The 41,287-nt window shown below is 65.2% G+C and carries 39 protein-coding genes; 18 read left to right on the top strand and 21 right to left on the bottom strand.

The window, feature by feature from the left end:
- Positions 1-86: 86 nt before the first annotated feature.
- From ABIB56_RS16750 to ABIB56_RS16740, 3 genes are read right to left on the bottom strand one after another with little or no spacing between them, the layout of a single operon-like run.
- On the bottom strand, positions 87-791 hold the full coding sequence (locus tag ABIB56_RS16750; protein WP_354570362.1) for a TMEM175 family protein: 705 nt from the start codon (positions 789-791) through the stop codon (positions 87-89).
- Positions 792-839: 48 nt separating this feature from the next.
- The gene (locus ABIB56_RS16745; RefSeq protein WP_354570361.1) at positions 840-2,687 is read right to left on the bottom strand and encodes an ABC-F family ATP-binding cassette domain-containing protein; all 1,848 of its coding nucleotides are present in this window, start codon (positions 2,685-2,687) and stop codon (positions 840-842) included.
- Between the two features lie 59 nt (positions 2,688-2,746).
- Positions 2,747-4,006 carry an alpha-hydroxy acid oxidase gene (locus ABIB56_RS16740; RefSeq protein WP_354570360.1) on the bottom strand — a complete coding sequence of 420 codons (1,260 nt, stop codon included), beginning with the start codon at positions 4,004-4,006 and terminating at the stop codon, positions 2,747-2,749.
- Positions 4,007-4,133: 127 nt separating this feature from the next.
- Here ABIB56_RS16740 and ABIB56_RS16735 point away from each other — a divergent pair, with 127 nt between their 5' ends.
- Complete coding sequence (locus ABIB56_RS16735) at positions 4,134-5,756, top strand: PucR family transcriptional regulator (RefSeq protein ID WP_354570359.1); 1,623 nt, start codon at positions 4,134-4,136, stop codon at positions 5,754-5,756.
- On the opposite strand, the gene ABIB56_RS16730 is transcribed toward ABIB56_RS16735, so the two are convergent.
- The gene (locus ABIB56_RS16730) at positions 5,753-6,652 is read right to left on the bottom strand and encodes an ABC transporter substrate-binding protein (protein WP_354570358.1); all 900 of its coding nucleotides are present in this window, start codon (positions 6,650-6,652) and stop codon (positions 5,753-5,755) included. The genes ABIB56_RS16735 and ABIB56_RS16730 overlap by 4 nt on opposite strands.
- 197 nt (positions 6,653-6,849) lie before the next feature.
- Between ABIB56_RS16730 and ABIB56_RS16725 the strand changes: the two genes are divergently transcribed.
- Both ABIB56_RS16725 and ABIB56_RS16720 read left to right on the top strand, forming a co-directional pair.
- Complete coding sequence (locus ABIB56_RS16725) at positions 6,850-7,677, top strand: MTAP family purine nucleoside phosphorylase (RefSeq protein ID WP_354570357.1); 828 nt, start codon at positions 6,850-6,852, stop codon at positions 7,675-7,677.
- Positions 7,674-8,732, top strand: coding sequence for an NAD-dependent epimerase/dehydratase family protein (locus tag ABIB56_RS16720; RefSeq protein ID WP_354570356.1), 1,059 nt, complete (start codon positions 7,674-7,676; stop codon positions 8,730-8,732). Before ABIB56_RS16725 ends, ABIB56_RS16720 begins: the two co-directional genes overlap by 4 nt.
- Here the strand turns inward: ABIB56_RS16720 and ABIB56_RS16715 are convergent, their stop codons facing one another.
- Genes ABIB56_RS16715 through ABIB56_RS16705 form a run of 3 tightly spaced genes read right to left on the bottom strand, consistent with a single transcriptional unit; the run spans position 8,733 to position 12,195 of the window.
- Positions 8,733-10,313 carry a molybdopterin-dependent oxidoreductase gene (locus tag ABIB56_RS16715; RefSeq protein WP_354570355.1) on the bottom strand — a complete coding sequence of 527 codons (1,581 nt, stop codon included), beginning with the start codon at positions 10,311-10,313 and terminating at the stop codon, positions 8,733-8,735. It abuts the gene before it with no gap.
- Entirely contained in the window at positions 10,310-11,455 is a 1,146-nt protein-coding gene (locus ABIB56_RS16710) for a sensor histidine kinase (protein ID WP_354570354.1), read from the bottom strand. Before ABIB56_RS16710 ends, ABIB56_RS16715 begins: the two co-directional genes overlap by 4 nt.
- A complete protein-coding gene (locus ABIB56_RS16705) occupies positions 11,455-12,195 on the bottom strand; it encodes a response regulator transcription factor (protein WP_354570353.1) in 741 nt (246 codons plus the stop codon). The genes ABIB56_RS16710 and ABIB56_RS16705 overlap by 1 nt, the downstream gene beginning before the upstream one ends.
- Before the next feature lie 121 nt (positions 12,196-12,316).
- Between ABIB56_RS16705 and ABIB56_RS16700 the strand changes: the two genes are divergently transcribed.
- Genes ABIB56_RS16700 through ABIB56_RS16690 form a run of 3 tightly spaced genes read left to right on the top strand, consistent with a single transcriptional unit; the run spans position 12,317 to position 14,276 of the window.
- Positions 12,317-12,985 (top strand): glycosyltransferase family 2 protein, encoded by a 669-nt coding sequence (locus ABIB56_RS16700; protein WP_354570352.1) that lies wholly within the window; start codon positions 12,317-12,319, stop codon positions 12,983-12,985.
- Positions 12,982-13,605 (top strand): TIGR04282 family arsenosugar biosynthesis glycosyltransferase, encoded by a 624-nt coding sequence (locus tag ABIB56_RS16695; RefSeq protein WP_354570351.1) that lies wholly within the window; start codon positions 12,982-12,984, stop codon positions 13,603-13,605. The genes ABIB56_RS16700 and ABIB56_RS16695 overlap by 4 nt, the downstream gene beginning before the upstream one ends.
- Positions 13,602-14,276, top strand: a complete 675-nt coding sequence (locus ABIB56_RS16690) for a class I SAM-dependent methyltransferase (protein ID WP_354570350.1) — start codon at positions 13,602-13,604, stop codon at positions 14,274-14,276. The genes ABIB56_RS16695 and ABIB56_RS16690 overlap by 4 nt, the downstream gene beginning before the upstream one ends.
- Here ABIB56_RS16690 and ABIB56_RS16685 read toward each other — a convergent pair.
- Positions 14,225-14,674, bottom strand: coding sequence for a hypothetical protein (locus ABIB56_RS16685; RefSeq protein WP_354570349.1), 450 nt, complete (start codon positions 14,672-14,674; stop codon positions 14,225-14,227). The two genes, ABIB56_RS16690 and ABIB56_RS16685, sit on opposite strands and share 52 nt — an antisense overlap.
- The gene (locus ABIB56_RS16680; RefSeq protein WP_354570348.1) at positions 14,674-15,903 is read right to left on the bottom strand and encodes a molybdopterin-dependent oxidoreductase; all 1,230 of its coding nucleotides are present in this window, start codon (positions 15,901-15,903) and stop codon (positions 14,674-14,676) included. Before ABIB56_RS16680 ends, ABIB56_RS16685 begins: the two co-directional genes overlap by 1 nt.
- Positions 15,904-16,076: 173 nt before the next feature.
- Here ABIB56_RS16680 and ABIB56_RS16675 point away from each other — a divergent pair, with 173 nt between their 5' ends.
- The 4 genes from ABIB56_RS16675 to ABIB56_RS16660 all read left to right on the top strand — a co-directional run bounded on the left by ABIB56_RS16675 (position 16,077) and on the right by ABIB56_RS16660 (position 20,177).
- Complete coding sequence (locus ABIB56_RS16675; RefSeq protein ID WP_354570347.1) at positions 16,077-17,471, top strand: glycosyltransferase 87 family protein; 1,395 nt, start codon at positions 16,077-16,079, stop codon at positions 17,469-17,471.
- Positions 17,472-17,678: 207 nt separating this feature from the next.
- On the top strand, positions 17,679-18,368 hold the full coding sequence (locus ABIB56_RS16670; RefSeq protein ID WP_354570346.1) for a hypothetical protein: 690 nt from the start codon (positions 17,679-17,681) through the stop codon (positions 18,366-18,368).
- A gap of 604 nt (positions 18,369-18,972) precedes the next feature.
- Positions 18,973-19,131: a hypothetical protein gene (locus tag ABIB56_RS16665; protein ID WP_354570345.1), complete on the top strand. Its 159-nt coding sequence runs from the start codon at positions 18,973-18,975 to the stop codon at positions 19,129-19,131.
- A 326-nt stretch (positions 19,132-19,457) separates the two neighbouring features.
- Positions 19,458-20,177 (top strand): endonuclease domain-containing protein, encoded by a 720-nt coding sequence (locus ABIB56_RS16660; RefSeq protein ID WP_354570344.1) that lies wholly within the window; start codon positions 19,458-19,460, stop codon positions 20,175-20,177.
- 86 nt (positions 20,178-20,263) lie between these two features.
- Here the strand turns inward: ABIB56_RS16660 and ABIB56_RS16655 are convergent, their stop codons facing one another.
- From ABIB56_RS16655 to metG, 4 genes are all read right to left on the bottom strand, one after another.
- On the bottom strand, positions 20,264-21,199 hold the full coding sequence (locus ABIB56_RS16655) for a 4-(cytidine 5'-diphospho)-2-C-methyl-D-erythritol kinase (protein ID WP_354570343.1): 936 nt from the start codon (positions 21,197-21,199) through the stop codon (positions 20,264-20,266).
- A 196-nt stretch (positions 21,200-21,395) separates the two neighbouring features.
- On the bottom strand, positions 21,396-22,232 hold the full coding sequence (gene rsmA, locus ABIB56_RS16650) for a 16S rRNA (adenine(1518)-N(6)/adenine(1519)-N(6))-dimethyltransferase RsmA (protein ID WP_354570342.1): 837 nt from the start codon (positions 22,230-22,232) through the stop codon (positions 21,396-21,398).
- 126 nt (positions 22,233-22,358) lie between these two features.
- On the bottom strand, positions 22,359-23,354 hold the full coding sequence (locus ABIB56_RS16645; RefSeq protein ID WP_502917621.1) for a TatD family hydrolase: 996 nt from the start codon (positions 23,352-23,354) through the stop codon (positions 22,359-22,361).
- Complete coding sequence (metG, locus tag ABIB56_RS16640; protein ID WP_354570341.1) at positions 23,351-24,928, bottom strand: methionine--tRNA ligase; 1,578 nt, start codon at positions 24,926-24,928, stop codon at positions 23,351-23,353. The genes ABIB56_RS16645 and metG overlap by 4 nt, the downstream gene beginning before the upstream one ends.
- 157 nt (positions 24,929-25,085) lie before the next feature.
- On the opposite strand from metG, the gene ABIB56_RS16635 reads away from it, so the two are divergent.
- Both ABIB56_RS16635 and ABIB56_RS16630 read left to right on the top strand, forming a co-directional pair.
- On the top strand, positions 25,086-25,322 hold the full coding sequence (locus ABIB56_RS16635) for a type II toxin-antitoxin system Phd/YefM family antitoxin (RefSeq protein ID WP_354570340.1): 237 nt from the start codon (positions 25,086-25,088) through the stop codon (positions 25,320-25,322).
- Positions 25,319-25,696: a type II toxin-antitoxin system VapC family toxin gene (locus ABIB56_RS16630; protein WP_354570339.1), complete on the top strand. Its 378-nt coding sequence runs from the start codon at positions 25,319-25,321 to the stop codon at positions 25,694-25,696. Before ABIB56_RS16635 ends, ABIB56_RS16630 begins: the two co-directional genes overlap by 4 nt.
- Before the next feature lie 9 nt (positions 25,697-25,705).
- On the opposite strand, the gene rsmI is transcribed toward ABIB56_RS16630, so the two are convergent.
- Positions 25,706-26,515, bottom strand: coding sequence for a 16S rRNA (cytidine(1402)-2'-O)-methyltransferase (rsmI, locus tag ABIB56_RS16625; RefSeq protein ID WP_354570338.1), 810 nt, complete (start codon positions 26,513-26,515; stop codon positions 25,706-25,708).
- A 40-nt stretch (positions 26,516-26,555) separates the two neighbouring features.
- On the opposite strand from rsmI, the gene ABIB56_RS16620 reads away from it, so the two are divergent.
- The 5 genes from ABIB56_RS16620 to ABIB56_RS16600 all read left to right on the top strand — a co-directional run bounded on the left by ABIB56_RS16620 (position 26,556) and on the right by ABIB56_RS16600 (position 31,785).
- Complete coding sequence (locus tag ABIB56_RS16620; RefSeq protein ID WP_354570337.1) at positions 26,556-28,205, top strand: dolichyl-phosphate-mannose--protein mannosyltransferase; 1,650 nt, start codon at positions 26,556-26,558, stop codon at positions 28,203-28,205.
- 102 nt (positions 28,206-28,307) lie between these two features.
- A complete protein-coding gene (locus tag ABIB56_RS16615) occupies positions 28,308-29,615 on the top strand; it encodes an O-acetylhomoserine aminocarboxypropyltransferase/cysteine synthase family protein (protein ID WP_354570336.1) in 1,308 nt (435 codons plus the stop codon).
- Positions 29,616-30,221, top strand: coding sequence for a CoA-binding protein (locus tag ABIB56_RS16610; RefSeq protein WP_354570335.1), 606 nt, complete (start codon positions 29,616-29,618; stop codon positions 30,219-30,221). It abuts the gene before it with no gap.
- Between the two features lie 74 nt (positions 30,222-30,295).
- On the top strand, positions 30,296-30,916 hold the full coding sequence (locus ABIB56_RS16605) for a hypothetical protein (RefSeq protein ID WP_354570334.1): 621 nt from the start codon (positions 30,296-30,298) through the stop codon (positions 30,914-30,916).
- Positions 30,913-31,785: a sulfurtransferase gene (locus ABIB56_RS16600; protein WP_354570333.1), complete on the top strand. Its 873-nt coding sequence runs from the start codon at positions 30,913-30,915 to the stop codon at positions 31,783-31,785. The genes ABIB56_RS16605 and ABIB56_RS16600 overlap by 4 nt, the downstream gene beginning before the upstream one ends.
- Here the strand turns inward: ABIB56_RS16600 and ABIB56_RS16595 are convergent.
- A complete protein-coding gene (locus tag ABIB56_RS16595) occupies positions 31,762-33,624 on the bottom strand; it encodes a thioredoxin domain-containing protein (RefSeq protein ID WP_354570332.1) in 1,863 nt (620 codons plus the stop codon). The two genes, ABIB56_RS16600 and ABIB56_RS16595, sit on opposite strands and share 24 nt — an antisense overlap.
- A 22-nt stretch (positions 33,625-33,646) precedes the next feature.
- Here ABIB56_RS16595 and ABIB56_RS16590 point away from each other — a divergent pair, with 22 nt between their 5' ends.
- Complete coding sequence (locus tag ABIB56_RS16590; protein WP_354570331.1) at positions 33,647-34,399, top strand: MBL fold metallo-hydrolase; 753 nt, start codon at positions 33,647-33,649, stop codon at positions 34,397-34,399.
- Between the two features lie 9 nt (positions 34,400-34,408).
- Here the strand turns inward: ABIB56_RS16590 and ABIB56_RS16585 are convergent, their stop codons facing one another.
- The 6 genes from ABIB56_RS16585 to ABIB56_RS16560 all read right to left on the bottom strand — a co-directional run bounded on the left by ABIB56_RS16585 (position 34,409) and on the right by ABIB56_RS16560 (position 41,163).
- The gene (locus tag ABIB56_RS16585; RefSeq protein ID WP_354570330.1) at positions 34,409-35,236 is read right to left on the bottom strand and encodes an aldo/keto reductase; all 828 of its coding nucleotides are present in this window, start codon (positions 35,234-35,236) and stop codon (positions 34,409-34,411) included.
- Positions 35,233-36,360, bottom strand: a complete 1,128-nt coding sequence (locus tag ABIB56_RS16580) for a bifunctional 2-methylcitrate synthase/citrate synthase (protein ID WP_354570329.1) — start codon at positions 36,358-36,360, stop codon at positions 35,233-35,235. Before ABIB56_RS16580 ends, ABIB56_RS16585 begins: the two co-directional genes overlap by 4 nt.
- Positions 36,360-37,274: a methylisocitrate lyase gene (prpB, locus tag ABIB56_RS16575; protein ID WP_354570328.1), complete on the bottom strand. Its 915-nt coding sequence runs from the start codon at positions 37,272-37,274 to the stop codon at positions 36,360-36,362. Before prpB ends, ABIB56_RS16580 begins: the two co-directional genes overlap by 1 nt.
- Positions 37,274-38,788: an MmgE/PrpD family protein gene (locus ABIB56_RS16570; RefSeq protein ID WP_354570327.1), complete on the bottom strand. Its 1,515-nt coding sequence runs from the start codon at positions 38,786-38,788 to the stop codon at positions 37,274-37,276. Before ABIB56_RS16570 ends, prpB begins: the two co-directional genes overlap by 1 nt.
- 38 nt (positions 38,789-38,826) lie before the next feature.
- Positions 38,827-39,480: a GntR family transcriptional regulator gene (locus ABIB56_RS16565; RefSeq protein WP_354570326.1), complete on the bottom strand. Its 654-nt coding sequence runs from the start codon at positions 39,478-39,480 to the stop codon at positions 38,827-38,829.
- Between the two features lie 246 nt (positions 39,481-39,726).
- Positions 39,727-41,163: an HNH endonuclease signature motif containing protein gene (locus ABIB56_RS16560; protein ID WP_354570325.1), complete on the bottom strand. Its 1,437-nt coding sequence runs from the start codon at positions 41,161-41,163 to the stop codon at positions 39,727-39,729.
- Positions 41,164-41,287: the final 124 nt, after the last annotated feature.

Here is a 41,287-nt window from a genome sequence, read left to right as displayed (position 1 = left end):
AGATACGACAAACTCGCCCTCACCTACCGCGGCGGAGTCGTCCTTCGGGCCATCACAATCTGGCTCAAACCGTTAGGAAACACGCCCTAGGCGGCTTTCGAAGCCTTCGAAGCCTTCGAAGCCTTCGAAGCCTTCGACCCAGGGTCGTACCGGCCAACGATGATGCTCAGCGGCCAGTTGAGTATCCAGAAGTACAGCGCCCAGGCGCCGCCGAAGAGGAACCCCACGGGGATGGAGAGCAGGAAGATCAACGGCACCGTGAGCAGGTTCCTTCGCACATAGCGATACATCCCCTGATCCACCTTCTCGTCGAGATACCCGCCGCGGTAGGCGTAGGCCCAGAGTGCAAACTGCAGAAGGCTGATCGCGCTGACCGTGCCCGCATAGAAGATCACTGCGGGCATCGAGCCGCCGTATTCGCTGAGAAGGCTGGTGGGAAAGGGCACGAAGGCGATGAAGAAGAGCAGCAACAGGTTGAGGGAGACGACATTGCCATCGAACTTCCTGGTCAGAGCAAATTTGCGATGGTGTCCTGCCCAGTTGATCCCGATCACCGTGAAGCTGATCGCGTAGGCGAAGAACTGTGGCACGAGATGGCCGAGCGCAACCCACAACTCACCGTCGAGCATCGCCTGCGTGGTCTTCGGGCCGTTCTCGACGGTCGGAACCGTGATCTCGATCACCAACAGTGTCATGGCAATCGCGAATACCGCGTCGCTAAAGAACTGCAGCCGATCGGAGTTGCTGCCGTAGCGCAGGACCCTGTCGTACCGCTTGTTGTTCTCGCTCATGCTGCACAGACTACTGAGCACCCCACGGCCTGCACAGAAACGGAGGCTCTACTTCTCCAGCGCTTCGCTCAGTTCGAGCCAGCGCAGCTCGAGTTCGGCCATCGAATCCTGGAGGGTCGTGAGTTCCGCCTGGAGGGCGGCGAGACCCGAGTAGTCGGACTGGTCGTGACCGGCGAAACGCTCGTGCACGGCGGCGATCTGGGTGGTGACCTTGTCGAGGCGACGGCTGACCGATCCGAGTTCCTTCTCCGCGTTGCGGAGTTCCGCGCCCTGCAGCCGAGGCCTGCCCTTGGCGTTGACGCCGGCATCCGCCTTGCCCCCCACTCGATGCGATTCGGTGACGGTCTGGCCCCTGGTTCCCTGCTGGGAGCGCAGCTGCAGGTACTGGTCGACGCCGCCGGGCAGGTGCCGCATGCGTCCGTCGAGGATGCCGTACTGGTTGTCGGTGACCCGCTCGAGCAGATACCTGTCGTGGCTGACGACGAGCAGGGTGCCAGGCCAGGAGTCGAGGAGGTCTTCGATCGCGGCGAGGATGTCGGTGTCCAGATCGTTGGTCGGCTCGTCGAGGATGAGCACGTTCGGTTCGCCGAGCAGGATGAGGAGCAGCTGCAGGCGACGTCGCTGGCCGCCGCTGAGATCCTTCACCTGGGTGCTCAACTGGGCGCTCATGAAACCCATACGCTCGAGCAGCTGGCCGGGCGTGAGCTCTTTGCCGCCGCTGATGTAGGAACTCTTCTGGCGCGCGATCACATCCATGACCCGGTCGTTGAGGATGTCCGCGAGCTCGCCGAGCTGCTGGCTCAGGATCGCCACGCGAATCGTCTTGCCGCGTTTGACGCGTCCGGATGTCGGCTGCAGCGTGCCGGCGACGAGCGACAGCAGCGTGGACTTGCCCGCACCGTTGACGCCGAGGATACCTGTGCGCTCGCCGGGCGCGATGCGCCACTCGATGTCCTTGAGCACCTCTTTGCCACCGGTCGTGTGGCCGTCGATGTCTTTCGTGCCGCCATAGATGACTCCGACGTCCAGCAGGTCCACGACGTCTTTGCCGAGGCGCGCGGTGGCGAGTTGGCTGAGGGCGACGGTGTCGCGGGGTGGCGGTTCGTTGGAGATCAGTTCGTAGGCGGCATCCATTCGGAACTTTGGCTTCGTGCTGCGGGCGGGGGCTCCGCGGCGAAGCCAGGCAAGCTCCTTGCGTGCGAGGTTTTGGCGCTTCGACTCCATGGTGGCGGCCATCGTGTCACGTTCGACGCGCTGCAGGATGTACGCCGCGTACCCGCCCTCGAATGGCTCGATGATCTGGTCGTGCACCTCCCAGGTATCGGTCGACACCTCGTCGAGGAACCACCGATCGTGGGTCACCACGATCAGTCCGCCCTGGTTGGCCGGCCAGCGCTTGTTGAGGTGACCGGCGAGCCAGGCGATGCCTTCCACGTCGAGGTGGTTGGTCGGCTCGTCGAGGAAGACGACATCCCAGTCGCCGACCAGCAGTTTCGCAAGTCCGACGCGACGCCGCTGTCCGCCGGAGAGCTCGGCGATCGTGGCCTCCCACGGCACGTCGAGCAGCAGGCCGTCGATGACATCGCGGATGCGGGCATCCCCCGCCCATTCGTACTCTTCCTTGTCGCCGACGATCGCGTCGCGCACCACCAGGTCGTCGGGCAGGATGTCGGCCTGGTCGAGCATGCCGAGCGTCACGCCGTTGCGGCGCGTGACGCGCCCGGCATCCGGTTCGATGCGCCCGCTGAGGAGGCGCAGCAGCGTCGATTTTCCATCGCCATTGCGTCCGACGACCCCGATGCGGTCGCCCTCGTCGAGGCCGATAGTGATCCGATCGAAGATGACACGGGTGGGATATTCGAGGTGAAGGGACTCGGCTCCCAGTAGATGTGCCACTGAATGACCTTAGCCGGTGGGCTGGACGGCCGATTGCGCGGTCGACACCCGAATGGCGACTACTCGCGGACGGTGCTCGGCAGTTCCTGCGGCAGGCGTGGCAGTTCGCGCACCAGTTCGGCACCGCGGTCCTTGAGCTCCGCGATGGAGGAGACACCCACGAGGGTCATGGTGCGCTGCAACTCCGCCGCGAAGATCTCGATGACGCGAGTCACACCGGCGGAGCCTGCAGCGACGAGTCCGTAGAGGTAGGGGCGACCGATCGAGCAGGCGTCCGCGCCGAGGGCGAGCGCCGTGAGGATGTCGCTGCCACGCCGGATCCCGGAATCCAGGTACAGCTCCATCTCGCCCTGGACTCGCTGGCGGCACTCCTGCAGCACGTCCATCGGGCTCAGCATGTGGTCGAGCTGGCGCCCGCCGTGGTTGCTGAGCTGCACCGCATCGAGACCGATGCTCGCGGCGCGCGCCACATCCGCCGGGTTCACGCAGCCCTTGAGCACGATCTTCCCCGACCACTGAGCGCGAAGAGCGTCGAGATCGCCCCAGCCCCGCGAAGCGTCGGAGTGGCCGAGGATCTGCTGCCACATCGACGGGGTGACCAGCGCCGCATCCGAATCGCTCGGGTCGAGGTTCGGAAAACGGATGCCGTCGGCACGCAGAAAACTCGTCCACCAGCCGGGACGGGCGGCGATGCCAACCAGGGACGACAGCGTGAGTGCCGGTGGCGCGGTGAAGCCGTTGCGGAGGTCTCGCTCACGGGAGCCGAGCGCTCGGGTGTCGGCGCTCACGATCAGCGTGCGAATGCCGGCGGCGCGACAGCGTTCTAATTTGGCAGCCTGGTAGCCGGCATCGGATGACAGACCGAAGTTGAACCATCGATCGAGGGTGGGCGACTGAGCCGCGACATCCTCGAGGGAGACGGTGCTGAGGCCGGCCAGCCCGTAGGGGATATCAGCGCTGGCGGCGGCCCTCGCGACCGCCAGTTCTCCCTCCGGATGGAACAGTCGGGTCGCACCCGTGGGTGTGAGCATGATCGGGAGCGCGCTCTGGCGCCCGAGGATCCCCGTGGTCGTATCGGGTCCGGTCACAGCCCCCCAGCTCGGCATCAGTCCCCAGGCGTCGAAGGACGCGCGGTTCCGCCGCAGAGTCACCTCGTCTTCCGAGCCACCGTCCAGATAGTCGAAGATGCCGCGCGGCAGCACGTGGCGTGCGGCGGTGCGATACTCGGCGACGCTGAAAGCACTTCTCAGCACCCTCTTGCGTCGCGACGGTTCGGGCATCCTGACCTGGATCAGCTGCCGAACGTCGCTGGCCTTCACGGGCGCCCCTCACTCGATCGCTTGCGCTGCAGAAGTCAGCCTAGATGTGCCGCTCGTCGTGCCCTATGGAGGTACAGACAAAGTCGGGCCTCCGCAGTTATCATGAGATACCAAGTCGAGGATGACTATGTCTGACGAATCCAGCGCCGCCCTTCCCACGCTCGCCGAGCTCGCCCGGTCGATTGCCTCTGATGTCGCCGCTCTCGTCGAGACTCCGCAAATCGGATCTCCGAGGGTATCCGGCACCGCGTTGTACGACAGCTCTGCGCCGCTCGCCCGCTTCCCAGGGGCGATCGCGCTCGCCATCGGCATCCCGATCAGCGGCGCCCACCTTCCCACGCGGCTACAGGGGCTGAAGGACGCCGGCTACGTCTGCCTGGTCTACAAGGCCCATGGCGCCGACGACACCGAGTTGCGAAGTGCAGCACGCACAGCGGATGTCGCCCTATTTCGCGCCGCCGACTCCGTACCGTGGCACGAGCTGGCCGAGATCTTCGCTGCGGCCGTGGTACCCCACCGGCGGGCTGGACGCACGCTCGCCGACATCCGGCCGGGCGACCTCTTCGCCCTCGCCAACACCGTGGCCTCGCTGGTCGGCGGGGCCGTTGCATTCGCGGACCCCGAGCAGAACCTGCTGGCCTATTCGACCCTGCCCGAACAACCGATCGACGACACGAGACGCAACTCGATCTTGCAGCTGCACGTTCCGCACACCGATCAGAACGATGCGGACTACGCGCGCGTTCACGCCTCGCGCAGCGTCGAGTCGGTCGCGCCCAGCGAGAACTCGCTCACCCGGTCCGCCGTGGCCATCCGTGCGGGGAGCGTCGTGCTCGGCTCGCTCTGGCTGATCGCCGACGACGCACCCATCGATCCGGATGTCGAACAACTGCTTCTCGAGGCGTCGAACGTCGCCGCGCTGCACCTGCTCCATCGCCGCACCAACCACGACTCCGGGCGCACCAGGCAGATCGAGCTGGTCTCTCCGCTACTGTTCCAGGCTGATCGAGCAGAATTGGCCGCCGTACAGCTCGGCATCGTGGCCGACTCGGTGCGCATCGTCGCCATGACTGCCCTTGGTCGCGCCGACGACTCTCCCGACGCCTTCCAGGCCAGCCTCTCTTTCTACGACATCGTGCGTACCGCGTGCGCGGTCTGGTTGCCCGGCACAGCCTGCGGTCTCGCTGACAACATCGTCTATGTGGTGCTACCGGAGTCGACGACGACTTCGTGGCCCTTCCAGCACGACGGCATCCTACGTATCGCGCACCATGCCCAGCGTGCCGTGAAAAGAATGGTGCTCGCTGGTTTCGGGGGCAGCGCGCCGATCGCCGAGGTCGCGAGCTCCCGGCGGGAGGCGGAGGCCGTGCTGGCGATCCTGCTGCGTGATGCAGAAGACGGACGTCTGAACGCCGAGTCAGACGACATCGTCTCGGATCGACAATCACTCGGCCCGCGCCTGCAACTGGGCGAGGTTGTGACTCGACTCCGCGACGGAGGGCAGCTGCCGGGCGACTACGCCATCGCTATCGCCGAACACGATTCACGCCGGAAGACGGCCTTCGAACAGACGCTGCGCATCTACCTCGACTGCGGCTCCAACGCGATCGAGACCTCAGCACGTCTCGGCCTGCACGCCAATACGGTGCGCTACCGCCTGTCTCGGGTCGAACCGCTGTTCGGTATCAGGCTGGATGACCCTGAGACGCGGCTGTTGCTCTGGCTGCAGCTCTGGGCCCGCCAGCACTAACCCTTTGATGCGGCGTTGATGGTGATGGTGTCGAGACCGCCGGCGCCCACACCCCACTTGTCGAGGATCTTGCCGTAGGAGCCGTCATCCACCATCGACTGGAGCGCGGCCTGCACCGCCTTCACCAGTCCCGACTTCTGTGGAACGGCGAGGCCGTAGGGCGAGTCGTCGAAGGTCTTGCCGGCCGGCTGCAGCTTGTCTTTCAGCTTGGAGATCGCGTAGAGCGTGACCGGGGAATCAGCGCTGAAGGCGTCGGCCTGGCCGAGGACCACCGAGTTGGCCGCGGAATCCTGGGTCTCGAACGGCATCTTGATGATCGGGTCTTTGCCTGCTGCCACGCAGGCCGCGCTCTTGCCAGGGATCTCATCGGTGTCTTCGAAGGTGGTCGCCTGCACAGCGACCTTGAGGCCGCAGGCGTTGTCGGGGTCGACATCCTTGCCGATGCCGGACGCCCACTGCACGCCGGCGCTGTAGTAGTTGACGAAGTCGACCTGCTTCTCACGCTCGAGGGTGTCGGTGAAAGACGACTCGCCGACCTGAATCTTGCCAGCGACGATGCTCGGGATGATGTTCTCGAACTTCGCGATCTGGTACTCGGGCTTGAGGCCGAGCTTGGCGGCGAGGGCGTCGCTGAGTTCGATGGCCCAGCCGATCGGTTTGCCTGCATTGTCTTTGTACTCGTTCGGCGCATAGTTCGGACTGGTACCGATGATGAGCTTGCCGCCCTTGCTGATGTCCGCAGGCACGAGTGCCGCCGCTGCCTTGTCTTTCGTTACGGCCCCGGACGTTCCGCTGCCTGGCGCCCCGCTCGCGGCCGGAGTCGAGTTGTCGACGCACCCGGTGAGCGCGACGACGGCGAGAATGGCAAGTGCTGGGAGTGCATGTCTGGCGCGCATCGATCATCCTCTGTCAGTCGTGCTGAAACCCCGGCGCTGCTGTTCATCGCCGAGGTCGCGGGAATAGATCCGGACTCACGACGAGCCTAGGATCGCGACGGTGCGCACTCTATGGACGTCTAGACCAAGTGGGCGTCCGGTCTTTGTGATCACCTGCCAACGGTCATCCCGATCCCAATCACTGGAAGACTAGAGCCATGACAGAAGCCAGCGTCGCCATCATCGGAGGCTCAGGTCTCTACAGCCTCTTCGACCCTGCCAGCTCCGAGAAGCGGAGGATCTCCACCCCCTACGGTGCAGCCGAGGTCACGCTCGGCGAACTCGGCGGCCGCCGCGCTGCCTTCCTCACGCGGCACGGGGTCGATCATTCTGTGCCTCCGCACCTCATCAACTACCGGGCGAACATCTGGGCGCTGGCATCGCTCGGGGTGAAAGTGATCCTCTCCAGTTCCGCGGTCGGCGGCGTGAGTGCCGACTACCCGCCGGGAACCCTGGTGCTCACCGACCAGTTCATCGACCGCACCAGCGGTAGGGCCGACACCTTCTTCGACCAGGGCTCTGTGCAGCATCTCGCCGCCGCCGACCCTTTCGCGCCGGCCATGCACGAGATCGCGACGAAGGCGCTGACGGATGCCGGTGAGAACTTCGCCTCCAGCGGCACAGTGGTCGTGATCCAGGGTCCGCGCTTTTCGACGCGGGCCGAGTCACTCTGGTTCGGTGCTGCCGGCGCCCACACGGTGAACATGACGATGTATCCGGAGGTGCCGCTGGCATCCGAGCTGAACATCGACACCGTCAACCTCTCCTTCGTCACCGATAGCGACGCCGGGCTTACTCCGGCATCCGGCACCGTCGATCCGGATGCGGTCAGCCACGAGCTCGTGCTGAAACGGCTCGCGGAGGCACAACCCCGCATTGTCGCGGCCATCGAAGCCATCGTGCGAGCCATGCCCGACGACTATGCGCCGCAGGAGCTGATCCCCGCGGACGCCGTCGCCGACGTGCTGGCGAGACCCACCATATGACCAGCCTGCTCGTCACCGGTGGCGCGGGGTTTATCGGCTCCGCCATCGTCGATGCGGCGCTCGAACGCGGCTGGCGGGTGCGCGTTCTCGACTCACTGCGGTCCGACGTGCACGGCGCGGCCGTGCAGCCAGATCCGCGGGTCGAATTTGTCACCGGCGATGTGCGTGACAGGGCTGTCGTCGACGAAGTACTCCGCGACATCGACGTCGTCTGCCACCAGGCGGCGAAGGTCGGACTCGGCGTGGACTTCTCCGACGCACCGGACTATGTGGGAAGCAACGATCTCGGCACGGCCGTGCTCCTCGCGGCGATGTCGGAAGCGAAGAAGACCAGGCTCGTGGTCGCCTCCTCGATGGTCGTCTACGGCGAGGGAAACTATCGTGACGCGACAGGACGCTCGGCGAGACCGGAACCACGACACGTCGAAGATCTCGACGCCGGCCGGTTCGATCCTGTCGATGAGCAGGGCGAACTGCTGCTGCCGGAACTCATCGAGGAGACCGCTCCCCTCGACCCGCGTAACGTCTACGCGATCACCAAACTCGCGCAGGAATACCTCGCGACGTCCTGGGCGCGCTCCACCGGTGGCCGTGCGGCGGCACTGCGCTACCACAACGTCTACGGACCGGGGATGCCGCAGAACACACCGTACGCGGGTGTCGCCTCACTGTTCCGCTCAGCCCTCGAGCGTGGCGAGGCGCCGCGCGTGTTCGAGGATGGCGGGCAGCGCCGTGACTTCGTGCACGTTCGGGATGTGGCATCTGCCAATATCGCTGCCCTCGAGTGGACGGAGCACCAGCCCGCGAGCGCGTTCCGCGCGTTCAACGTCGGCAGCGGCGACGTGCACACGATCGGTGAGCTGGCCGAGCAGCTGAGCCTGCACTCCGGCGGACTCTCGCCGGTGATCACCGGCGAATATCGGTTGGGCGATGTGCGGCACATCACCGCGTCATCCGATCGTCTGAAATCGGAACTGGGCTGGACGCCGTCCGTCAGCTTCGAGGACGGCATGCGCGAGTTCGCCACCGCACCGCTCAGGGCAGCAGTCGTCTAGCTAGTCGACCCTGATGTTGATCTGGGCCCAGCCCTCTGAGCCGTTCGGCGCCGGGGGCAGTTGCCTGTCGCTCTGGGTCGTGCCGTTCGTGTCGGTCGCCCGCACCTGGATCTGGTGCGATCCCTTGCTGGCCGGCCACTCGTAGACCCACTGTCGCCAGGTATCGACCGAAATCGAGTCGGCGAGCCTCGCCTCGACCCACGCGCCGTCGTCCACCTGCACCTCGACGGCGCTCACGCCATTGTGCGGTGACCAGGCGACGCCGGCGACCGCGACCTTGCCCGCTGTGATCGAGGAGTCGGCCCGCGGTGTGTCGATGCGGGAGGAGAGCTTGGTCGGGCCCTTCGCGTCCCAGCCGCGCGGGGTCCAGTAGCCCTCGGCGTTCGCGAATTTCGTCACCTTCAACTCCACCACCCATTTGGTGGCGGAGACATAACCGTAGAGGCCGGGAACCACCATGCGCACAGGGAAGCCGTGTTCCACCGGCAGAGGTTCACCGTTCATTCCGATGGCGAGAAGCGCCTCCGTGCCCTCGTCCTGCAGAACATCGAGCGGCGTCCCGGCGGTGAAACCGTCGATGCTCGTCGAGAGCACCATGTCGGCGCCCGCCTTCGGCACCGCCTGTTTGAGTAGCTCGCGAATCGGGTAGCCGAGCCACAGCGCGTTGCCGACCAGATCGCCGCCGACCTCGTTCGACACGCAACTCAGCGTCGCGAAGTGTTCGATGAGCGGCTTGTCCGCGAGCTCGGCGAAGGTCAGCTCGACCTCGTTCTCCACCATGCCGGTGATCTTCAGTTTCCAGTCGTCCGGGTTGATCGAGGGCGGAGAGAAGGCGGTGTCGATGCGGTAGAAGTCGGCGTTGGGGGTGACCAGCGGAGAGACGCCCTCGATGTCGAGCGAGGCCCCGGCCGGAACCGCCGGGGCGGCGACCACAGGCTTCGGCAAGGTGAGCTTCGTGCGGATGTCCGTGACCACCGACGACGTGGAGTTGATGAGCCGTGCGCCGGTCCCTACGATCACGGATGCCGCGCCCGCGACGATTGCGAGCCTCAGGAAGCTCCTCCGCTCGAGTTGGGTGGTCGGCGCGAAGGCCTGCGGAACCCTGGCCTGTTTCGCCTCTGAGACTTTCCAGTTGGCCAGTCGCTGCGCCAGGATGCGAAGCACTACGACACCGACGACGGCTCCGACGACGGTCGGAACACCGTTGAACCCGGTCGCACCGGCGCGAGTGAGCACGGCGATGAGCGCCAGCAGCGCACCGATGCCGAAGAGCACGACGCCCCATGGCGTCCTACGTACTTCGAGCACACCGGCGAGGGCCGCGAGCACCAGGAGGATCACCGCCATCAGGGTGAGCAGCGCGGCTTTGTCTCCCGTGCCGAACAGGGCGATCATGAAGTCTTTGGCTCCGGGTGGGGCCAGGTCGATCACCAGGGATCCGACGGCGAAGAGCGGGCTGCCCGCGGCGCCGACGAAGGCGGCAATGACCTCGGCGACGGCCAGCACGACAGCGGCGGAGACGATTCCCGCCAGCGCTGCCCAGAGACGTAAGAGGCTGATGCGTGAGGCGCGCGGGGTCATGCGGTCACCGGTGTGCGTGGAAGGAACACGTCGAAGCGGCATCCGCCTGGGACGTTCTGCACGACGACCCGCCCGCTGTGCGCCTGCACAATGCCCTGCACGATGGCGAGGCCGAGACCCGCGCCGCCGGAGCGACTCGTCGCCACATCAGGTGTCCGCGAGTTGCTCGCGCGCCAGCCAGCCTCGAAGACTCGACCGAGGTCTTTCTCAGGTATGCCGCCAGCGGCATCTATTACGGAGATGACCGCCATTCCTTCGTCACTCTGGCGTGCGGAGACCGTGATCGGGCTTCCCGCCGGGGAGTGCTGGATCGAGTTCATGACCAGGTTTCCGACGACCCTCGACAGCTCGCGCGGATCGGCGAGAATATTCAGTTCGCGAGATCCATCGCCCACCAGTTCGATCGAGCGTGATTTCGCGAACGGTCCGAGTTCGGCGACCACGTCGCTGATGAGGTCGTAGAGCGAGACCTGCTGCATCGACAGGTGCAGCGCGCCGGAGTGGATCCTGGACAGTTCGTTGAGGTCGTCGACCATGCCACTCATGCGATCGGCCTGCGATCTCAATTGCAGGTAGTAGCGCTGTGGCTCGTCGACCATGCCGTCTTCGAGGGCTTCGGCCATGGCGCGGATGCCGGCCAGCGGAGTGCGCAGGTCGTGCGAGATCCAGGCCACTAGTTCCCGCCGCGAGTTCTCCGCCCGCTCCTCGCGGGCCCGGGATTCTGCGAGCCGATGACTCGTGGCGCTTAGTTCCTCGGCCAGCGCCGCGAACTCGTTACTGCTGTGTTTCCCACTGTCGACCAGTTCCTGTGCGGTGCCGATGCGCCTGGTCGCGGCGATGAGCTGACGACTGTTGCGCACCAGCGAGCGGCCGAGCAGGGCGGCGAGGGCCAGTGAAACGATTCCGGCGATCACGGCCACGGAGAAGAAAACCGTGAGGTCTTTCGGCGTGACGAACATCGCGGAGGCGGCGAACCACATGCCGCCGACAATGGAGAGCACCGCAGCCAGGGCGATCAGATACAGCTGCAGCACGAACGAGCGGCGGGACAGCATCCGGAGTACGAGGAGGGACACCGCTCCGACCACAACGGCAATGGCGAGTGCCATCACCGCCACGAGCGCTAGATCCGCGAGACTCATCACGAGGACACCGCCGGCTGCGATTCGAAACGATAGCCGACTCCCCAGACGGTGCCGAGCAGTGTGGGGTGCGCGGGGTCCGGCTCGATCTTCTCGCGCAACCGGCGCACGTGCACGGTCACGGTGGAGAGATCGCCGAATTCCCAGCCCCAGACGGCTCGGAGCAGTTCCTCACGACTGAAGACCTGCTGCGGATGCCGGATCAGGAAGGCCAGCAGGTCGAATTCGCGCACGGTCAGGGCGAGCTCCACGCCGCGCTGGGAGACCCGACGCGATGAGACATCGAGATGGAAGTCTCCGGAGTCAATGACGGATTCCGGCGAGAACTCGTTGAGGCTGCGGCGCAGAACCGACTGGACTCTCAGCACGAGCTCGCGTGGGGAGAAGGGTTTAGCCAGATAGTCGTCGGCGCCGGCCTCGAGACCGTCGATACGGTCGTCCTCTTCGCGAAGGGCGGTGAGCAGGATGACCGGCACCGGCCGCTCCGCGCGGATGCGACGGCACACTTCGAGGCCGTCGATACCGGGCAGCATCCGGTCGAGCACAACGAGATCTGGGCGGATGCGCGACGCCATCTCGACGGCGCTCAGACCATCCGCCGTCTCGTCGACGATGAAGCTGGCAGCCCGCAGGTAGCGGCAAACCACCTCGGAGACTGTCGGGTCGTCGTCCACTACCAGGACGCGGCGATCCCTCAGCGAATCAGGCCGCAGGCTGCTGGCCGTGGATGACGTAGACACTCCCTCAGGATAAGTCTCGGTGTTCGGGAAATGCCGCGAGTGGGGGGCGGTGGAACAATCGGTTCTCATTTCGTAAGGGTTTGAGCACTGCTTCACCCTCTCTTCCTCGTACGCTCAGGGGGTGCCTGTCCCTCTCGTCGATGTCGTTCTGCCGTGCTTGAACGAAGAGCAGGCTCTCCCCTGGGTACTCTCACGGCTGCCCGCGGGGTATCGAGCGATCGTGGTCGACAACGGCTCGACCGATAACTCGGCCGAGGTGGCCGTGGCCGCCGGAGCCATGGTGGTGCACGAACCGCGGCGGGGGTTCGGCTCGGCAGCCCATGCCGGGCTGCTGGCTGCGACCGCACCGATCGTTGCTTTCTGCGACGCCGACGCCTCGATGAACCCCGCCGATCTCGCTCCTCTCGTCGAGCTGGTGTCGAGCGGCAGCGCCGACCTCGCGCTCGGCAGGCGCAGGCCGACAGTTGCGAAGGCCTGGCCGGCCCACGCCCGCATCGCCAACCGCGCGTTGGCCAGGATGATGCGCCGGGCGACCGGCATCCCATTGCACGATCTCGGGCCGATGCGCGCGGCGAACCGCGAGGCGCTGCTCTCCCTCGACCTGCAGGACAGGCGCAGCGGATACCCGCTCGAGATGGTGCTCAAGGCGTCGGCGGCCAAGTGGACCGTCGTAGAGATCGACACGCCCTACTCGCCACGGATCGGACGCTCGAAGGTGACCGGCACCATCCGCGGTACCGTTATCGCAATAAAGGACATGTCCTCACTGCTGAGGGAGTCAGGCCGATGACAACGCTCATCATCATCGCCAAGGAGACCATCCCCGGCCGGGTGAAGACCAGGCTGCACCCTCCGCTCAGTCTCGAACAGGCCGCGATTCTCGCCGCCGCAGCCCTTTCCGACACCTTCGAGGCAGTGAGTACCCTGCCAGCGACTCGACGTATTTTGGCTTTCGATGGCAACCTATTCCCGATCGGCTCCGAATCATACGAAGTGATACACCAAGTGAGCGGAGAGCTGGACATGCGCCTGGGAGCGATTTTTGATGAGTGCGCTGGACCGACCGTGCTGGTCGGTATGGACACCCCTCAGTTGACCCCGGAGCTTCTGGCCCCCGTCTTCGATGAGTGGCCGGCAGATGTCGACGCCTGGCTCGGATTGGCGAACGACGGCGGCTACTGGACCCTCGCGATGGCGGAGCCGGACGGCTCCCTCATCCGTGGCGTACCAATGTCGCGCGACGACACGGGACAGGTGCAGCTCCAGCGCCTCGAAAGCGCGGGCCTCAGGGTGCGGCACCTGCCGGAACTCGTGGATGTCGACACCATCGACGACGCACGCACCGTCGCAGCCATCGCACCGCACACGCGCTTCGCCAGTGCCCTGGCTTCCTTCGGGGTCGGATCATGAGCCTCGCGACCTACGGCACTTTCGGGTCCGGTGGCGGCGAGCCCTACGCCCGTGCTCTGCGCAGGGACGACCAGGTGCTCTACCTCCGGGATGTGCAGTCCCACTCAGAACTCCCCTCCTCGGCGATGAACGTCTCCCGCTGGAACGACGACGCGGATGCCGTCGACCTCAGCCTGCTCAATGGTCTCGACGGTGCCGTGCTCGACATCGGTTGCGGCCCTGGCCGGATGGTCAAGGCCGCCATGAACCTTGGGCTCACCGCCCTCGGCATCGACGTCTCATCAACCGCTGTCGAGATCGCTCGCGAATCCGGTCTGATGGTGCTCGGCCGCTCCGTCTTCGAGCGCCTCCCGCGTGAGGGATCCTGGGCCGCCACGCTACTCATCGATGGCAACATCGGTATCGGCGGGGATCCATCCGCTCTCCTTGCGCGCTGTGCAGAACTGCTCGCGGAGGATGGCGTAGCGATCGTCGAGGTCAGCGCGGACGCGTCGTGCGACCACGTGTACGACGGAACCATCGTGGACATCCACGGTCACCGGAGCGACGCATTCCCCTGGGCGGAGATCGGCAGCGACTCGCTCGAGCAGCGTGCCGAACAAGTCGGACTACGGGTGGCTCAGTCCTGGGAGACCGACAGCCGGTTCTTCTGCCGTCTCGTGAAGGCGTAATACCCAACGATTGCGACGGTGGTCAGCACGACCACCGATGCCCACAGGATGATCAGGTTCGGCCCGTATTTCAAGGGGAGGATCGTAGGGTTGTTGCTTCCGAGGAACTGCTTGTAGACCGCCGGCAGCACGATGATCGCGAAGATCGCGCAGACCACGAGCGCGCCCTGGATGGTGGCGAGAACGGCGACTGGCAGTTTGCGGCCAGCCCTGCGAAGCAGAAAGCCGACACCGAAGGTGACGAATGCGATGATGCCGTCGTGCACGATCAGGGCGAGCAGGAACCAGGATGCCACGCCGATGATTTTGATCGGCTTGACGGTGTCCACCAGTACCACAGCACCGAGGGCGAGCAGCAGCACGCCGACGATCACGAGTCCAATTCGCCAGGCCCTCATCAGATCACCTCCAGCTTGCTCAGCCACTTGGTTTGCAGCACGCCGGGACGACCGGGCGCGATTATGCGCGCAGGGTAGCCGTGGTCGATGTCGAGCTTGTCGCCGTTGAGTTGCAGCGCCACCAGAGTCAGATCGTCCTGCACGTATTCCGAACCCATCTCGGTCACGCGATAGCCGCCCTTGACCTCAAGGCTGGTGAGGCGCAGGTCCTCGTCCGGATGAGCGCCGACGCCGTCCATCAGATCGCGCAGGCGAACCCCGCGCCACGATGCCATCTGGCTCCAGCCCTCCACGCAGGAGATCGGCAGATCCACCTGGTACTGCGTCATGGCGGTGAGATCCGAGTAGCTGTAGAGCTTCACCGCGTCCCCACGGCTGACCGCGAGCTGCCAGTCGGAACCGACGGCACTGTCGCTGATCTGCGCGGCTTTGGCCGTGCGGTTGATCGGGAGGCTGTTCGGCCCGGTGTCGTGTTTGCGCGGAGCAAAGATGTTGAGGGCTTCGAGAAAACGGAAGGATTGGCCGGCGGTGAGGGTCACCACGGCTGCAGTCGCAATGCTGATCGTGGCGATGAAGCCGCGGCGGGAGACCTTCGGCTGGCGCGGCGGGGCACTGTCGATCCAGCCCATCACGCGACCGGTCAGGCCGTCGACGCGGCGGGAGATCGGTCCGACGGGCTCGGGGGTGGTCGCCGCGAGTTCAGCCGCGACATCCGCGTGAGTGAGCGGCCTGTCCTCGTCGTCCAGCATCAGGTCGCCATCGGCGTCGATGCTGCGCTTCCTCGTCCAGTAGCGGGAGATCAGCGGGAGCTTCACCGCGATGTGGATCGCCAGCGACCCGATAATCACGAAGGAGAGCGCAAAGTGCGTCTGGCGGAATGGGAAGGGGAACGGATACCACTGGTAGGTGTTGAGCAGCCCGGTCGAGATCTGCACGAGAGACGCGGCGACGAAGATCGCGATCGACGCGCGCTCGAGGAGATTGGCGAAGTTCTTGATCGGCGGTGTCTGGAACAGTTCCGGAAAAACCGAGTAGAGCTTGCCGAACAGCAGCGGGAAGCAGGCGATGCCCGCAGTGATGTGGATGCCCTGGGTGAGCTGGTAGAGCGTCTGGGGCCTGGTGGGGAAGACCATCCACGGCAGAGGGTCTTGCAGGAAATGGCTGTACAGGCCGGTCCCGAAGCAGATGATGAAGGCGCTGCCGAGCAGGCGTCCGAGCACGACGGCCATGCGCGGGTTCCTCGACGGAGTCGTGAATACCCGTCGCAGGTCAAGCATGAAACGGCGCATGGACCTATTTGAGCATTCATTCACCGAAACCGTGCCGGGCAAATCTTACGATTCAGGGACGCCACTCCGATCGGTGCCGGGCTACCGACGGCCTTTCCGACAGGATGGGAGCAATGAGAATCGCCGTCGCCTCCGTGTTCGTCGTCGCCATGGCCGCGCTGACCTGGTATTCGGTGACCGCCCTCGGATATTTCGACCGCACGCATCCGACAGCGCTGCTGCTCTGCACCGCAGGGTTGTGGGCGCTCTTCGCTCTCGCCTTCCTCGCCCTCCGCCGTGTTCCGGTGAAAGTGGCCATCGCGATGATCCTCGCGGGATCAGCTCTCATCGGCGGTGCCGCCATGGCCGGCCCGCCGAACACCAGCACCGATTCAGCGAGATACGCCTGGGACGGCATCGTTCAGAACGCCGGTATCTCCCCTTACCGCTACGTTCCGGTCGACGACCACCTCGCCGAGCTCCGCCCCGACTGGTTGTTCCCGGCCGCTGTCGAGAATGCGGACGGCACCCACCGCTGCCTTCCGGCCCGCACCGATGTGACGTCATCCGAACCGTCGCACGAGGTCTTCTGCTCGGCGCTCAATCGCTCGAAGGTCCCCACGATCTATCCTCCGACGAGCGAAATCTTCTTCGCCGCCGTTCGTTTCGTCGTCGGGCCGGATGCCGAATACTGGCCGCTGCAGCTGGCCGGCCTGCTGATGAGCCTCGGCATCACCGTGATGCTGATCGTGGCCATGCGGCGGCGCGGCATCGATCCGCGCTGGGCAGCCCTCTGGGCGTGGAGCCCGCTGGTCGCCACGGAGGCGATCACCAATTCGCACGTGGACGTGCTCGGGGCGCTCCTGGTGGTGGTGGCCAGCCTGCTCGTCTCGCGTGGCATCCGGTTCCGTGGCGGCATCGCCCTCGGCGCAGCTATCGCGGCGAAACTCATCCCGGTGATCGCGGCGCCCGCGCTGCTGCGACGACAGCCGTGGAAGGTGATCGTGGCCGCGATCGTCACCTTCGCCGTGCTCTACATCCCCTACGTGATCACCACGGGCATCGGTGTGCTCGGCTACCTGCCCGGCTACCTCTCCGAGGAGGGTTACGACAACGGCAGCCGTTTCACCCTGCTCACCCTGTTCGTACCGAAGGCCGCGTCGCTGGCAGTCGCGGCGTTACTGCTGCTGGTGACCGCGGTGCTGGTCTGGTGGAAGACGGATCCGACCTCCCCATGGCTCGGGCAGGTGATCATGATCGGTACGACGCTGCTCATCGTGAGTCCGCGCTACCCCTGGTATGCGCTGCTGCTGGTGCCGTTCATCGCACTCAGCGGTCGCTGGGAGTGGTTCGCGGTACCGCTGGCCCTCACCGTGCGCCTCCTGATTCCGTCGCACGGCGTCTCGCAGGTGGCCATCTCGATCGCCATCGTGATCATCGTGGGGATGGCGCTGTACCGCACCGGACCGCACGGACGCACTCGACTGATGCGTCCCATCCGTCGAGCCTTCCGACGTTCCCCCGTCTAGTCGCAGCTCGTCGCATCACGATAAGGGTCCATGCGATTTCGGAAATTCCCCGTAATCTCGGCGTTTTTAGCTGGATGTTTGCTGAATCCGATAACGGAACGGTAACGAGGCAGGTCGATTCCAATCCTTTTTGCGCGGGGGGCCGAACGCATAGTCAGAACCGCTTGTCACCAAGGCAAGCCTGAGACAAGACAAAGGATCGAAATCATGCGCAAGTTCTACAAGGCCACAATCGGTATCGCCACTGCAGGTCTGCTCGTCGCCGGCCTCGCCGCCTGCTCCGGCACCGGCACCAACTCGGGCAGCGGCTCGGGATCGTCGTCGAAGCCCGCCGCTTCTGCACCGGCAGCCGACCCGAAGCCCCTCGCGGACATCCCTTCCCTGACCGGTGTCGACACCGCCGTCCTGCTCGACGCGAACTTCGCTGCGGCCCTCACGAGCCTCGGCCTCACGCCGGGCACCGTCGGAACCGCCACGCTCGTCGATGGCAGCCTCCACTTCCCGATCACCGGTGGAAACGTGAAGTACTTCGACCCCGCCGCGAAGTACCGCCCCTACGTGCAGGGTTCGCTCAAGCACGAGGGTTCCGGCTTCTCGCTGACCGCCGGTGCCACCAAGGTCGAGCTGACCAACTTCACCATCGACCCTGGCAATTCCATCCTCCTCGGTGATGTTTCGGTCAACGGAACCGTCGCCGCGACCCAGGCCGTGCTGTTCGACCTCTACGGTGGATCGCTCAAGCCGCTCCAGATGGACGGCAACAATGCCATCCTCGAAGGCACCACCGTTCACATCTCGGCCGTCGCTGCCGACCTGCTGGACAAGACCTTCAAGACGGACGCTGTGAAGTCGCAGCTGCTCGTCGGTATCGCGAAGATCACGGTAGCCACCAAGTAGTAGAAACACTCCGGTAGAACCACTCCGGTAGAACCGCTCAAAAGGCCCGTTGCGCTCAGCGCAACGGGCCTTTCGTTCTCTATCCGTAACCTTTTCCGGAGGGAGTCGCCATGAACCTTCGCCGGGGTTCCCTCGGTCTAATTCGATGAGGCGGCCACCGTCTCCGCGACGATGCGCACCTGGCCGCAGCTCTGCACAATGCTCGGCCACGTCGATGCGGTGCACGGCCTGTACTACGCCGGGATGCACCTCTGGTTCGACGTCGTCGGCTACACACCATTCATCCTCCGCATGCCCAGCGCGATCGCCACCGGCCTCGCCGCCGCCCTCATTGTGCTGCTGGTGCGACAGTTCTCCTCCCGCACCACGGCGACGCTCGCCGGGTTGTTCTTCTGCCTTCTCCCCCGGGGTTACCTGGATGGGAACGGAGGGGCGCTCCTACGCACTCACCGCGCTACTCGCGGTAGCCCTCACCCTGGTCTTCCTCGCAGCATGGCGCAGCGGGGCCTCATCCGGCCGCGTGCGCCAGGGTTGATCGACGTCACACTCAAGACACCGGCCGCCGACCGGCCAGCTCTGGGAGATTCACTCCGCCCTCGAGAAGATGACAGGCCGGCTGGCCGGGGTCGGAGTCGTCTGGCTGGTCACGAGCGACAAGCAGGACTGGCGCCCGAGCATCACCCAGAAACTCGGTGCCCTCGGCTACGCGCTCGACGGCGAGTGGAGTTTCACTGGCGTGAACGTGCTGCGCTACCGGCTGTAGCCGGCGTCCCGCATCCGATATTCCCGACTTCCGTCGCCGAGTTGGCAGTTGTGGCGGCTTTCCGCGCGATATAGCCCACCACCACTGCCAAGTCGATCGCCCTGTGGATGGTTCGCGACGCCCGGTTGAGGAGTTGACACGATTGTCGGATGCCGAGAGCGAAACCACTTCCCGCTGAATTCACGGGGCTCCCATTCACGGTTCCGGCAGCCCACGCGGCCGGCGTGTCTCGTTCACGACTTCGGGCTTTCGACCTGGAGGCTCCGATCCGTGGAATCCGCGTTCCGTCGGGCGCAAGTGATCTCCTTGGTGCGTTGCGGGCTCGAATGCGACCGAACGAGTTTTTCAGCCACGAGACCGCCGCGAAGATCTACGAGGTTCCTCCACCACGCGAGCTCGAGCAGTCATCGTCGGTACATATCAGCGTCGAGCAGCCCGCATTCCCTCCCCGAATTCGCGGCGTGATCGGCCATCGCCTGAGGTCCCCGATCACCGGTCGCACGCACCGTGGATTCCAGGTCGTCGAGCCTGCCGCGGCCTGGTGCCAGCTTGGCGCACTTCTGGCCGACGATGACCTCGTGGTAGCCGGTGACTATCTGGTTCGACGAAAGCGACCACTGTGCAATCTCGATCAGCTGAGAACGGCTGTCGAAGCGATGGGATCTGCTCGCGGAGCGCGCGCGATGCGCACAGCTCTCGGTCGAGTGCGAGGGAAGACCGACTCTCCGATGGAGACCCGCCTGCGGTTATTGATCGTTGCGAACAATCTGCCCGAGCCGATTATCGGTTACACGGTGACGAACAAGTACGGTGACTTCGTGGCTACGCCCGACCTCAGCTATCCGAATGAGAGAATCGCGATCGAATACGAGGGCGAGATCCACCGCACCGACGCACAGGTCTACGCCGCAGACATTGAGCGACGCGAACGGCTCGAGGAAGCGGGATGGCTGGTCATCCGCGTCGTAAAGCAACACCTCACGGTCCGCACCGGCTGGCTGCTCACTCGGATCCGCACGGCGCTCGCCGCGAGGACGGACCTGTGACGAAGCATCCACTTGGTGCTCGTGGTGGCCTCGCCGGTCACAGATGTCGCCACAACTGCCAAGTCGACGGCAGGGTCTGACGAAGCCTAGTCACCCACGATTCGGGCGCCGTGCACCGGGCCGGTCGCACGCACCACGGTGAGGCGGGCGGCGCTCAGCGCGATCTGCAGTTCCAACGCGCCGTCGAGGTCGGCTGCCAGGAAGGCCACCGTCGGGCCCGATCCGGAGATCAGACCGGCGAGTGCACCGTTCTCCTCGCCGAGTTCGATCACCGCGGCGAGCTTAGGTTCCAGGTGCAGCGCCGGTGCCTGCAGGTCGTTGTGCAGCACCTCGGCGAGCATCTGCGGATCGCCAGCCCGCAGTGCTTGCAGCACGTTGGCGTCCACCTGAGGCTGCACGGCCGCGGGGAAGATGTCCTGCGAATGGCGATCGCGATGCAGATCGAGTTCGCGATAGACGGTTGGCGTACTCATACCGAAGTCGGCGAAGGCGAGCACCCACTGGAACTGGCCCTTCGCCAGGGCGGGGCTCAGCTGGTCGCCGCGTCCGGTGCCGATGGCGGTGCCGCCGGTGAAAGCGAACGGTACGTCCGACCCGAGCTGGGTGGCGAGGTCGAGCAGCTCCTCACGGCTGAGGTCGGTGCCCCAGAGTGCGTCGCAGGCGAGGAGGGTGGCCGCGGCATCCGCCGAGCCGCCGCCCATGCCACCGGCGATCGGCACGTGCTTCTCGATCTCGAGATGCACCCCTTGGCGAAAACCCGCCCTGCGCGCGAGCAGTGTGGCTGCTTTGATCGCAAGATTTGAGCCATCGGTCGTGAGATTCGACGTGTCGATCGAACCACCGAAATTCACCGAAAAGTCATCAGCGGCGGACGCCCGCACCTCTTCGTAGATCGAGACCGCCTGGTAGGCCGTGGCCACGTCGTGGTAGCCATCCTCGAGCAGCGAGCCCACTTTGAGGAACACATTGATCTTGCCCGGTGCCCGTGCGTGCACCACCTTCGGGGCGGCCGCGGAGGTCATTACACCAACCTAGCCGAACGGCTGGTGAGCTCTTTACCCGATGGATTCCGCGAGCCTCGCGAGCACAGCAGTGAGCTGCTCCTTCGCCGTCTCGACGGCCGTCGGGTCGAGAATCTTCGACCGTGTGAGCACCACTGCGCGCTTGCCTTTCTCCGGCGGATTGACCTGTGCGACCGGCGTCTCCCCGTCGTCGACCTCAGGCGCGGACGATGGCCAGAAAGTCGTCTACTGTGAGCTCTTCGCCGCGGGCAGTCGGCGCGATTCCGGCGGCTTCGAGGCGCGCGGATGCCGCACCGCTGTCGCCGAGCACCACCGAGAGCGATTGACGCAGCATCTTGCGACGCTGCTGGAACGCGGCATCCACCAGCGCGAAGGTGGCGAGACGCTCCTGCTCCATACCCGGCTGCTCGTGACGGTCGAACCGAACGAGGATCGAGTCGACGTTGGGCACCGGCCAGAACACCTGGCGGCTCACCTGGCCAGCCGTGCGCCAGTCGCCGTACCAGGCGGCTTTGATGCTCGGGCTGCCGTAGATCTTCGAACCGGGCGACGCGGCGATGCGCTGGCCCACCTCGGCCTGCACCATCACCAGCCCCGACACGATCGACGGAAAATACTCGAGGAAGTGCAGCAGCACCGGCACCGAGATGTTGTATGGCAGGTTGGCGACGAGGCCGGTGGGAGCGCCTGGTAGCTCGGTGATCGTCATCGCATCGGCGGTCAGCACGGTGAGGGAGGCCTCAGGGGCGAACAGTCCGACGGTCAGCGGTAGCTGGGTGGCCAGCCGCCTGTCGATCTCCACCGCGACGATGGATGCCCCGACCTCGAGAAGTCCGAGGGTCAGCGATCCGAGCCCAGGGCCGATCTCCACAACGGTCTCGCCCGTGGTCACCCCCGCCGCCTTGACGATCCGGCGGACGGTGTTCGCGTCGATGACGAAGTTCTGGCCGAGCTTCTTGGTCGGCTGGAGGCCGAGCAGTTCGGCGAGGTCACGAATCTCGGCCGGGCCGAGGAGTTTCGCGGGCTCAGCCACGGCGCACCAAGGTCGGTTTCTCCGGAGCTTTAGACCAAGACCACGGACCGAAAGCCGCCACCGGGGCCGAGCAGCGCCCGAAAGCCGATATCCTCCGGAGAAACGTGGGCGGAGTGAAGAGAGCGCTCACGCGAGATCGGACGAGTCGATGGCCTCGTCATAGGGCGAACCCTGCTCGGGGGTGACGGGTTCGGCATCCCAGCTGCCGTAGACCAGTTCAGTGTTCGACGAGATCTGCGCCGCGAGCATCGAGACGTCAGTCCCGAGATGATCCGCCATAAACCGCAGGGTGTGCGGGATGAGGTAGGGCGCATTCGGACGACCGCGGTGGGGTGAGGGGGTGAGGTAGGGGGCATCCGTCTCGACCAGGATGCGATCGCGCGGAATAGCGGCGAGCGCGTCGCGCAGGTTGCCCGCGTTTGTGAAGGTCACAGTGCCGGCGAAGGAGAGGTACCAGCCGTTGTCGGCGCAGAGCCTGGCCATATCGGCATCGCCGGAGAAGCAGTGGAACACGGTCTTCTCCGGGGCACCCGACCGCCGAAGGGTGGAGATGACCTCAGCGTGGGCATCGCGATCGTGGATCTGCATGGCGATGCCGTGCCGCTTCGCGATCTCGATGTGCGCCTCGAAAGAGCGGTACTGGGCGCCGCGCCCCGATTCGTCGGTGCGGAAGAAGTCGAGCCCGGTCTCACCCACAGCGCGCACCCGCGGACGACCGGCCAGTTCGTCGATCTCGGCGAGCGCGGCATCCAGCGTTCCCGCCGCCTCATAGCGCGGCGCCTCATTCGGATGGATGGCGACCGCGGCCAGCATGCGCGGCTCGCGCGCGGCCATCTCGGCCGACCAGCGCGAGGTCTCGAGGTCGCCGCCCACCTGCACGACACCGCGGACACCGACGCTCGACGCTCGGTCGAGCTGCTCCCGATAGTCGAGCGGCCCCGACCCTGAGTCTGCCGAAGGGTCGCCGTCGGCGATCTCGAGATGCGTGTGGTTGTCGTAGACCGGAACGATGAGGGCCTCTGGCAACGGCGGGTAGCTGAGGTCGCGCTTCTGGCCGTGCTCGGAGGTGGCGTCGCGCTGGCGACGGGGCACATCAGCCGCGTAGGGCGAGGGGTCGGTCACGCGCTCGCGGTCTCCACTTGCTCGATGCGCGGGAACAGCGGGCTCTCCAGCGCGGTGACCGTTGGTGCGCCGGTCCAGTCGTAGGCCGCACGCACATCCTGGTCGGCGACGGCACCCGAGCCGCCGATCGCCGCCCACAGTTTCGCCGCAGCATCCGGAATCACCGGTGCGAGGAGCACCGCGAGGGTTCCGAGGCCACGCACGATAGTGAAGAGCACGGTGTCGAGGCGCTCGGCGTTGGCCGGGTCTTTCGACAGCGCCCACGGCTCCTGGATGGTGATGTAGCCGTTCAGTTCGTCGACGAGGGTCCAGATGGAGGCCAGCGCCTCGTGGATGGCGAGACGCTCGATCGCGGCATCGGCATCGAGGGTGACCCTGCGCTCCGCCGCCCTGATCGCCTCATCCGCTTCGGTGAAGGGCCCGGGATTCGGGATGACGCCCTGACGGTACCGAGAGACCATCGCGATCACGCGCGAGGCCAGGTTGCCGAAGCCGTTGGCGAGTTCCGCCTGGTAGCGCGCCGAGAGGTCCTCCCAACTGAATGACCCGTCCTGGCCGAAGCTGATCGCGCGCATGAAGTAGTAGCGGAAGGCGTCGACCCCGAAGGTGTCGGTGATCTCGGACGGCGCGATACCGGTGAGTTTGGACTTCGACATCTTCTCGCCGCCAACCAGCAGCCAGCCGTGACCGAAAACCTTGCGCGGCACGGGGAGTCCCGCGGCCATGAGCATGGCTGGCCAGATCACGGCGTGGAAGCGGGCGATGTCTTTGCCGACCAGCTGCACGGCCGGCCAACGACGTTCGAAGTTCTCCTGATCCGTGCCGTAACCGACCGCCGTGATGTAGTTGAGCAGCGCGTCGAACCAGACATAGAGCACATGGCTGTGGTCCCAGGGGATCGTGATGCCCCAGTCGAAGCTGGAGCGCGAGATCGACAGGTCATCGAGACCCTGCTTCACAAACTGGATGATCTCGTTGCGAACGCTCTCCGGCTGGATGAAGTCCGGCTGCAATTCGTAGAGGTCGAGCAGTCGCTGCTGGAAGTCACTCATGCGGAAGAAGTAGTTCTTCTCCTTGAGCACCTCGACCGGAATCGAGTGGATCTTGCAGAGCAGCCGGCCAGCATAGTCGCCGCTCGGAAGCTCCATTAGGTCGTCGAGCTGCTTGTACTCCTCGCAACCGACGCAGTAATAGCCCTCGTACTCACCGGAGTAGATGAAGCCGTCGTCGTAGAGCTTCTGCAGGAAGATCGTGACCGCTTTCTCGTGACGCTCCTCGGTGGTGCGGATGAAGTCATCGTTGGAGATGTTGATCGTTTTCAGCAGCGGCTGCCAGGCATCCGCCACCAGCTTGTCTGCCCAGGCTTTCGGTGTGGTGTCGTTGGCGACGGCGGTGCGCAAAATCTTCTGGCCGTGCTCGTCGGTTCCGGTGAGCAGCCAGGTGTCGTCGCCAGCCTGGCGGTGCCAGCGGGCGAGCACGTCGGCCGCGACCTCCGTGTAGGCATGGCCAATGTGCGGCACATCGTTCACATAGAAGATAGGCGTCGCAATATAGAAGGATTCACCGGCGGCCATGTCGAACATCCTAATTGCCGTACTCACCGGGTCTGGCCGTATTGCGCCGTGGCCTGGTTCTGACGGCAAGCCGACTGGAGCGAGTGTCAGTCTGAATGAGCGTTACCAACGCTGACCAGACTTGACCAGATCAGCACCCAGAGTCTAGCCTGAGTTCATGGCTTCCACCGTGAACATCTATGACGCGAAAACCCAGCTGTCCCAGCTGATCAACCGGGTGGAACTCGGCGAGGAGATCGTGATCGCTCGACACGGTCGTCCGGTTGCCCGTCTCGCACCGTTGCTTCCGCAGCGTACTGATCGAACGCCGGGCCTGCTCGCCGGAAAGATCGTGATCGCCGACGACTTTGATGTGTTCTCACCGGAGGACGATCGCGACTGGTACGGCGAGTGAGGCTGCTGCTCGACACCCACGTGCTTCTCTGGTGGCTGACGGACGACCCCAAGCTCAACAGCATTCTGCGCGATGCTATCGCTGACGGCGGCAACGAGGTGTTCGTCTCCTCCGTGAGCGTGACGGAGATCGCTATCAAGCAGTCCCGCGGTAAGCTCCAGGCACCGCGGGAACTGCTGCTCCTACTCTCCGAGGCGGGATTCACCGAGTTGCCTCTCACCTCTGCGCACGGGCAGGTGCTTCGCGACCTTCCGCCACATCATCGTGACCCGTTCGACCGGATGCTCATTGCACAGGCGCAGGTCGAAGGCCTGGAGATCGCGACGGCGGATGCCGACATCTCCAGTTACGACGTCGACGTGCTGGCCAACTGAGGATCGTGCCTACCTCAGCTTGAGCGCACCCTCATACAGGTCGCGCTTGCCGAGCCCTGTCGCCTCGGCGACCTCCGCGGTCGCCTCCTTGAGCCGCGACCCTGCGGCCACGAGCGACTGCACCTGGGCGATGCCGGTCGCCAGGTCGACCTCCTGCGCGGCGCCGCCTTCGACGACGACGCAGATCTCCCCCTTCACCCCGGCAGCTGCCCATTCCGCGAGTTCTGCCGCTGTGCCGCGCTTGACCTCTTCGTAGAGTTTTGTGAGTTCGCGGCAGACGACGACGCGACGATCGGCGCCCATCGCCGTCGCAAGATCAACCAGGGCATCCGCGAGCCGGTTCGGGGATTCGAAGAAGACCATCGTGCGCGGCTCACGGGCCAGCGCTCTGAAGTAGGCGACGCGGCCTTTGCGTGGAAGGAATCCTTCGAAGGTGAACCGGTCGGTCGGCAGGCCCGATACGGCGAGCGCGGTGATCACTGCCGAGGGCCCCGGCAGCGCGGTGACCGTGACCCCGGCCGCCGCGGCAGCGGTCACCAGGGAGAAGCCCGGGTCGCTGATGGCCGGCATGCCGGCATCGGTGAGCACGAGCACATCCGCGTCCCTGGCCAGCTCGACGATCTCCGCCGCCTTGACCACCTCGTTGTGCTCGTGCAGCGGGATGAGCCTCGGCCGGTTCTCGATACCGAGCGCGCGCATGAGGTGGATGGTCACCCTCGTGTCTTCCGAGGCGACGACCTCGGCGTTGCCGAGCGCCTCGATCAACCGCTTCGAGGCGTCACCGAGATTGCCGATCGGGGTGGCCGCCAGGATGATCATCTGCCCATCCTCCCAGCGATCGCTGGCTAGCATTACACCTGTGACGACACCGGCCGCCGACTTCGACGAACTGGTCACCCGCGACGACACCGCGGTCTCGACAGGGTCGACCAACGACACCGAGCCCATCGGCACCCGTCTTGACGACTGGTGGGGGCGGATGCTCCGCTCACCACTGCGCCAGCGCCTCTGGTACTGGGGCGGCCCGATCGCCGTCACCCTGCTCGCCGCCGTGCTGCGACTCTGGCGCCTGGGTGACCCCCGATCGCTGGTCTTCGACGAGACCTTCTACGTCAAAGATTCCTACACGCTGATGAAATTCGGCTACGAGGGATCATGGCCGGCGGATGCCGACAAGAGTTTCAACGCCGGCAACGTCGACGTCTATACCTCCGCCGGTTCCTACGTGGCGCATCCGCCGCTCGGCAAGTGGCTGATCTCTTTCGGCCTGCAGGTGTTCGGCGCGGAGAACACTGTTGGCTGGCGCGTCAGCACCGCCATCGTCGGCATTCTCGCCGTCGTGGTCCTGGTGCTGATCGCCCGGCAGCTCTTCAGGTCCACAGTGCTGGCGACCATCGCTGGCGGCCTGCTCGCGATCGACGGCCACGCGATCGTCATGTCGCGTACCGCGCTGCTCGACAACTTCGTCATGATCTTCTGCCTGCTCGGATTCTGGGCCGTGCTGCTCGACCGCGGCCAGAGTGCGAGACGGCTGAGTCTCTGGCTCACCAGAAGAACGGATGCCGGCCGCGGCACCGACTGGGGGCCAGCTCTGTGGGGCCGCCCATGGCTGGTCGCCGCCGGGCTCGCCTTCGGACTCGCCACCGCCGTCAAGTGGAGCGGCCTCTACTTTCTGGCGGCATTCGCCGTCTATACGCTCGTGGTGGACGCTGTCGCACGCCAGCACGCTGGTGTCACCTTCTGGGTCAGCGGCACCATCTTCAAGCAGGCTCCGGCCACCTTCCTGCTCACCGTGCCGATAGCGCTCGCCGGATACCTCGCCAGCTGGACCGGCTGGTTCGTGACCAAGGGTGGCTACTACCGGGACTGGGCCGACCAACCGGGCAATGCCGTGACGGGAATGCTCTCCTGGGTTCCTCACGCCGTGCAGAGTTTCTGGCATTACCAGGTGAGTGTCTACGGCTTCAACGTCAACGAACACTCCCCCCACTCCTACTCAGCCAACCCGCTCACCTGGCTGTTCCTGGTGCGGCCGACAGCGTTCTACTACGTCGGGCAGGATCAGGGACAGGGCGGATGCTCCTTCTCCGGTGGTTGCGCGCAATACATCACCTCGATCGCCAACCCCATCCTCTGGTGGGCGGCGACCGCAGCAATCTTTTATCTCGTGTATCGCCTCATCCGCTACCGCCAGTGGCAGGTCGGCCTCATCCTGATGGGCATGGTCGCCGGATACCTGCCATGGCTGCTGTACACGCAGCGCACGGTCTTCCAGTTCTACGGGATCGTCTTCGAGCCGTACATGATCCTCGGGCTGGTCTTCGTGATGGGGCTGTTGCTCGGCACGAGAACGGACCCGACCTGGCGACGGCTCAGCGGCGTCCGTCTGGTCGGATTCTTCCTCGCGCTGGTGATCGGGGTGAGCGCTTTCTTCTACCCGGTGTGGGTCGGCGTGCAGGTGCCGACCTGGTTCGCCCAGATCCACTACTGGCTGCCCGGCTGGCGTTAGGCCTCGCTGATCGAACCCGCCGAGATCTCGATGGCTCGATCAGCGTTACCGAGTGTTGCTTCAGCGCGGGGAAGCCTCAGCGCGCTCCGGTAGCGTTGCCGTATGGCTGATCGTGAGTATGGTTTCCGCACGCGCGCAATTCACGCGGGCAACATCCCCGACGCGGTGACCGGTGCCCGCGCGCTGCCCATCTACCAGACCAGTGCGTTCGTCTTCGACGACACCTCGGATGCCGCGGCCCGCTTCGCCCTGCAGAAGTACGGCAACATCTACAGCCGTCTCGGTAACCCGACTGTCGCCTCCTTCGAGGAGCGCATCGCGTCGCTCGAGGGCGGCCTCGGCGCTGTCGCGACGGCCAGCGGCCTCAGTGCGCAGTTCATCACCTTCGCCTCGCTCGCCGGTGCTGGCGACCACATCGTGGCATCCGCCAGTCTCTACGGCGGTTCCATCACCCAGCTCGACGTGACCCTTCGTCGCTTCGGAGTCGAGACCACCTTCGTACAGGGCTCCGACCCCGCCGACTACGCCGCGGCGATCACCGACAAGACCAAGCTGATCTTCGCCGAGATCATCGCCAACCCCTCCGGAGAGATCGCGGATCTCGGGGGACTGGCGGATGTCGCGCACGCACACAACCTCCCGCTCATCATCGACTCCACCATCGCCACGCCGTACCTCAACCGACCGATCGAGTGGGGAGCCGACGTCGTCGTGCACTCAGCGACCAAATTTCTCGGCGGGCATGGAACCACGCTCGGCGGTGTCGTGGTCGAGTCCGGACGTTTCCACTGGGCCAACGAGCACTTCCCACTGTTCGACCAGCCGGTGCCGTCCTACGGCGGGCTCAACTGGCACGGCAACTTCGGTGAGTACGCCTTCCTCACCCGCCTGCGCGCGGAGCAGCTGCGTGACATCGGACCGTCGCTCTCCCCGCACTCCGCCTGGCTGCTGGCGCAGGGCGTCGAGACGCTGCCCTTCCGCCTGCAGGCGCACGTGGACAACACGCGCATCGTGGCCGAATTCCTCCAGAACGATCCGCGCATCGAGTTCGTCAACTGGGCAGGACTCCCCGATCACGTGCACTACGACAGGGCGCTCAAGTATCTGCCGAAGGGGGCGGGCGCGGTCTTCAGCTTCGGAGTCCGTGCCGATGCAACGCGCGGCGGTCGTGCCATCGGGCAGAAGTTCATCGAATCGGTGAACCTGGCCAGCCACCTGGCGAATATCGGCGACGCGAAGACGCTGGTGATTCATCCGGCCTCGACCACTCACGCCCAGCTGAACGAGCAGCAACTCGTCGATGCCGGCGTACTTCCCGGCCTCGTTCGCATCAGTGTTGGAATAGAAGACCCGGAAGACATTGTTTACGACCTTGACCAGGCTTTGACGAAGGCGACGGAAGGCAAGTAGATGGCTACGGCGACACTCGATGTTTCGACAGGCTCAACAACCGCTGAGACTGTCAACACGCAGCTCGCGAACGGACTGAGCTGCGATCTTCCGGCGAGTTCGCCACTGGCCAAACTGCTCAAGTCTCAGCGCACCTGGGTCGGGCCGTCCGCCAAGGAACGCCAGGCCATCCTGCGCGAGGCGAAGACCGTGGCGATCGTCGGCATGTCGCCGAATGCCGCTCGATCCAGCTACTTCGTCGGCACCTACCTGCAGCAGTCGAGCGACTACACCCTCTACTTCGTCAACCCGAACGCCGAAGAGATTCTCGGGCAACCGGTCTACAGGTCGCTCGCCGACCTTCCCGTCGTACCCGACATCGTCGATGTGTTCCGCAAGGGAAGCGATATCCCCTCGGTGATCGACGACGTTCTTGCGGTCGGCGCGAAGACCGTCTGGGTGCAGCTCGGCATCTGGAACCAGGATGCCGCGATCTACGGCGAGAGCAAAGGCCTCATCGTAGTCATGGACCGCTGTATCAAGGTCGAGCACGCGCGCTTCAACGGCGGACTCAAACTGTTCGGCTTCGACACCGGAGTGATCTCCTCGCGCAAGGCGGCCAGCTAGCGGCAGCAGGTATGTCTGCGTGACCTTGGGTCTTCCCCGGATCATCTATCACGCCCTGTTGATAGCCTGACGCCATGAAGGCTCGCACCGCCATCCTGTACGTCGCTGTCGCCGTTCCGTCGCTCGCGCTAGCCGCGGTGGGCGTCACCCATCCCATGCACCTCACCGATGCCTCGGCCGAGTATTGGCGCAACCTCCACATCGGTACGCTGGTGGTCTTTCCGCTCCTCGGGTTCGCACCATGGCTGGTGGTCCGCGGCCACAACCTCGTGCTCAGCTGGGTCGTCGGAGTGCTGGCCTTCCTCTACGGCGCGCTGTACACGGCCCTCGATGTGCTCGCCGGCATTGGTGCCGGCGGCCTCAAACTCGACCATTTCGGGTCGGCGACGAGCACAGTGTTCGGGCTCGGCAACGCGATCGGAACCCTGGGCAATTTCGCGTTCATCGCCGCGGTCGTCATCGCCGCAGCATCCGCTCTCCTCTGGGCCCGCTCCGCCGCGGTTCCGGGCGCGCTGCTGGTGATTGTCGGATCGCTGCTGTTCTACGACAATCACATTTACTTCCCGGTCGGGGTCATCGGCCAGCTCTGTCTCGCCGTCGGCTGGGTCGCTATCCTGCTCGCACTTCGTCGTCCGTTACGCCAGGTTTCCGACACCAGCGCTCCCCCGGCGACTGCGGGTAGCGTGAGGGCATGACAGCAGTCGGCCCAGAACTCGCGTCCCCACTCGTCTCCACCCAGTGGCTCGCCGACCACCTCGGTGCGGAGAACTTCACCGTGCTGGATGCGACGGTGCTGGTGGCATCCGGACCCCACGGCGGCTACGTCAGCGGTCACGAGCAATACATCCTCACCGGTCATATTCCCGGCGCGCAATTCGCGGACCTGCTGGAAGACTTCTCCGACACCAGCTCCGGACTGAGGTTCACGAAGCCCGGCCAGTCGCAGTTTGAGAGCGCCGCCGGTGCTCTCGGTGTGAACAACGAGACCACGATCGTCGTCTACGACTCGGCGATCGGCCAGTGGGCCTCGCGTCTCTGGTGGCTGTTCCGCAGCTGGGGTTACGACGGGGTCGCCGTGCTCGACGGCGGCCTCGCCAAATGGAACGCGGAGGGTCGAGAGACGGATATCGGCCACAGCGAGCCGACAGCCGCGATCTTCCACGGAGTCGAACGTCCGGAGCTCTGGGCGGACAAGGCCTACGTCAAACGCATCGTGCGTGGCGAGGAGAACGCCTCGCTGGTCTGCGCCGTGCCTCCCACGGAGTTCAGCGGCGAAACGGGCAGCCGTGCCCGTGCCGGCCACATCCCCGGCAGCCTCAGCGTGCCTGCTGGGCGACTCGTCGACCGTGATAGCAACGCCTACCTGGGTCACAACGACCTGCGGGAGAGATTCTCGCCGGCACTGGACGGCAATCGCATCGTCGCCTACTGCGCCGCCGGCATCGCCGCGGCATCCGACGCCCTGGTGCTCACCCTGCTCGGCGAGCGCAACGTGGCCATCTACGACGGCTCGCTGAACGAGTGGGCCGCCGATCCCGAGTCAGCCTTGGTCGTCGGCGCCTAAGGCTTTCTGCAATTCAGCGGCATCAGTCAGCGGTAGTCGGCAGACGAAGTCCCGGCACAGGTAGGCCGCATCGGCCTGCCGACCCGCGAAGAGTTCGAAGCCGGCGATCGCTAATTCGGCGGCCTGCGCGGGCGTGACGATGGCGGTGATGGCGCCACTACGGAACCAGCGGCGCGCGACGGAGGCAATCGCAGCATCCGCATCGCTGGTCACGACCACGAGTTGGCCCGCCGGCTGCCCGAGGGCGGATGCCACGGCCAGCGCTCCCCCGAAGGCGATCGGTCGCGGCACAGCGAGCGGGGCGAGAAGCTCCATTGCCGCGATACTCGCCTCGCGGTACGGAGCGTGCGCGGTCAGCAGGGAGAGGACGAGCGCAGCCGCGGCCATGGCGCTGAGCCCGGACGGATAGGCGCCCTCTGAGGGGTCCACCTCGAGGGCAAGTCCACGGGATGCGAGAACGGGGTCTGCACCTCCCGGCACGCCGAACGAGGCGGCCGAACCGGCGGCCATGGATGCGTCGACGAGGGATTGTGCGACGACCGCGTAGCGTGGCTCCCCCGTGGCGGTCGCCAACCGCAGCAGACCGGCCGCAAGCATGCCGTAGTCCTCAAGCGTGGCAGTCGCATTCGACACCCTGCCCTCGATGGAAGCGCGCAGCAGCATGCCGTTCGCTGCGATGTGGTTCTCGATGAGGTAATCAGCCGCGCCTCGAGCGGCATCGATCCACTCCGGTCGCTCGCACACGAAGCCGGCCAGCGCGAGCGCCTCGATCGCGAGTCCGTTCCAGCCGGTGAGGACCTTGGCGTCGAGGGCGGGCGGCGTCTGGGTGGCGCGCGCCGCGGCATCCAGCGCATAGTAGCCGCCCTCGACACGCTTGCCGTCGACGGTGCTCTCGCTGTCCTGCGCGGAGGCGAAACCGCCAGAGGGCAGCCGCATCACGCCGAGTAGGAACGATGCGATGCCCGCGATCGTGGCGAGTGAGCTGCCGGGTTCGAGCTGCTCGAGCTCCGTGTAGGCCCGCAGCAGCAGTGCGTTGTCGTAGAGCATCCGTTCGTAGTGCGGCTCCGTCCAGTCACGCATCGTCGAGTAGCGGAAGAAGCCGCCCTCGACGGGGTCGCGCAGGTCGGATGCGGCGATGGCCGCGAGAGTGCGCGACACGAGAGCCAGAGCATCCGTCTCGCCGATGGAGCCGCGCTGCAGCAGGAACAGCAGCACGGGCGCTGTCGGGAATTTGGGCGCTCCGCCGAAACCGCCGAATTCGGTGTCTTCGTAGCCTCGTAACTCATCCATCGCGGAGGAGAATTCGCCGGCCAGGGGCAACGAACCGCGTGAATGCTCGCCATGCGCGGCCAGCGCTTCGGCTACCCGTGACGCGTTGTCCTCCACCGATTCGCGGCGCCCGTTCCAGGCGTCGAGCACGGCATCCAGCACCTGCCGAAACGACGGATGCCCTGCCACCGGCTGCGGCGGCCAGTACGTCCCGGCGAAGAAGGTACGCCCACGCGGGGTGACGAACACGTTGAGCGGCCAGCCGAGGTTCTCGGTGAACGCGCCCGCCGCTGCCAGGTAGCTGGAGTCGACATCCGGATGCTCCTCGCGGTCGACCTTGACCGCGACGAAGTTGTCATTGAGATACCCGGCGAGCACCGGGTCGCTGAAACTCTCACGAGCCATCACGTGGCACCAGTGGCAGGTCGAATAGCCGATTGAGACCAGCATCGGCACCTGTCGGCGTTCGGCTTCGGCGAAAGCATCCTCGCTCCAGGGGAACCAGTCGACGGGGTTCTCGGCGTGCGACCGCAGGTAGGGGCTCACGGCATCACTCAGCCTGTTGGACATCTCTCCAGCGTAGGCTCGGATGGTGCCTACGACAGCCATCACCTATATCGGTGGACCAACAGCCCTGCTCGAGTATGCGGGCCTGCGCATCGTCACCGATCCGACCTTCGACGAGCCGCAGGGCTACGACGCCGCACCCGGCTCCACGCCCCTCGTCAAGACGGCGGGCCCGGCGATCACCAGGGCTGACCTCGGCCGGGTCGACCTGGTGCTACTTTCCCACCACGGGCACAAGGACAACCTCGACTACGAGGGTCTCGAGCTGATCGCGCAGGGCATCCCAACGCTCAGCAACCTGCAGGCAGCGAGCGAACTCTTCGGCGGCAGCGTTGTCGGTCTCGACAACTGGGAGACCCACCAGATCGGCGAGGTGACCGTCACCGCTGTCCCGGCACTCCACGGGCCGGCGGGTTCAGAGCGTCGCACCGGACCGGTCATCGGCTTCGTGCTGCAGGCGCCTGATCGACCGACCGTGTACGTGAGCGGCGACAACGCGTCGGTGCCGCTGGTCGGCCAGATCGCCGACCGTTTCGCGCCCGTAGACATCGCGATCCTCTTCGCCGGTGCCGCCCGCATCCCCGTGATCGACGCACCCCTCACCCTGACCTCGACGGATGCCGCTGCCGCCGCCCAGGCGCTGCAGGCCACGCAGGTGGTCGGCCTGCACACCGAGGACTGGCAGCACTTCTCCGAGACGCGGGCAGACCTCGAAGCGGCCTTCGCCGGCACCGGACTGCTCGTGGACACACCCCGCGGCGTGCGCGTGGAGCTTTAGCCGCTGTTTTTAGTTGACCTCGTTGGGGTCGCCGCCGACGCGGCCCGCACGCTCGAGAGTGGTGATGGCGGCCTGCTGCTCCGCCGCCAGCTCGAAGTCGAACAGGTCGAAGTTCTCGGCGATCCGCTCCCTGGAATTCGATTTCGGGAACACGATGTGCCCCTTCTGGAGGTGCCAGCGCAGCACCACCTGCGCGGGCGTCTTGCCGTGCAGCCCGGCAATCTCGACGATCTTCGGCAGTTCGAGCAGCGGATATTTGCCCTGGCCGAGCGGACCCCAGGCCTCGGTCGCGATGTCATAGTCCTTACCGAACCTGGTGACGTCGACCTGCTGGTGGTAGGGGTGCAGTTCGATCTGGTTGACCGCCGGCACGACATCCGTCTCGTCCAGAAGGCGCTTCAGATGTGGCACCAGAAAGTTCGAGACACCGATGCTGGTGGCCTGGCCACGCTCGCGAATCTGCTCGAGCGCCTTCCAGGAGTCGACATAGAGATCACGCGCCGGGGCCGGCCAGTGGATCAGGTAGAGGTCGACGTGATCGAGCCCCAGCTTCGTGAGGCTCGTATCGATGGCCGCGAAGGCCGAATCCGTGCCCTGGTCGTCGTTGTACAGCTTGGTCGTGACGAACAGTTCGTCACGCGGGATTCCGGATGCCGCGATCGCGCGCCCCACGCCCTCCTCGTTGCCGTAGATCGCCGCCGTGTCGATGTGACGGTAGCCGACTTCGAGGGCGTCGGACACGATCCGCTCCGTCTGCTCCGGATCGACCTTGAAGACGCCGAACCCCAGCTGCGGGATGCCGTGGCCGTCGTTGAGGGTCAGTTCGGGAACAGTCACGGAGTGTGCCTTTCGTCGGGGCCGTTGTATTCGGAGAGCGGCCTGATCAGCGAGTTGGAGGCCAGCTGCTCCATGATGTGCGCGGTCCAGCCGGCGATGCGGCTCGCCACGAACAGCGGAGTGAAAGTCTCTGTGTCGAAACCGATCAGGTGATAGGTGGGGCCGGACGGGTAGTCCAGGTTCGGTTTGATGTTCTTGCGCTCCGCCATGGCCGACTGGAGTGCTCGATACTTCGCTCCGAGTTCTGGAGCGTCGTACAGGTCGATGAGCGAGTCGAGCACCGCGCTCATGGTGGGAACGCGGGAATCGCCATTCTTGTAGACGCGGTGACCAAAGCCCATGATCTTGCGCTTCTCGGCGAGGGCGTCGTCGAGCCACTTCTCCACGTCATCCGCGGAGTCGATCTCCTCGAAGATGTGCATTACCGCCTCGTTCGCGCCACCGTGCAGCGGCCCTTTGAGGGCACCGATAGCACCGACGACCGCGGAGTAGAGATCCGCGAGAGTCGAGGTGATGACCCGCGCCGCGAACGTCGAAGCGTTGAAGGAATGCTCGGCGTACAGGATCATCGAGATGTCGAAAGCGTTGACCGCCACCAGGCTCGGCACGTCGCCGAAAGTCATGTGCAGGAAGTTGGCGCTGTAACCGAGGTCTTCGCGGGGCTCGACGAGGTCTTCGCCGCGACGCCGGCGCTGGTCGTAGGCCACGATCGACGGCAGCTTCGCAAGCAGCGCGATCGACTTCGTGAGGTTGGCCTCCGGGCTCGAGTCGGCGGTGTCCGGATCGTTGGCGCCGATGACACTCACCGCGGTGCGCACGATGTCCATCGGATGCGCGGTGAGCGGCAGGTCGTCAATCACTCGCTTCACATTGTCGTCGAGACCGCGCAGCGAGCGCTCGAGGGTCTCGAATTCAGCGAGCTGCTGCTCGTTCGGCAGTTCGCCGTGCCAGAGCAGATAGGCGACCTCTTCGAAGGTGCACTTGGCAGCAAGCTCCTGCACGGGGTAGCCACGGTAAAGCAGAGAGTTCGTCTCCGGGTTCACCTTGGAGACCGCGGTGTAGTCGACGACGACGCCCGCGAGCCCTTTGTGCATCGTTTTTTCAGTAGTGGCCTGGTCGGTCATTATGCTCCCTCGCTCGTGCCTGGTACCTGGAAGTTGAATACGGAAGTGTCGAACGTGTTGTAGGCCTCATAGTCGAGCAGTTCATAGAGCCGCGCGCGAGTCTGCATGTCCGGCACCGCCGATTGCAGCGAGCCTTCAGAGTCAATGGTATCTAGCCCCCGTTCCGCTGCCCCCATCGCGAGACGCAACAGGCTGACCGGATAGATCACGATGTTGATGCCGACGCCCGCCAGTTGCTGGCTGGTAAACAGTTCGCTCTTGCCGAACTCCGTCATATTCGCCAGGATCGGCACGTCGATCGCCTTACGGACAGCCTCGAATTCGGCGAGATCCGCCATCGCCTCGGGGAAGATCGCGTCAGCGCCGGCATCCACCAGCGCCTTCGCACGGTCGATCGCGGCATCCAACCCGTCGAGGGCACGGATGTCGGTGCGCGCCATGATCAGAAGGTTCGGGTCGCGCCGGGCATCGACCGCCGCGCGGATGCGCTTGGTGGCGGTCTCCGAGTCCACGACTGCCTTGCCGTCGAGATGACCGCAACGCTTGGGGTTGATCTGGTCCTCGATGTGGAGGCCCGCGACACCGGCATCCTCGAGTTCCTGAACGGTGCGTGCGACGTTCATCGGCTCGCCGAAACCGGTGTCGGCATCGACCAGTGACGGCAGGTCGGTCATCCGGCTGATCTGCCTGGCCCGCGCCGCCACCTCGGTGAGGGTCGTGAGTCCGATATCGGGCAGCCCGAGGTCGGCGGCGATCACGGCGCCGGAGATGTAGACGCCGTCGAACTTCTTGTCTTGGATGAGTTTGGTGCTCAGCGGGTTGAAGGCCCCGGGGAAGCGGAGCAGTTCGCCGGTCGCGAGGGCGGCACGCAGGTTGGCGCGCTTCTCCGCGGGAGTGGTGTTCGAGTACAGCATTAGAAGAGTCCCTTCGGTCCCGGAATTAGCACGCCCGGCCGCGCTCTCACCGTGAGACCGGCGAGGTCTTCCGCGCCGAGTTCCGGAAGACGCTGCACCAGGTCGAGGAAGCGTGTGATCTCAGCGGGATCGACGACCGGGGCGGCAAGTGTGTGGAATTTGCGGATGTACTGCTCGCGCGCAAAAGGCTTCGCCCCGAGAGGGTGAGCATCGGCGACGGCGATCTCCTCGACCATCGTCGTGCCGTCGGTGAGCGTGATCTCCACGCGACCACCGAAGGCCTTCTCCGCCGGGTCGTCGGAGTGATAGCGACGCGTCCACTCGGGGTCTTCCGTTGTGGTGACCCGACGCCAGAGGGCGACGGTGTCGGGGCGGCCGGCACGTTCCGGCGCGTAGGAGCGTTCGTGATGCCATTCGCCATCCTGCAGTGCAACAGTGAAGATGTACGGAATCGAGTGGTCGAGCGTTTCGCGACTCGCCGTCGGGTCGTATTTCTGCGGATCGTTGGCCCCGGACCCGATCACGTAGTGGGTGTGGTGGCTGGTGTGGATCACGATGCGCTCGACACTGTCCGCGGTGACCTCCGGATGCTCGTCGTGCAGCTTCCGCGCCAGGTCGATCCAAGCCTGCGCCTGGTATTCAGCGGAGTGCTCCTTCGTATAGGTGTCGAGGATGGCGCGCTTGGCCTCGCCACGCTCCGGCAGCGGAACCTCGTAGTGGGCATCCGGTCCATCCAGCAGCCAGGCGATAACGCCGTCCTCTCCCTCGTAGATCGGGGTGGGACTGGTCTGGCCGCGCATGGCACGATCGACGGCCTCCACTGCCATCTTTCCTGCGAAGGCCGGCGCGTACGCCTTCCAGGTGGAGATCTCGCCCTTGCGAGACTGCCTGGTGGCCGTCGTGGTGTGCAGCGCCTGGCCGATGGCCTGGAAGATCACGTCGACCGGCAGACCGAGTAGCGTACCGATGCCGGCGGCCGCGCTCGGGCCAAGGTGCGCCACATGGTCGATCTTGTGGGCGTGCAGGCTGATCGCCGTGACCAGATCGACCTGAATCTCGTAGCCGGTGGCGATACCGCGCACCAGATCGCGACCGCTCTGCCCCACGTGCTGCGCGACGGCGAGGATCGGGGGGATGTTGTCGCCCGGATGCGAGTACTCAGCCGCGAGGAAGGTGTCGTGATAGTCGAGTTCACGCACGGCGACGCCGTTGGCCCATGCCGCCCATTCCGGGCCGAACCGACCGTCGATGCCGAAGACAGTCGAACCGGCGCCTGAGCTTGTCGAAGGGTTTGGGTGGTCTTCCGCCTGCGCACGCGCGGCGACCGCCGGACCGCGGCCCAGTGACGCGACTGCGACGGCAGCGTTGTCGATCATGCGGTTCACCACCATCTCGGCCACCTCATCCGTGACCTCGACGGGGTCGGCTGCGACCTCGGCGATCTTCCAGGCGAGCTGGTCTTTCCTGGCGAGGTTCTCTTCGCTCTTATGCACGTGTACGGAGTGCGACTGCACGGGGGTTCCTTTCAGTGAAGCGATCAGGCGGACTGTGATCAGACGGTGACGCGCGTGGCCTGCGGTTCGAGCGAACCGAGGATGTTCTTGAGGCTGCGGTAGAGATGCAGCTGGGTCGCATGGGCGGCGAGCGATTCCGAGCCGTCGACGATCGCATCCACGATCATCAGGTGTTCCTGCGCGGCTTCGCGCAGGCGCTCCGGGTTGTCGTGCGACAGGCGACGGATGCGAACCACGTGGGTACGCACGACGTCGAGTGTCGAAACTAGAAACTGGTTGCCCGCTGCGACGTCGATCGCTGCATCGAGGCGACCGACGAGTTCGTAGTACTCGTGGCGATCGTCGCTGTCGAGCAGTTCGGGCGCGCGACGAAACTCCGCCTGCAGCTCCTCGAACACCCGAACATCCCGTCGACGTGCAGCGAGTCGGGCCGCCTGTTCCTCGAGCGCCTGGCGCACCTCGAACAGTTCGGTGATGTTGTCGATGGAGACGGCGGTGACGATCAGCCCGCGGCCTGAATGTGCGGCGACCAGCCCCTCGGCCGCGAGTCTGGAGAGCGCTTCGCGCAGCGGCGTGCGAGACACTCCAAGCCGGGTGGACTGCTCCACCTCCGCGAGAACGGTGCCCGGCGGCAGCTCACTGTCGAGGATCTGTTCCCTCAGGATCGAGTAGGCCCTGTCGCTTGCGCGCATTTGCCTCACCCCTCTTCGTCGACGCATATGTATACGCAGCATATTCCAATTTCTCTCGTGAGCAACAAATTAGCCTCCATGCACGAGCTTGTGTATGCACGAGGTTGTGGATGCCACGAAAGCGCTGGGGTGATCGGGTGTAAACCCTCGAGGCTGCCATCACCCCGTGTACCTGGCCGCAGTGGCTTACCTGGCCGCGTTGGGTTACCTGGCCGCGTTGGGCAGCCCGATCACCTCGACCAGAAGTCAGGCCATCGCCGCAGAGGTTGCCGCTGTCAGCTCTCGAGAAAGATCGTGCATCGCCGCACTTTTACTCGGCATCGATCGTGGCCTCTGCTGAATGTCCACGGATTTCGGCGGTATCAGCCAGTAGCCACCACCCTTCCTGATGATCTCCCAGTGGTTGTCGTGAATGAGCATGTGGTGATGTCGGCACAGAAGTATCCCGCCGGCAATATCTGTCTTGCCCTGATCTCGAGCCCAGTAGTCGATGTGGTGTGCTTCACACCAGGAGGCCGGACGATCGCAGTCGCCCACCCGACAGCCGGCATCCCTGATCGCGAGTCCGATTCGTTGTCGCTCGGTGAAAAGGCGTTGGTCTCGTCCGACGTTCACGCACTGCCCATCGTCGTCGAACTTGATCCCGATAACACCCGACGAGCACAGGTGCCGCTCCACGGTTTCGAAGGCGATCGGATCGGATGCTCCCTCTATTCGGCCATGACCGGCTCGTTCGTGGAGTACCCGCTCACTCACGACCACACGCACCGATGGACGACGCCGCCCGAGCACCAGCCGGGGATCAGCGTCGATTCCGATCCGGAGCAACTCGGTGATGGCATCCGCCGCCAGCTGACCTGGCGTGCGGGTATCAGCTACCATCGCGTCGGATCGCTCGACATCTGCCTGTTCTACAAATCGGGGGCCACCACGCCTCGGGCTGGTGGCGCTGTCGTAGGCGTCGAGTAATAACTGGCCATCTTCGTCGGCCAGCGCGAAACCGCCTACCACCATGCCGTCGGGGCGACGGCGAACCGAGAAGTACCGAAGCTCGCGACGCTCCCTCTCGCGGCGGGCGATCCCGGCGGCATCCAGCTCATCACGCAACTGTCGTGCCCGAGCGAACAGTCGGTCGGCATTCACCAGCATCGATTCTTCGACGAGAATCTCCGCGGCTTTCCTCAGGTCGAACGCCGCAACGGCATCGTCGATTCCGCCAAGGCCCTTTCGAATTGATTCCGCGCCGTCGAGGGCGAGGGTACCGGCGAGTAAGGCTGCGACTACCGGCTGCTGCCACGGCACAGACGGGGGCTCATGCCCGTCGACGGTTGAGGCAGCGGCGACGCTTGAGGCAGCGGCAACCTCGGTGATCATCGTGCCGATGTTGACCAGCTTTGCGGCTTCTGCACGAGTGCCACCCGACTTCGACTGGATGAGCGCAGCTGCGTCGATGAAACCTTCGCGCTTCGCAAGCCCGTCGAATCCTTGCTCCTGCCGAGAGCGCCTCGCGATCTCTCCGGCGACCCACGCGCCGTAAGGCTGCATCACGCGCTGGAGGTGTCCGACGAGATCCTGGGCGGCGATCAAATCGCCGTCGTCGAGCCGTGCAATATCGCCCGGCTCGCTGCCAAGACGAGCAACGGCGTCGGCCGCGTTTCGCAATGTCGAGGCGAGGTTTTCCATAGCTCTATTCTGCCACTTTCGAACATATATTCTGCATGTCTGCTTGAGTGCAGTAGATTTGTTTGGTGAGCGAAGAGCCTGTTGGCGGTGTGGATTATCCGCGGACGTTTCAGGAGTTTCGGGA

The sequence above is a fragment of the Glaciihabitans sp. UYNi722 genome, assembly GCF_040549465.1.
Classification (GTDB): domain Bacteria; phylum Actinomycetota; class Actinomycetes; order Actinomycetales; family Microbacteriaceae; genus Lacisediminihabitans.
This window is presented reverse-complemented; position numbering and strand designations above follow the sequence as displayed.

Excerpts from the sequence above, each read along its gene's own strand:
- ABIB56_RS16750 (WP_354570362.1), bottom strand. The coding sequence starts at position 791 with ATGAGCGAGAACAACAAGCGGTACGACAGGGTCCTGCGCTACGGCAGC.
- ABIB56_RS16735 (WP_354570359.1), top strand. The coding sequence starts at position 4,134 with ATGTCTGACGAATCCAGCGCCGCCCTTCCCACGCTCGCCGAGCTCGCC.
- ABIB56_RS16730 (WP_354570358.1), bottom strand. The coding sequence starts at position 6,652 with ATGCGCGCCAGACATGCACTCCCAGCACTTGCCATTCTCGCCGTCGTC.
- ABIB56_RS16725 (WP_354570357.1), top strand. The coding sequence starts at position 6,850 with ATGACAGAAGCCAGCGTCGCCATCATCGGAGGCTCAGGTCTCTACAGC.
- ABIB56_RS16720 (WP_354570356.1), top strand. The coding sequence starts at position 7,674 with ATGACCAGCCTGCTCGTCACCGGTGGCGCGGGGTTTATCGGCTCCGCC.
- ABIB56_RS16715 (WP_354570355.1), bottom strand. The coding sequence starts at position 10,313 with ATGACCCCGCGCGCCTCACGCATCAGCCTCTTACGTCTCTGGGCAGCG.
- ABIB56_RS16710 (WP_354570354.1), bottom strand. The coding sequence starts at position 11,455 with ATGAGTCTCGCGGATCTAGCGCTCGTGGCGGTGATGGCACTCGCCATT.
- ABIB56_RS16695 (WP_354570351.1), top strand. The coding sequence starts at position 12,982 with ATGACAACGCTCATCATCATCGCCAAGGAGACCATCCCCGGCCGGGTG.
- ABIB56_RS16690 (WP_354570350.1), top strand. The coding sequence starts at position 13,602 with ATGAGCCTCGCGACCTACGGCACTTTCGGGTCCGGTGGCGGCGAGCCC.
- ABIB56_RS16685 (WP_354570349.1), bottom strand. The coding sequence starts at position 14,674 with ATGAGGGCCTGGCGAATTGGACTCGTGATCGTCGGCGTGCTGCTGCTC.
- ABIB56_RS16680 (WP_354570348.1), bottom strand. The coding sequence starts at position 15,903 with ATGGCCGTCGTGCTCGGACGCCTGCTCGGCAGCGCCTTCATCATCTGC.
- ABIB56_RS16675 (WP_354570347.1), top strand. The coding sequence starts at position 16,077 with ATGAGAATCGCCGTCGCCTCCGTGTTCGTCGTCGCCATGGCCGCGCTG.
- ABIB56_RS16670 (WP_354570346.1), top strand. The coding sequence starts at position 17,679 with ATGCGCAAGTTCTACAAGGCCACAATCGGTATCGCCACTGCAGGTCTG.
- ABIB56_RS16665 (WP_354570345.1), top strand. The coding sequence starts at position 18,973 with ATGACAGGCCGGCTGGCCGGGGTCGGAGTCGTCTGGCTGGTCACGAGC.
- ABIB56_RS16660 (WP_354570344.1), top strand. The coding sequence starts at position 19,458 with ATGCGACCGAACGAGTTTTTCAGCCACGAGACCGCCGCGAAGATCTAC.
- ABIB56_RS16655 (WP_354570343.1), bottom strand. The coding sequence starts at position 21,199 with ATGACCTCCGCGGCCGCCCCGAAGGTGGTGCACGCACGGGCACCGGGC.
- metG (WP_354570341.1), bottom strand. The coding sequence starts at position 24,928 with ATGGCCGCCGGTGAATCCTTCTATATTGCGACGCCTATCTTCTATGTG.
- ABIB56_RS16635 (WP_354570340.1), top strand. The coding sequence starts at position 25,086 with ATGGCTTCCACCGTGAACATCTATGACGCGAAAACCCAGCTGTCCCAG.
- rsmI (WP_354570338.1), bottom strand. The coding sequence starts at position 26,515 with ATGATCATCCTGGCGGCCACCCCGATCGGCAATCTCGGTGACGCCTCG.
- ABIB56_RS16615 (WP_354570336.1), top strand. The coding sequence starts at position 28,308 with ATGGCTGATCGTGAGTATGGTTTCCGCACGCGCGCAATTCACGCGGGC.
- ABIB56_RS16610 (WP_354570335.1), top strand. The coding sequence starts at position 29,616 with ATGGCTACGGCGACACTCGATGTTTCGACAGGCTCAACAACCGCTGAG.
- ABIB56_RS16605 (WP_354570334.1), top strand. The coding sequence starts at position 30,296 with ATGAAGGCTCGCACCGCCATCCTGTACGTCGCTGTCGCCGTTCCGTCG.
- ABIB56_RS16600 (WP_354570333.1), top strand. The coding sequence starts at position 30,913 with ATGACAGCAGTCGGCCCAGAACTCGCGTCCCCACTCGTCTCCACCCAG.
- ABIB56_RS16595 (WP_354570332.1), bottom strand. The coding sequence starts at position 33,624 with ATGTCCAACAGGCTGAGTGATGCCGTGAGCCCCTACCTGCGGTCGCAC.
- ABIB56_RS16580 (WP_354570329.1), bottom strand. The coding sequence starts at position 36,360 with ATGACCGACCAGGCCACTACTGAAAAAACGATGCACAAAGGGCTCGCG.
- prpB (WP_354570328.1), bottom strand. The coding sequence starts at position 37,274 with ATGCTGTACTCGAACACCACTCCCGCGGAGAAGCGCGCCAACCTGCGT.
- ABIB56_RS16565 (WP_354570326.1), bottom strand. The coding sequence starts at position 39,480 with ATGCGCGCAAGCGACAGGGCCTACTCGATCCTGAGGGAACAGATCCTC.
- ABIB56_RS16560 (WP_354570325.1), bottom strand. The coding sequence starts at position 41,163 with ATGGAAAACCTCGCCTCGACATTGCGAAACGCGGCCGACGCCGTTGCT.